Raw genomic sequence first — 55448 nt, 5'->3', positions numbered from 1 at the left:
CCACCTGGTGAGTTTCGCCTGCATCTGGGCCGGTCTCGTCCTCTACACCATCGACGCGGCAAAACTCCTCTTCTCCGCCTCCCGGCCGGAATAGCCATCATGCAAAAAGCCCGCAATGGCGGGCTTTTTCACTTCTTTGCCGTGTCGTTGCCACGGCGCCACTCTTTCCAGTCCGCCGTCACCGCCCCGGCCATCGCCTCCGCTGCTTCGTGGAGCCATCCTTCGGGGCGTTTCTCCAGATCTTCCCTCACCTTTTTCACCGCCGCCGGGCTCCCGAGGTGGATGTTGGCGGTCTCGAACCCCATGGCCCGCAGCAGCCGCTTTTCGTCGCGCTTGTGCGACAGCGAGGCGAGCTCGATGCGGGAGCAGTCCGGCGCCAGCCGCCGCACCAGCCAGCGGCTGTGCAGGGCGACGAACGGATCGGGAACGCGGAGCGCCGCCGCCAGGATCTCGTCATAGCGCACGGTCGCCGCGCCATCCCCCCCCGCCGCCCAGACGCAGGCCGACGGGACGAGGACCTTCACCTCCCGGGCCACCCTCCCCCCCGACCAGGTGCCGACCGCAACGAAGCGGTGCCGTCCCAGGCTTCCGAGCCCCGCCACCCGGTGGCTGATCCGGACATCGGCGGTGGCTGTGGGGAGCGCCTTCTCCAGGAGCCGGCGCGCCTCCGGCGGCACCGTCCCCTGCCATGCCGGGAGATTGTCCATCTTCTCCCAGAACCGGACCGGGTCCCGCAGCTCGCCGAAGGCCGTCTCCCGGAGCCACTGGTGGCGCTCGGCAAGGACGTAGGGCTCTCCCCCCGCCATCCCCGCGGCATAGCCGTCGAGGATCGCCCGGCAGGCATCCTTGGGGGAGATGTCGATCCCCTTCCCCTCCCCCGCCAGGAGGGCGCTCGCCGCAAGCCGCACCAGATCCGCCGCGTAAGAGAGCGGGCAGACCTCGTCGAAGTCATTGACCCCCCAGACAAGGCGCCCCTCCGCGTCGCGCCAAGTGCCGAAGTTCTCCACGTGGAGATCAGCCACCGCCAGAACCGCCAGCGCCCGGGCCAGGTCGGGGCAGACTTCGGGCCAGCGCTGCACCCACCGATAAAAGGTGGCCCGCAGAAACTGGAACGGATCCTCCGCCATGCGCCGATGCTTCAGCGCCACGTCGTCAGCCACCAGCGGCGTGAAACCGGCCACCCACGCTTCGTAATCCCTCGTCGCTTCGTCAATGGTCATCCGCTCCTCCTAGTTCTATTTTGTCAGATGTTCCACCACTGGCTCCCGGAGGGGGCGGAGCTCTCGCGGAGAAGCGATCCCCGCAAAAAACCACCACCGGCATGAGCGGAGGGAACGCTCCGGGAATCGCTGTTCACGTGCCACGAAGATCTGCTGGTGACGCTGGATCGGTTCGGAGTGAGAGCTCCGCCCCCTCCCGACGCCACGCGTCGACGCAAGGTGACAACATAGAGCTAGAACTTCACCCGGAACCCCACCATCCCGTTGTGGCTCTCGTACTTCAGCTTGGTCGTCGTCAGCGGGTCCGAATCGAAGGTCGCCTTGGCGGTGCCGAAGTAGCGGTAGCCGAGATCCAGCGAAAACTGCCGGTTGATGGCGATCTCCAGGCCGCCGCCGGCCTGGTAGGCAAAGACGGTGGCGTCATCCGAGGGATAGAGGAGGAGCCGTCCCACCGCGTCGTTGCCGTAGGTATCGCTCAGGTGCAGCACGGCAAAGCCGATCCCTCCCCCCCAGTACGGGGTGACCGGCGTCGCGTTGTGGAGATCGAAGAAGGCGTTCCCCATCACCGCCAGGGCCCCGAGGTTCCCGTCCACCCCCCGAAACCGGAAGCCGGTGTCGTCGGTGATCGACTTGATCTCCGCATGCTTGTAGGAAATCTCCCCCTCCAGGCGGATGAGGCCGAAGTCGTACCCGCCGGTCCCCCCCACGTTGATGCTCGGATCGAACTCCACCCGGTCGTTGAAGACCGACCCGCTCGTGTTGTTGATGCTCGTCACGTCGGTGTCCAGGGGGGCGCTCACCCCGAGGAAGCCGGAGACATAGGCCCCGGGCCGGGGCGGCGCCGCCCCGGAAACGGCGGGGATGGCACAGAGGGCTATAGCGGCGATGGCAATGATGAACTTGTTCATGGTGATCCCCCTTGAATGAATGAACGCGGCTCCTTCCCGTTACTACTCAGTGTACCTCGGATCGGCGGCAAGGAAACCGCGTCGCGGCATTTGAACGGATAAACGCGCCGGCATCCTTCCGGTTGACCGCCCCCGGCACAACGCAAAAAGGGGAAAGCCGTCGCCAGCCCTCCCCTCTCCGATCTTCCCCCCCGCGGCACCGCCCCCTACCGGGCTGCCATCCTCCAGCGGCTCACCAGCCGGGCAAGCTCCACCCCGTCGTCGGTCCGCACGATCTGGTGGATGCAGACGGGGCTCTCCCCGCCGGCCTCCTGCCGGCAGCGGGCAACCACCGTCTCGCCGTAGAGCGCCTCGGCCCGGTAGGCGATCTCCAGGTCGGCGAGGCGGACCCCCTCTGCCACCTCCGCCGGCACCGTCTCCAGGGCCCAGGCGGCGTAGACCACGTTATTCAGGTGGCGGTTCATGTCCAGATCCCCCCTCCCCACCCGGAAGGAAAGCTCCGCCGCCGGCCCGGACAGGCGCGGGAGCGTCGCGAAGCGGTCATCGATCGCCCGGCGCGGCAGGAGGGGATAGACCGGCAGGCGCTCGTCGATGGCCACCGGCCGGCGGGTGGCGAGATCGAGCACCGCGAAGGAACAGGTGGCGAGGGCGACGGGACGGCCATCCACGGCGGTCATCTCGAACTCCCGGCAGGTGAAGCGCCCTTCCCGGCTCGACGGCCAGCTCCGCACCCGCAGCTCGTCGCGAGAGGATGCGGCACCGAGGATCGTCAGATGCGTGCGGGAGAGGACCCACGTGAGCCCGCACCGCATCAGATCGTGCACCGAAACCCCGAGGAGCCGCGCATGGTCACCCGCAACCTCCTGGAGATAGTTGAGAAGCGCCGTCGGCCGCACCCGCCCCTCCATGTCCACTTCATAGGAGCGGATGGGAAAGATTTTTTCGTAGATTGGTTCCATTTGACATCCCGACTGCGGGGGGAGGTTTTGAAGCAAGTGACGGAGCGCGTGCCCCGCACGTGGCGCTTCTCAGCCCGGATCGGTGTCCAAGGGCCTGCCCGGTCCGTGCTCTCTCATTTCTTCATGTAGCGGCGTTCTCCAGTAACCGGGTCGTAGTGAACTTCCACAGTTTGCCCGGTTTCAGGGTCTTCAAATTTCTCACCCGTTGATTGCCATGGCCGGTCATGGTTGTGCTCGTTACGCCGGTAACGCCACCGTTCGAAAAGAACCGCGACCACCAGAATGCCCCCCCAGATCAGAAACGGCTGAAAGGCACATTTATCCCGAATCCAGAGATACATGCCGATCGCTGTCAGTCCAAGTCCACAAATCAGCAACGATATTCTCAGCATGGATTCAACCCTGTTTTTCCAGTACCACCGCAGTGCCATAGGCAACAATCTCACTCATTGTCTGTCCAATTTCCGCCGAATCAAAACGCATCATTACGATGGCGTTTGCATTCATCAAGGCGGCATTCTTTACCATGCGGTCAATGGCATGTCGCCTGGCCTCTTCAAGGAGCTGTGTGTATTCCGTAATTTCACCGCCAAATATTGATCGCAACCCTGCCAAAATATTGCCTGCCAAGCCTCTGCTTCGAACAACTACACCGAATACTTGCCCTTTCACCTCAGTAACCCGGTAACCCGTAACATTCTCCGTTGTAGTAATGATCATTTCATCCTCGCAGGTACTTTCAGTTGTCAGATCATTTGTCCAAGGGGGAGAGCTAACCGGCGCGCAGTTTTTTTGCGCGACCGGCTGACTGCTTGGTTGGACGTAAAGCGGTCTCGACGAGCCGGCCGCTGGCATATTTGTGGACGATACTGGCAATAAGTGTCTGGTAGGGCATACCTTCCTCTGCAGCCCTCATTTGGATATCTTCGAGGTCACGAGAAGAGAGCCGGATGTTTATTCGTTTATCCTTGGTGAGGGTGGCTGCAGCACTTGAAGCATAGCGGGCAATCTCGTCGTCAAGATTAGCCACCGACTTCCACTCTCCGCCCTCATATGATTCCAGGATGTCATCTTCGTAATTTTTTTCTTCAGCTTTTAATTTCTTACTCATCGTTCTTCCCCTTTGAAATGTACCTCTTGGTGGCGCTTCGACTCGGAATGGCCGTCTTCAGAAAGATTTCTCCATCCGTTTCAACAAAAGGAACCAAGAAGGCGTAGCCGCGAATGCGGACGATAAAAATACGCTGATTCGGGTACTTTTCTTTATTGGGATGTTCGACCACATCAAGGAGCGCGCCTTGGGAAACAGCTACCAGCACTTCCTCGAAGGAAATGCCCCGCTCAGCCTTGAGCGCCAGGTTTTTTTCGGAGCTCCAATTGATAGGCTTCATATTGACATCATACCTTCACGTGTGCCTTTTGTCATCACATTCATTTCCGTACAACGTGTGAGAGCGCAGCGGCTTGGCCGCTGTCGCGCTTTGTTGGCCCAGCTATGCTAATTATTCTACCACTGGTTCGTATTTGATTTTTGCATGTAACTTTAGTATGTTACATGCTATTTCCCCAGCAATAAAAGCAACGATAATAATCAAGAAAAAATACCAATTTCCTAAATTATATTTCTTCTGGAAAAGGCCTATGGTAATAGACATGCCAATTAGGCAAGGCGCGACAATGAAGAATAGGGATCTAGTCCGAATAAAGCAAATATTAAAAGATTTATCTCTTTCGCTGTGAGCATCCATCAATATGGCCATAATAATTCCAAATAAGAATACTCCAGCTGTTAATATGCTAAACGCTAATATTTCTTTTGTCTGATCTTTCATGCCATACTTGCTTAAGTTTTTAATACCAGATATCCTACCTGTTATTTTGTATGCTGGCTTAGCATTACCTGTAATAATTTTAATTGTTATTGCATCTTCAGGATTCAATAGTGTAGGCATAAATGATATGGTTTTCCCTTTAATTTCTATTCTTGCCTTGATAGAATCAGGTTGCTTGCCTATAACAGATGCAGCTAACAAATTTGTAATTTCACCAGATTCAATATCTATCGGACCATCAAAATCTCTTGACTCTATTGGTACTCCTCCATCATTTATAATTTTAATTACTGAAACGTAAGGTTTTGCTACCTGGTTCCCTTGAAAAAACACTTGCAAGCCATGAGTATCTGATTGTTCTTCTGATACCAGTGGAGATACAGATTGTATATCGTATGATACTGATTTCTTATTGTTAGACGAGATAACTAGCCAAGCTGGAGCTAATGCCAACACAGAAATCATCGTTGTTACTACGAATTTCCAGTTCTTTCGTATGAAACTCATCTATTATTCCTTTCTTAGCGGCCAACTCGCTATTGAGCGGTTCACGCGCACGCGCGCGTGAACCGGTGATCTCCCTTATGGGAACATTTCTCCCGGAAACATCTACTGACAAATCGGAAACCCAGTCCATTACTCCAATTACTCAGTAGGCAAATTCGGCATCGAATCCAGACTTCCACGCACCCCCGGCCTACTCCTCCGATGTATAACACTTCTGGCCCATCGCAGTAAGTTCTTATTAACCATTTTCAACCCTACTACCATTGAACGATTACCGCCCGTGCGCTGACTGCGCTGATCGGGCAACGACACCATCCTCCAAGAGCACCTTGCACGGAGAAGCCCGCTCCGCTATAAATGACGAGCAGTACACGGGGGCTTCCAATCATGCCAAATCAGCCTGTTTTCGCGCCGCTTCTGAGCGGCTTCGGCCTCGGCGCCAGCCTGATCGTCGCCATCGGCAGCCAGAACGCCTTTGTGCTCCGGCAGGGGCTGAAGCGCGAGTACGTCTTCGCGGTCTGCACCGTCTGTTTTCTCTGCGACGCGGTGCTCATCGGCCTCGGCGCCGGAGGGTTCGGCACGCTGGTGGCGGCGTCGCCGAACCTCATGGGGCTTACCCTCTGGGGCGGGGCGGCGTTTCTCTTCGCCTACGGGCTCCGCTCGTTCCATGCCGCGCTCCGGCCGGGAGGAATGGAGGCCGCTGACGACGGCCGCCCCTTCGACGGCCGCTCCCGCATCATCCTCACCACCCTGGCGTTGAGCCTCCTCAATCCCCACGTCTACCTCGACACGGTGCTCCTCCTCGGCAGCCTGGCGGGGCAGTTTTCGGGGCACTCCCGCGCGCTCTTCACCGTGGGGGCCATGGCGGCGTCGCTGGTCTGGTTCTACGGCATCGGCTACGGGGCCCGCGTGCTGGCGCCGCTCTTCCGCAGACCAGCCGCCTGGCGCGCGCTCGATCTGCTGGTGGGGTGCACCATGTGGGGAATCGCCGCCAATCTGGTCTGGATGCGATGATGAATCGGGGGTTCAGAGGCTCTCCCGGTCGAGCCACTTCTTGGCCGCCGGCGACCGGTAGGAGCGGAAGCGCTCCAGAAGCCGCGCCGGGTCCGCTTCGACGATGATCATCTCCCGGTGCTCCCCCTTCACGAACCGCTCGGCCACGGTGTGGTCCAGGAAGGCGGCCAGCCGGTCGTAGTAGCCGGCGACGTTGAGGAGGCCGCACGGCTTGTGGTGCATCCCGAGCTGGCCCCAGGTGAGCACCTCGAAGAATTCCTCGAAGGTCCCCATCCCGCCGGGGAGGGCGATGAAGCCGTGGGAGAGCTCGGCCATGAGGGCCTTGCGCTCGTGCATGGAGCCGACCACATGGAGCGCCGTGAGCCCCGGATGGGCGATCTCCTTTTCCTCCAGAGCCCGGGGGATGACGCCGGTCACCTCGCCCCCCGCCGCCAGGGCCGCGTCGGCCACGGCCCCCATGAGCCCGACGCTGGCCCCGCCGTAGACGAGGCCGATCCCCTCCCGGGCCAGGAGCCGGCCAAGCCCCTCCGCCGCCTCCCGGTAGGCGCCGTTGGCCCCGGGGCTCGATCCGCAGAAGACACAGAGTCGTTTCACCGAATTCCTCCTCTTTCCATAACCGACAGCGGCCACCCATCCCTTCTCTCCGGGAAGAGGAGCCGCATTGCTCATCCCCCGGCCCGCTTCACCGTGTAGCCGCGCTTCTCCAGCTCGGCAACGATCAGGTCCCGGTGATCGCCCTGGATCTCGATTTCGCCATCCTTCACCGTCCCGCCGGTGCCGCAGCGGCGCTTCAGTTCGCCGGCCAGCTCCCTGATGCCGCCGTCGTCGCGGGGGACGCCGGCGACCACCGTCACCGTCTTGCCGCCGCGCCCCTTGGTCTCGCGCCGGACCCGGACGATGCCATCCACCGCCGGCCGCGCCGGCTTCCTGGCGCAGGCGCAGGCCGCCGCAGGTTTCCCGCAGCCGGGGCAGATCCGGCCGTGCTCCGACGACCAGACGAGGGGGGCGTCGGAGGAAACACCCTTTTTCATCTCCCCTCCCTTCTCTTGAGCAGGAGGGAGCCGAGTTCCCGCCCCGCGCGGTAGCCGAAATAGCTCAGGGCGGAGGCGTGAAGGACGAGGTCGAAGATGTCCAGTGGGCGGCGGAGGGTGCCGGCCATGAGCATCCGGCACTTCTCGACGATGTGGGGTTCGGGGAAAAATGGCGCCACCCCCAGGGCGAGGGAGAGGGGGAGCATCGCCGGCGATGCGAGCAGCTTACGGAACATGGTCATCCTTTCGGGAATGGTATTTCTCGGGGAGGGGCGGCGGACCGCCGTCACCGGGCCCCCGGCTCATCCAGCACCAGGAGCGAGACCGACCCGTGGGCCACGAGCCGCCCCCCCCGTCGGTCACGCGGGCGGTGAGGCTTGCGGTCCGCCGCCCCAGGTGGAGAAGCTCCGAGCGGGCGATGAGGCGGTCTCCCACCCCCGCCGGCCGGATGTAGGCGACGTTCAGGTTGGTGGTGGTGACCAGGCGACCCGACGGCAGGAGCGGCCGGGGAAAGAAGCAGACGGTGTCGATGAGGGTGGCGATGAGCCCGCCGTGGGCGCCCCCCAGGTAGTTTCCGTGGCTCTCGTCCACTTCGAGCTCCATCGTCGCGTGGCGGTCGCCGATCTCCGCCAGCCGGATCCCGAGCTTCTTCAGGAGCGGGATCTCGTTGGCCGATTCCATGGTTGCCGGTTGCATGGTTCTCCTCCGCAGGTTATGCCGGGGGTGGGGCGCCGGTGCCGAGGGTGAAGGAGAACGTCGCCCCCTCTCCCGGTTTCCCTTCCCCCCGGATTGTGCCGCCGTGGCGCTCGATGATGCGCTGAACCGCGGCCAGCCCGATGCCGGTCCCCTCGAACCCCTCGGCCGCGTGGAGGCGATGGAAGGGGAGGAAGAGCTTGTCCGCGTACCGCATGTCGAAGCCGACGCCGTTGTCGCGCACGAAGAAGAGTCGCTCCCCCCCGTCGACGCGGGAGCCGACCTCGATCCGGGCATGGGGGGTGCGGGAGCTGAACTTCCAGGCGTTGTAGATGAGGTTTGCCATGACCCCCCTCAGCAGGGACGGATCGCCGACGGCCGCCAGACCCGGTTCGATGGTGAACGCCACCGTGCGTTCCGGCTGGCTCAGCCGGAGCTCGTCGGCAATCTCCGTCGCCATGGTGGAGAGATCCACCGGCTCCCGGCGCAGTTCGTCCCGGGTGACGCGGGAGAGCTCCAGCAGGTCGTCGATGAGCTCTCCCATCCGTCCCGCGGCGCCGGCGATCCGCTGGAGGTATTCCCTCCCCCCCTCGTCGAGCCGGTCGCCGTACTCCTGCTGGAGGAGGGAGCTGAAACCGTGGATCCCCCGCAGGGGGGTGCGCAGGTCGTGGGAAACCGCATAGCAGAAGGTCTCCATCTCCCGGAGGGAGTGCTGCAGCTCCTCGGTCCGCTCCCGGACCCGCTGCTCCAGCTCGGCATTGAGCCTCTGCACCTGCTCCTCCGCCCGTTTCCGCGCGGTGACATCCCTCACCAGTTCGATGACGGCGAAGGTCTCGCCGGCGGCGTCCCGCAGGGGCGAAACGGTGATCTCCAGATACTCCGCCACCGCTCCCGGCGGGTTCCGGTACTCCATCCGGTGAACCTGGCCGTCGGCGAAACAGCGGGCCACGGGGCACTCCCTGCAGACGTGGTCGCGCTGGCGGTACACTTCGTAGCAATAGCGTCCGAGGTAGCTCCCGCCGAAGAGCCGCCGGTGCTCCTGGTTCTGGTAGAGGATCCGGAAATCCCGCCCCTGGATGCTGAGCCCGTCCCCCAGGGCGGCGATGATCGCATCGGTCTTGGCCCGTTCCTCCTCCGCCTGCCGCAGCGCCTCCTGCAGCGACTCCCGCTTCTCGTGAATGGTGGCCATCATGGCGTTGAAGGCGGTGGCGAGGGTGCCGATCTTGTCGCCCGTCTCCACCGGCAGCGGCTCCCGGGCCTCCCCGCCGGGGGAGAGGGTCTCGATGTGCCGGGTGAGGCGGGAGAGGGGGGACATCAGTCGCTGCATGGCGTACCAGCTGAGGAGCAGCATCAGCAGGATCCCCAAGGTCAGGGCGCTCACGACATAGGCCCGCGCCCGGGAGAGGGGGGCGTAGGCCTCATGGAGGGGATAGCTGATGGCCAGCAGCCAGCCGACGGTGCGCAGGTGCTTGACCGAGGAGAGGACCGCCCTCCCCTTGGTGGTCACCGTTTCCCCGCTTCCTTCGAAGCCGCCGAACGCCCTGTCCAGCAGCAGGTTCTGGCCGACCGGGACATGTTCCATGATGCGCGACCGGTCGGGGTGCATGATCAGGGTCCGGTTCTCTGCACACAAATATGCGTATCCGCTCTTTCCGATGGACAGGCGCCCCACGTCCGTCAGAAAGTTGTTTCCCGCCAGATCGATGTTTCCGGCAAGGATCGCCATCAGTTTCCCGCGGGCATCGTAGAGCGGATGGGTCAGCATGACGGCGGGGCGCCCCGTAACATGGGTGGAACGGTAGGGATCACTGATTTGGGGCATCCCGGTCGCAACGGTCTTCCTGAAATACTCCCGGTAGGAATAGTCCCCCCCGCGCCTCCCGCTCAGGTAAGGGCTCTCGACGATAAGCCTGCCGTCGGGCGCGAAGATGAAGAGGATATCAAAGATCAGATGGAGGGTGGTCTTCTCGTCCAGAACCTTCTGGGCAACATCCGGATCCCGGAGCGCTTCCGGCGTCAGCATCGGGGCAAAGGCGGCAAGGGAACTCTGGGCAAAGGAGAGGTTCTTGTCGAGGTCACTGGCGAGGGAGGCGACCAGCGAAGCCTGCTGGGTGAAGATGGTCTCCTTGAATTTCTGCTCAAAATAGGCAAGGGCAAGAAAACCAGCCACACACCCAAAGCAGAGGAAAAAGAGGGTCACCACCAGCGCCATGCGTGTTTTGAGGCTGAGTTGCTTCATCAATCGGCTCCCGCTTTGAAGGCACGGTTGTCCGCCATCAGGGACCTTCTCCTCCCTCGGGTCAGTGGACCGGGTCATCACTCCGAACGCACGAGTGAGGCGAATCCAGTATACCGCAACCCGTTCCCCTTGGCATCAGGCCGCCGGGGCACTCCCCGCTCCGACAGAGAAGGTGGCGACCTCCGGCAGGCGCAAAATCCCCCGCGGGGCGCCAGGGCACCATCGCCGCCATCTCCTTTCGCCACCTCTGTTTCTACCACACGCCGGGGGGCTCTGTATTCACTTTTTGCGTTTGCATCGGGTGCCTCCTCCTTTTATAGTATCCGCAGAAAAACCGCTGCGGGCGGCCGGCAGACCGCCCCGCCCCGTGCAAAGGAGTGCACCATGAAACGGCTTGTCATCATCGCTGCCGCCGCGCTCGTCGCGGCATCTCCCCTCACGGCGGCCCGGAGTTCCGCCGCGGAGGAGCCACCGGCACAGCAGGAGCCGGCACCGGGGGAGCTGGAACGCAGGAGCTCGGAGATCGGCAGGAAGCTCGACGAACTGGAAAAGAAGCTGAAGGAATCGAAGGCGGAGGCCGGCGAAGCGGTCACGCGGGAGATGCAGGAGCTGCGGGAGAAGCAGAAGGTACTCCGGGAGCGGCTTCGGGGGCTGAAGTCTTCCGGCGGGCAGGCGTGGCAGGAGATGAAACGGGGGGCGGAGGCCTCCCTCGACGAACTCCAGAAGGCCTACGAAAAAGCGAAGGAACGATTCAGATAACGGAGAGGAATGAAAACCATGGAATGCGTATCGACCCGCTCCACCGACCACTGCAGCTGCACCTACGTCACCTGCGACAAGCGGGGAAACTGCTGCAAATGCATCACCTTCCACCGCCAGCGGGACGAGATCCCCGGCTGCTTTTTCTCCCCGGAAGGGGAGCGGACCTACGACCGCTCCCTCAGGAGATTCGCCAAGGACCGGGGATTCTAGGGGTGGCCGGACCGGCGCCGGGAAGCCGGTCCGCCAGTTCGTCGAGGCTGGAGACGGCGATGTCGGCCAGCTCGGGCCAGCGGAAGGCTCCCGTCCGGTCGACGTGAACGGTGGCGGTGCCGGCGGCGCGGCCGCTCTGGAGATCGAAGAGGTAGTCCCCCACCATCACCATCGCCCGGCCGGAGATGCCCCAGCCGGCGCCGAGCCGGGCGAGCCCCGCCGGGTCGGGCTTGGGGAGGACGTCGTGGCGGCCGAGGACATGCTCCGGCGCGAAGTGCTCTCCCACGCCGATGGCCTCCAGCACCCGGAGGGCGATCCGCTTCGTGTTGCGGGTGACGATTCCGAGCCGATTGCCGCGGCCGCGGAGCGCCTTCACAAGCCGCACAGCGCCGGCGGCAGCCTCGGCGCGGCCGGCGAGTTCCTCCTCTATGGCGTCCAGCTCCCCGTGGAGGCGTTTCGCCTCCTCCGGCGGCAGCCCATCGATATGCCCGAGGATGTCCACGCCGTCGGGAATCCCGAGGGCGGCCCTGATGGCGGCGAAGTCGTGCACCGGCACCGTCAGGGTTCCGTCCAGGTCGAACACCCAGTAATCCCGGGCCAGAATCTGCGCAACCTCCCCCTCTTCCATCACCGCTCCCCCTGACGCCGGGCCTCTTCCTCCTGCGCCGGCGCCCCTCCTGTGTGACATCCATCGTAACAGAGAGCCCGGGCTGAACAGAAGCCGAAAAATAGCCGAAAGGGAACCGCCGCCGGCCGGCGGCGCTATTCACCTTGCGTCCGTGCCTGGTTACTGGAGGGAGCGAAGTCCCCGCTCCGAACCGATCCAGCGTCACCAGCCGCTCTTCGTGGCAGGTAATCAGCAATTTCCAAGGCCTTCCCTTCGCTCATGCCGAAGGTGGTTTCTTGCGGGGATCGCTTCTGCGCGAGAACTCCACCCCCTCCGGGCACCAGTGGTGGGAAATGCGACACGGCTGAATCAGAGTTCCACGATTTTCCCGCCGGGGAGAAGCCGGAAGAGGTGCCCCCGCCAGCGGACGCGGTCCCCCGCGAAGGAGAGGGCCCAGGTGGCGAAGGCGAAGGCGTCGCGCAGCGGCAGGAGCCAGAGCCAGCGGGGGAAGATGCCGTCCCCGATGAAGCGGCGGCTGAAGAGAAGGACCACAAGCGCCCGGACGAGGTAGAGGAGGAGCGCCGCCCCCCACCCGGCGGCGGAGAAGCCGGAGAGGATGAGCGCGAGGCAGGCCATCGGGAACGGCTGGGTGATGCCGGAGCCGAGGTAGCCGCCGGGGCGGGAGACCCGCATGGTCCGGCACCAGCGGAGCTGGCGGGAGAGAACGGCGGCGAGATCCTCCCGGTGCATGACGCTCTCCACGAAGCAGTCGGAGAGCTCCAGCCGCCATCCGGCCCGGTGGATCTTGTTGCCGAGCTGGTAGTCGTCGGCCAGGTAGTCGACCAGGGCGGGGAAGCCGCCGATGGCGGCCAGGGCCCCCCGCCGCACGGTCATGGCGGCCCCCAGGGCGAAGGAGAGCCCTTCGAGCTTCAGCGCCACCATCACGTTGGGGACCATCTCCACCGTGAACCCCATGGCCTCCAGGGCCGTGGCCGCGCCCCGCACGCCGGGGCTCCGGTAGAGGGAGGTGACGAGCCCCACCTGCGGGTCGGCGAAGGGGGCGGCCACCTCCCGCAGGAAATCGGGGGAGACGCGGATGTCGCTGTCGCAGACGATGATCAGGTCGTGCTTCGCCCGGGGAAAGGCGTTGATGAGGTTGGAGACCTTGTAGTTGGGGCCGTGGATGGCGCCGTCCACCACCAGCTCGATGTCGGCGGCGGGGAAGTCGGCCATGAGGCGGCGGATCACCGGGATCACCGGGTCGTCGGCCCCGGCGCAGGCAAAGACGACCTGCACCGGGGCGGGGTACTCCTGGCGGCAGAAGGAGGCGAAATTTTCGAGGCTCCCGGCGTCCACTCCCTTCACCGGCTTGAGGATGGTGACGGCGGGGGTGCAGCCCGGGGCGGGGCGGCGCCGGCCGAACCAGGAACGGGCGCAGGCCAGGGAGATGACCCCGTAGGCAAGGGGGGGAGTGACGGCGAGAAACGGCAGAAACTGGTTGAGCATGCGGCGGGCTACCTTCCGGGTGCGGTTCGTGGCCACCGCAGCGGAGCGGAAGGCACGGCTATTTACCCCCGTTCGGGGGGAGTTTGCAACGGCTTTCTCCCTTAGACCGGCTTGAGGAGCACCATGCAGACGTCGTCGCCGAGGGAGCTCAGGCGGGTGAAGCCGGCGAGCCGGGCGAGCACCGCCCCCATGAGCCCCTCAAGGCCGTCGTCCCGATGGTCGTGGAGGGCGCTGCAGAGCCGGGAGACGCCGAAGAATTCCCCCGTTTCGTCCTGGGCCTCGGTGATCCCGTCGGTGTAGAGGAGCACCACGTCCCCCGGGGCAAGCTCCACCTGGCGCTCTTCGAAGACGACCCCCTGGCTCACCCCGAGGATCAGCCCCTCGGCGTCCAGCTCCCGGAATTCCCCCGTGTCGCGCTGGTAGAGGAGCGGCGGGTTGTGGCCGGCGCTGGCGAAGGTGAGGGTGCGGGTGGTCGGGGCGTAGGAGGCGTAGAACATGGTGATGAAGAGCTCGGCCCGGCTCAGGTCGTCGTAGAGCAGCTCGTTGAGGGAGTCGACGATGGCGGCGGGCGAGCCGCCGGAGCGGGCCTGGGCGCGGATGACGCTGCGGGCCTCGGTCATGATGAGGGCGGCGCCGACGCTGTGGCCCGAGACGTCGGCGATGACCACGTCAAGGGAGCCGTCCTCCCGCGGGAAGAAGTCGTAGTAGTCCCCCCCCACGTGGGCCGCCGGCAGCCATTTCCCGGCGCAGCGGACCCCCGGCACCTGGGGCGGCTCCGCCGGCAGGAGCGCCCGCTGGATCTGGCAGGCGACATCCATGTCGCCGCTCATCCGGGCGTTCTCCAGAAGCGCCTCCTGGGCCCGCTTGCGCTCGGTCACGTCCTCCTTGATGGCCACGAAGCGGCGGACCGCCCCGTCCCCGTCGGCCACGGGGGTGATGGTCTGCTCTTCGGTGTAGAGGGAGCCGTCCTTGCGGCGGTTGATCATCTCCCCCCGCCAGACCCTCCCCCCCTTGATGGTCTCCCAGAGTTCGCGGTAGAAGCCGTTCTCGTGCACCCCCGAGTTGAGGATGCTCAGACCTTTCCCCCGCACCTCGTCGAGGGTGTAGCCGGTGAGGGTGGTGAAGGCGGGGTTCGCCCAGATCACCCTCCCCTCCTGGTCGCTGATGACGATGGCGTTGGCCGCGGCGGCAAGTGCAGCTCCCCGCAGACGCATCTCCTCTTCGGCCACCTTCCGGCCGGTGATGTCGGAGACGAGGCCGTCGTAGGCCACGAGCCGCCCCTCCTCGTCGTGCCGGGGGACGATGGTGTTGCGCACCCACCGGACCGACCCGTCCCGGTGGATGATCCGGTGTTCCAGCGAGGGGATGTCCTCTCCCGCCTGGAGCCGCCGGGCCTGGTCGATCACCGTCTCCCGGTCCTCGTCGTAGATCATCCGGTACCAGAGGAAGGGGTCGGCCTCGTACTCCTCGGGGGTGAAGCCGGTCACCGCCGTGCAGCCGTGGCCGTGGTAGGTTCCCGCCACGCTCCCGTCCCGGACCTCCACCGTGTAGAGGTAGTCGGTGACCGCCTCCACGAGGCGCCGGTAGCGAAGCTCGCTCCGGAGCAGCGCCTCCTCCGCCTCCCGCTTCTGCCGCCGGTTTTCTGCCTCCTTCAGTTCGCGCCGGATGGCGGGGACGAGCCGGGAGATGTTCCCCTTCACGAAGTAGTCGTCGGCCCCGGCCTTCATGGCCTCCACGGCGGTCTCCTCCCCGATGTTCCCCGATATGACGATGAAGGGGAGGTCGAGCCCGCTGTCGCGCCAGAGCTTCAGTGCCTCGAGGCCGCTGAACCGGGGAAGGACGTAGTCGGAGAGGGCAATGTCCCACGGACGGTGAGCCATCGCCCGCCGCATCTCGTCGCTATTCTCCACGCGGAGCGAATCGACGTCGTATCCCCCCTTGGCAAGCTCCCGCAGGAGGAGGAAGGCATCGTCTTCGGAGTCTTCTATGATCAGGGTGCGGAGTGGAATTCCCATGGTGTTTCCTTGGCGGTGGCGCCGGCGGGGTGGCTCGTTCTCTCAGGAGTCGGCAGGTGCCGGATTCAGGTCTATTGTACTACGGCGGCAGGCGGCCACAACCGGCGGTCCGGGGGACGCTCGCTGCCGGTCAGGCGGGGACGCGCTCCACGGCGACGAGGTAGGGGGCCGTCTCCGGCCGGTTAAGCTGCCGACAGCGCCAGACGTTGAACCGCGCGGGGGGGAGCGCGGCGGCCCACTCCTCCACCACCCTCCCCTCTTCCGCCCCGCCGGGGTGGCCGGTGTAGACCGCCACGGTGACGATGCCGCCGGGGAGGAGGAGGGCGGCCGCCTGCTCCAGGGCGGCACGGGTCGTTGCGGCCGCGGTGACGGTCTCTTTCTCTCCCCCGGGAAGGTAGCCGAGGTTGAAGACCACCGCCCGCACCGGCCCGGAGACGACGGCGGCCAGCTGCTCGTGCCCCCGGGGGATGAACTCCGCCCGCCCCCGGTATCCGGCGGCGGCGAGGCGCGCCTCGGTGGCGGCCAGGGCCCCCTCCTGGATGTCGAAGGCCCAGACCGTCCCGGCGTCCCCCACGAGCTCCGCCAGGAACGCCGTGTCATGGCCGTTGCCGCAGGTGGCGTCCACCACCCGGTCCCCCTCCCGCACCCGCTCCCGCAGGAACGCATGGGCCAGCGGCACCGCGCCGAAGAGCCCCTTCCCTTTCACCTCTTCCCCACCAGGGAGAGGACCGCCGGCAGCACCAGCACGAAGGCCGCCTGGCAGGCCACCATTCCAAGGCTCATCACCGCGCCGATGGAGAAGACCCCCTGGTGGTGGGCCACCATGAGGGCGCCGAAGCTCGCCATGATGGTGAGCGTATTGTAGATGACCCCGAGGCCGGTGCTGCTCATGATCACCGCGGCGGGGTCGCCGTCCTCCCGCCGGAAACGGTTGATGATGTAGATCCCCGAATCGACGGCGATCCCGAGGATGAGCGGCATGACGATGATGTTGGCCGAGTTGAAGCTGATGCCGCAGAGCCACATCCCCCCCACCATGAGGAGGAGCCCCACCACCAGCGGCACGAGCCCCACCAGGGTGTAGGTGACGCTGCGGAAGGTGATGAAGAGGATCGCCACAATGGCGGCGAAGGCGTAGATGAAAGCCCGCAGATAGGCGTCGCGCATGATGGTCATCGACTCGTAGACCATGACCGGCTCGCCGTTGGCGCCGGGGGAGACGCTCCGCACCTGGTCGAGGAAGCGCTTGAGCGGATCCCGGGCGAAGATCTCCTCCCTGGGCGCTACCTGGAGGAGGTACTTCCCGCTCTTCCCCACGAAGCGTTCCCGGAGTTGCGGGGGGATGTCAGCCTCGGTCACCGGGGCGGCGGCAAGGCTCTCCCGGAGCTGGCCGATCTTCTCGGGGAACGAGGCGAGCATCCCCCCCTGGAAGTCGCGGAGCATCCCGAGGGCGTTCTTGTCCTTCTCCTTTTCCAGGGTGGCGAAGAAGCGGTCCAGGGTGGCGAGGAAGGCCCCCACCGGCTTCGCCTCGGGCTTCTTCTCCTTCTCCAGGAACCCCTTGAGCCGCTCCACCGAGGTGCGGAAGTTCTCGAAGACCGTCGGGAGCTCCATCACCCGCAGGTCCTCCTCATAGGGGGCCGGTTTCACGTCGGCAAGCTCGGCCCGCAGGGCCGCAAGCTCCTTCAGCTTCGCCTCCTGGTCGTCGGGGACGAAGGTGAGGAGGCTCACCACGTGGTCCACCGCCGGAAGCTTTTCGAGCCGCGCGGTGAGCGCCTTCGCCTCGGCGGGGGTAGCGGCGGTGACCTCGGCGAAGTAACCCGAGTTCTCCTTGCTCCGCATCAGCTTGTAGGCGTACTCCACCGGCTCCAGCCCCTTGGCCTGGAGGTTCATCAGATTGTAGTCGAAACGGGTCTGGATCAGGGGATAGACCGAGGCGGCGCAGAGCACGATGGCCACCCCCACCACCGTCCGCGGGTGGCCGAAGAGAAACGCCTCGAGCTGGCCGGCCGGCCGGGAGCGCCGCAGCACGGTCGCCGCCCGGGCCTCCCGCTCCTCTTCCTTCTTCCGCCGCAGGGGGACCAGCAGCACGAGCGCCGCGGGCAGGGTGGTGAAGGTGACGAGAACGCAGACCCCGATGCCGATGGCGGCGATGACGCCGAGCTCGGCGATCCCCCGGAAATCGGTGAAGACGAAGGTGAAGAAGGCGGCGGCGGTGGTGGCGGCGGCCATGACGATGGCCCAGAGGTTGCGGTCGAGCCCGGTCCCGATCGCCTCCAGTTCGCCGGAGCCGACTCCGAGCTCCTCCTGGTAGCGGAGCACCACCTGGATCCCGTACTCGATCCCGATCCCGATCAGCATGATGGCAAAGACCATGGAGAGGATGTTCAGGTGCCCCACCACCAGGGTCGCCATGCCGAAGGAGACGCAGATGGCGACCACCAGCGACACCATGGCGGCGCCGACGTTCAGGACCCCGCGGAAGGCGACCAGCAGGAGCACCACGGTGAGCGCCAGGGAGAGAACCGTGGCAAGGGTGATGTCCCGCTCGCTGGTGGCCATCTCCTCGTGCTCCAGGACCGGCGTCCCGGTGAGCCCCACCTTCACCCCCTTGAATTCGGGGAGCGCCCTGAGCTTTGCCACCGCGGCGCGCACCACCCGGATCGCCTCCTCGGCCGGGACGAAGCTCTTCGCGTCCCGCACCGGCAGGACCGTCACGATCTGCATCCGCTGCGCCCGGGCCATGGCCGAATCGCCGCCGAGGAAGACCTCCTCCAGGGAGAAGGAACCTTTCCCGCCACCGAAGGAGCCGATGCCGGCGCCGAGCTTGTCGAGCATGAAGACGAGCCCCGCCAGTTCCTCCGCGCCGCCGGGGGCCGCGGCCCCGCCGGCCACGTAGGCATCCATCCGGCCGGTGAGGTGGGTGAAGAGGGTCTGCACCGACGGTGCCGTCGCCAGCTCCTTCAGGACCGGTTTCGCCAGGGTGAGGTTCCTGCGGAGTATCCGGATCTCGTCGAGGGGGAGGAGCAGGAGTCCGTGCTGGCGGAAGAAGGGGAGGCCGTTGGGGTAGAAGACGTCGCGAAAGCGCCCCGTGTCGGCCGCCAGGGCGGTCGAGAGCTTTTCGCCGAAGGCGGACGCCTTGTCGCCGTCGTCGCTTTCGATGACGATGACGATATCCTCCCGGTCGCCGAACTCGGCCCGGTTGGCCCGGTAATCCCGCTGGAACGGCGCATTCTTCGGCATCAGGTCGTCCCGGCCGGTCAGGAACCGCATCTGCTGCTTCGTGTAGAGCACCGAGAGCGCCGCCAGCAGGAGCGACACCCCCAGGATGAGCCGGGGATGGCGGGAAACGAGGCGAAAGAGCCCCGAGAAACGGCTTGTGTCGTGAACGGTCTTCATGGTCTGCCTCTTCTGGGTGGTTGCCTGGTCAAAACGTTCGAAACCTAGCACACCCCACCCCCAAAAGGCAATTACTTCGCCCGTCGGCACGCGGCCTCACCTTCGCCGCAACTCGGCGTTTTCATTAAAACATCGCGCCCCGAAGGGGGAAAATTGTGTATTTTTTGAAAAGTTTGTGATAGAAGAGTCAGATTATTGTGGCCGAATTATCGGCTGGGGCCGCGAAACGACACGATTTCGGTGCCATGCAACAAAGGAGTTGGACACAGATGAAAATCTCCAAGCATCCCATTTCGCACGCGCTCACCTCGTTCAACGATGCCGCGCGGGAGACCCGGGAGGAGACGCAGAAAAAACCGGGGGCCAAGGTTCACCACCTGCCGGCCTCCATCTGGAAGAAAAAAGAAGGGGGCGCCACCAGCCCTCTGGACCTCGCCATCGAGCGGAGCCGCGACTTTTTCTTCCGGGAGCAGCTGCCGGAGGGGTACTGGTGGGCGGAACTGGAGTCCAACGCCACCATCACCGCCGAGTACCTCATGCTCTTCCGTTTCATGGGGCTGATGGACAAGGAAAAAGAGCGGAAGATGGCCAACTACCTCCTCCGCGAGCAGACCGAGGAGGGGTGCTGGTGCATCTACTTCGGCGGTCCCGGCGACCTCTCCACCACCATCGAGGCGTACTTCGCCCTGAAGCTCGCCGGCTATCCGGCCGACCACCCCGCCATGCAGAAGGCCCGGGCCTTCATCCTGGAACGGGGGGGGATCCTCAAGGCACGGGTCTTCACGAAGATCTTCCTCGCCCTCTTTGGCGAGTTCTCCTGGCTCGGCGTCCCCTCGATGCCGATCGAGATGATGCTCCTCCCCAACGGCTTCACCTTCAACCTGTACGAGTTTTCGAGCTGGTCCCGGGCCACCATCATCCCGCTCTCCATCGTCATGGCCGAGCGGCCGGTCCGCAAGCTCCCCCCCTGGGCGCGGGTCCAGGAGCTCTACGTCCGCCCGCCGCGCCCCACCGACTACACCTTCACCAAGGAAGACGGCATCCTGACCTGGAAGAACATCTTCATCGGGATCGACCATGTCCTGAAGGTCTACGAGGCGAGCCCGATCCGTCCCGGCATGAAGCGGGCCCTGGCCAAGGCGGAGAACTGGGTGCTGGAGCACCAGGAGCCCACCGGCGACTGGGGCGGAATCCAGCCCGCCATGCTCAACTCGGTGCTGGCGCTCCACTGCCTTGGCTACGCGAAGGATCATCCTGCCGTTGCCCGGGGGCTCCAGGCCCTGGCCAACTTCGCCATCGAGGGAGAGGACGAGCTCGTCCTCCAGTCGTGCGTCTCCCCCGTCTGGGACACGGCCCTGGGGCTCATGGCGATGGTCGATGCCGAAGTCCCCACCGACCACCCGGCCCTGGTCAAGGCGGCCCAGTGGCTTCTGGACCGCGAGGTGCGCAAGCCCGGCGACTGGAAGGTCAAGGCTCCCGACCTGGAACCGGGAGGGTGGGCCTTCGAGTTCCTCAACGACTGGTATCCCGACGTGGATGATTCCGGCATCGTCATGATGGCGCTCAAGGACGTGAAGGTGAAGGACCAGAAGGCCAAGGAAGCCGCCATCAAGCGGGGGATCGCCTGGTGCCTCGGGATGCAGAGCAAGAACGGAGGCTGGGGCGCCTTCGACAAGGACAACACCAAGCACATCCTCAACAAGATCCCCTTCGCCGATCTCGAAGCCCTCATCGACCCGCCGACGGCGGACCTCACCGGCCGGATGCTGGAGGTGATGGGAACCTTCGGGTACCCCAAGGACGACCAGGTGGCGGTGCGGGCGCTCCAGTTCGTGAAGGATGCCCAGGAGCCGGAAGGGCCGTGGTGGGGCCGCTGGGGGGTCAACTATATCTACGGCACCTGGTCGGTGCTCTGCGGCCTCGACGCCTTCGGCGAGGACATGAACCAGCCCTACATCCGCCGGGCGGTGAACTGGCTCAAGTCGCGCCAGAACATGGACGGCGGCTGGGGCGAGAGCTGCGCCTCCTACGACGATCCGTCCCTGGCCGGCATCGGCGAGAGCACGGCGTCCCAGACCGGCTGGGCGCTCCTGGCCCTGCTGGCCGCCGGCGAGGTCGAATCGCCCGCCGTGGCCCGGGGAGTCCAGTACCTCATCGACACCCAGAAGCCCGACGGGACCTGGGACGAGCAGCAGTTCACCGGAACCGGCTTCCCCAAATACTTCATGATCAAGTATCATATCTACCGGAACTGCTTCCCGCTCATGGCGCTGGGGCGCTACCGGAGCCAGAAGCGACAGAAGGCGTAACGGAGACACTCGCCGGCCAGTGGAGGCGATTCCGTAGGGGCGGGTCAGACATCCGCCCCTACAGCCATTTTTGGGAGAGGACGACAGCAGGCCCACCATGAAGGTTTTTGTCACCGGCGCGACCGGTTTCATAGGCGCAAGCCTCGTGCGGGAACTCCTGAAGGAGGGGTGCCACGTGCGGGTCCTGGCCCGCCCCGGTTCCGACCGGCGCAACCTCCACGGCCTCGACGTGGAGGTGTGCGAAGGTGACCTCTGCCGCCCGGAGAGCCTGGACAAGGGGGTCAAGGGGTGCGAGGTGGTCTACCACGCCGCCGCCGACTACCGCCTCTGGACCCGGACCCCGGCCACCATGTACGCCGCCAACGTAGAGGGGACCTGCGCCATCATGGAGGCCGCCCTGCGCCACGGTGCCGCCCGGGTGGTCTATACGAGCAGCGTCGGCACCCTCGGCAACCCCGGCGACGGCACCCTCGGCAACCCCGGCGACGGCACCCCCGGCACCGAGGCGACCCCCGTCGCCTTCGGCGACATGGTGGGGCACTACAAGAAGAGCAAGTTTCTGGCCGAGCGCGAGGCGGAGAAGTTCCTCGCCCGGGGGCTTCCCCTGGTCATCGTGAACCCGTCGACGCCGGTGGGCCCCCTCGACGTGAAGCCGACCCCCACGGGGAAGATCATTGTCGACTTCCTCAACCGGAAGATGCCGGCCTATCTCGACACCGGCCTCAACATCATCGACGTGGAGGACTGCGCCCGGGGGCATCTCCTGGCGGCGCGCCACGGAAAAATCGGCGAGAAGTACATCCTCGGCCACGAGAACCTGACCCTGCGGCAGATCTTCGCCATGCTCGGGGAGATCACCGGCCTGCCGGCGCCGAAGGTCCGCCTCCCCTACACCCCGATCCTGATGGCCGCCTACGTGAACGAGGCGCTGGCGCGAGTCACCGGACGGGAGCCCCTCATCCCCCTGGCGGGGGTGCAGATGGCCAGAAAATTCATGTTTTTTGACTCTTCCAAGGCGGTGAAGGAGCTGGGACTCTCCCGGCGCCCGGCCGCCGAAGCCCTGCGGCGCGCGGTGGAATGGTTCCGCGCCCACGGCTATGCACGCTGAGCGCCCGTCCGGTTTTCCGCGCCTGAAAGGAAGTTGCGCATGTCCCGACTGCTCGACACCATCACCAATCCGACCGACCTGAAGAACATCCCGCGGGAGGAGCTCCCCGCGCTGGCCGCAGAAGTGCGCCAGTTCCTCCTCGACACGGTCTCGAAGACCGGCGGGCACCTCGCGTCGAACCTGGGGGCGGTGGAGCTCTCCATCGCCCTTCACTACTGCTTCGACTCCCCCGCCGACCGGATCGTCTGGGACGTGGGGCACCAGGCCTACACCCACAAGATCCTCACCGGCCGGCGCGACCGCTTCCACACCCAGCGCCAGTACGGCGGCCTCAGCGGCTTCCCGAAGCGGAGCGAGTCCCCCCACGACGCCTTCGACACCGGCCACTCCTCCACCTCCATCTCGGCGGGGCTCGGCATGGCGGTGGCCCGGGAGCTGAAGGGGGGGAACAACAAGGTGATCGCCGTCATCGGCGACGGGTCGCTGACCGGCGGCATTGCCTTCGAGGCCCTCAACCAGGCGGGACACCTGAAGAAGAACCTGATCGTCATCCTGAACGACAACGAGATGTCGATCTCCCGGAACGTCGGCGCCTTCTCCTCCTTCGTCTCCCGCAAGATGACCGGGAGCGACTTCCGCAAGCTGAAGAAGGAGATGCAGGGGCTGCTGGAGAACATCCCCGCCATCGGCAAGGATATCCTCCACTTCGCCCGCCGCGCCGAGAACTCCCTGAAGGGGTTCCTCACCCCCGGCATGCTCTTCGAGGCCCTCGGCTTCGACTACGTCGGACCGATCCCGGGGCACGACCTCCCGCAACTCATCGAGGTGATGGAGAACCTGAAGGGGGTCGAGGGGCCGGTGCTCCTCCACGTGATGACCACCAAGGGGAAGGGGTACACCCCCGCGGAGCAGAACCCCGACATCTTCCACGGCGTCGGCCCCTTCGACGTGGCCACCGGCAAGACCTCCGGCGGCAAGCCCGGCGCCGCCAGCTACACGGCCGTCTTCGGCGAGGCCCTGGTGAAGCTGGCCGAGGAAGACGAGAAGATCGTCGCCATCACCGCCGCCATGCCCGACGGCACCGGCCTCACCCCCTTTGCCAAACGGTTTCCGGAGCGGTTCTTCGACGTCGGCATCGCCGAACAGCACGGCCTCACCTTCGCTGCGGGGCTCGCGGCCGACGGCTTCCGGCCGGTGGCGGCCATCTACTCCTCCTTCCTCCAGCGGGCCTTCGACCAGGTCTTCCACGACATCTGCCTCCAGAAGCTTCCCGTCACCATGGCCCTTGACCGGGCCGGACTCGTGGGGGACGACGGACCGACCCACCATGGGGTCTTCGACCTCTCCTACCTGCGGCACCTGCCGGAGATGACCCTCATGGCGCCGAAGGACGAGAACGAACTCCAGCACATGCTGAAGACCGCCATCCATGCCGGACGCCCCGTGGCGCTCCGCTACCCCCGCGGCGCCGGATGGGGAATCCCCCTCGATCGGGAGCTCCAGAGCCTGGAGATCGGCCGGGGGGAACTCCTGGCCATGGGGAGCGATCTGGCCCTCGTCGCCATCGGCGCCACCGTCTACCCGGCGATGGAAGCGGCGAAGATGCTGGAGGCCAAGGGAATCCGGGCCACCGTCATCAATGCCCGCTTCGTGAAGCCCCTGGACCGCGACCTGATCCTCGGCGCGGCGCGGCAGACCGGCTGCATCGTCACCGTGGAGGAGAACGCCCTCCAGGGAGGCTTCGGCAGCGCCGTCCTGGAGCTTCTGGCCGACGAAGGGATGACGGCAGTGCGGGTGAAGCGGATCGGCATCCCCGACCGCTACATCGAGCAGGGCCCCCAGGCCCGGCTCCGGGCCGACCTCGGGCTCGACGCCGCCGGCATCGCCGCCACCGCGGAAGGGTTCCTCGCGGCGCAGGGCAAGCCGGCGCTTTCCCTGGTGAAATAGGACTCTCGAGGGCGGACCTTGTCTGCGCCCCGGAACTACGAAATACCCGGACGGACACCAGATCCGCCCCTACCAAGTATCAATGAAAGGACGTACCGTTTCATGCGTTTTCCCCTGCGACTCAATTACGACCTGACCCGCTACATCATCTCCAACAAGATGCAGAAGAATGAAAAATACCCGCTGGTTCTCATGCTGGAGCCGACCCACCTCTGCAACCTCGCCTGCTCCGGCTGCGGCCGCATCCGCGAGTATGCCGACACCATCCAGCAGATGCTCTCCCTCGAAGAGTGCCTCCGCTCGGTGGACGAGTGCCCGGCCCCCGTCGTCACCATCACCGGCGGCGAGCCGTTCCTCTACGCCCACATCTATGAACTGATCCCCGCGGTGCTGGAGCGGGGGAAGCACATCCAGCTCTGCACCAACGGCCTGCTGCTGGAGAAGGCGCTGGAAAACATCACCCCCCACCCCAACTTCACCCTCAACGTCCACATGGACGGGCTGGAGGAGACCCACGACCGGCTTCTGGAACGCAAGGGGACCTTCAAGATCGCCATCGAGGGGATCCGCAAGGCCAAGGCGAAGGGGTTCCGGGTCTGCACCAACACCACCATCTTCAAGGACACCGACCTCGTGGAGATCGAGATGCTCTTCTCGCTCCTGACCGAGATCGGCGTGGACGGCATCCTCGTGGCACCCGGCTTCGACTACGAGGCGGTGGGCGAGGACCTTTTCCTCCAGCGCCGGGAGATCGAGAAGAAGTTTGCCGAGGTCTACCGGATGAGCAAGCGGTTCCGCTTCTGGTCGACCCCCATGTACCTCCGCTTCCTGAAAGGGGAGAAGCAGCTCCAGTGCACCCCGTGGGGGAACCCGACCCGCAACCCCCTCGGCTGGAAGGCCCCGTGCTACCTCATCACCGACGCCCACTACCCGACCTACAAGGAGATGATGGAGAAGACCGACTGGAACAAGTACGGCGTGGGACGCGACGAGCGCTGCGCCCAGTGCATGATGCACTGCGGCTTTGAGCCGACGGTGGTCAACGAGATCGGCAAGAGCTGGAAAGACATTCTCGAAATGGCGATCTGGAACTTCAGCTAAGAACCATTTTTCCGGTTTTGAGCAACAGAAAAGGGGCGACCGCTGCGGCAGTCGCCCCTTTTGCATTTCCCGCCCGGCGTCAGGGGGGGTCAGTCCACCGCCGCGCCGAACTCCACCCGGCTCGCCGGCGTCCCTTCGCGGGCTGGGACCTTGAAGATGTCTTCCGCCTTCAGGAAGAGGCGGGCCGGCTCCACCTTCCCCTGTTCCACGAGAAAACCCTTCACCGTGGCCGCCCGTTCGTCCGCCAGCCCCCGGAGCTCCTTTTCCCCCGCCACCGTGTTGGCGAGGATCAGCTTCCTCATCTCGTCGTCGGGGAGGTCCTTCACCAGGCCGAGGATGTTCCGCGGCTTCGGGAACTTCTCCTTCTTGTAGACCGCCTTCAGCAGGCGGGACTGCTCCGCCGGCTCGATGGTCACCCCCTCGGCGGTCTCACCCGGTTTGGTCCGCTTTTCCTTCACCAGCTCCAGGAACCTCTCGGCCTTCATCTTCCGGGTCAGGAGCTCGGCACGGTACCCCTCGGGATCGCGCTCCCGGTCGGCGTACCCCTTGATGTCGACCTTGAGCGACGGCCGCTCGCCGATGGCCTGGGCGAGCTTGGCAAGTTTCTCCCGCTCCGCCGGTGCCAGGGAGGCCGAACCGGGGGTGAAGCGGATGGCGCTGAAATCCTCCTTGCCGCCGAAGGCCGCCTCCATCAGCGCGAAGGGGGAGGTGGCCGCCTTGACGAGGAGGTTCTTCAGGATCTGCCAGACCACGCGCCAGACGCTGAACTCGGGGTCGTCGGTCCGCCCCGTCACCGGCAGGTCCAGGTGGATCTCCCCCTTGCGGTCCTTGAGGAGCGCCACGGCGAGCCGCACCGGGAGGTTCGTCGCCTTGTCGCTCTCCACCTTGTCCCCGAAGGTGAGCTGGTCGACGAAGACCTTGTTCTCGGAGGAGAGCTGCCGGTTCTCGATCTTGTAGGCAAGGTCGAACGAGACCTTTCCCCGCGCGATGGTATACCCCACATAGGTCCCCGAGTAGGGGGTGAAGGGGGAGAGCTCGATATCGGTGAACCCCACCTTGAGGTCGGCGTAGAGGCTGTCGCGCAGCGGGTTGATCTTCCCCGTGATCTGGAGCGGCGAGAGGTTCTCCAGGTTCCCCCGCAGGTCAACATCGGCGAAGCGGCTCTCCTCAGACGAGAGACCGCTCACCCGGCCGCCGACGTTGTAGAGGGTGGTGGTGTACTCCTTCTTCAGGTGCCGGTCGGTGAAATTGAGGGTCCCGTCCTGGAAGGTGACGGTATCCACCACGACCTGGCGGCGCGGGCCGGCAGGCGGCGGAGTCGCGGGTGGCGCGGCTCCGGAAGGTGCCACCGCCGGCTGCGGGGATGACGGCGCTTCACCGGCGGGAGCGTCGCTGGTGGTCAGCTTCTGGAGGTTGAGCCGTCCGTCCGGGTCGATGACGATCTTCGAATAGAACTTGGCCAGGGAGACCTCGCCAATGCGGAGCGCGAAGGGCTCCACCACCCCCGAGATCTTGTCGATCTGGAGGCTCTCCCACTTGAGGAGATCGTCCCCTTCGGCATCGAGGCAGTGGAACGAGCGGATGCCGAGAGAGCCGGCGAAGCTGCCGCCGAGCCGCTCCCCGCGCTTGGCCAGGGCGTAGGTCAGGCGGGTGTCGAGGGAGCCGTCCACCGGGATGACGGTGACCGTTTCCGGGATGTAGGCCTCGAAGTCGGTGAGGGGGATCCGCCGCAGGGTCAGCTCCCCCTTGACGGCAAGGGGGTCGGGGACGAGGGAGCCCGACCCCCCGATGCTCCCCCCCGCGCCGTAGCCGGCGGCCAGGCGAAACGGCATCGCCGCCATCTTCGGACCGGTGATGTTCTTGAGGCCGAACTCGATCCGGCGCAGGCTGAAGGCGGGATTGCCGACCATCTTCCGGTCGGTGAAGGTCACGGCGAGGCCGCTGCCGGTGACGGCGCCGATCCGGTACCGGAGCGGCGCGCCGGCGGATTTCGCGGCGGCTCCCCCTCCCCGCTTCGCCCCGCCGCCGGCCGGCTTCAGCAGGGCCAGCGGCGAAAGGGCTCCCCCTTCGTCCCGGGAGAAGCGGATGTCGCCGCCGGCGCAGGCGATGGTCGCCACCTCCGCCACGTTCTCCTTCTGGCTGTAGCGCCCCCCCTCCAGGTCGAGGCGGGCGATGCGCGCCCCCTCCCGCGGGCCGAAGGGGACCGCGAGCTCCCGCAGCCGCACGCGTCCCTTCTCGGCGGAGAGGGCACCGTCGGCCAGGGCGAGGTCGGCGGAGAGGGCGAGGGTCCCCTTCACCGGCGCGGTGAGGATCCCGGCAAGGTAGGGATAGTAAGCGTCGAGGGGGATGCCGTCGAACTCCAGCCGGGAGGTGGCCGCCAGCGGCGCCAGGGAGAGGTCGCCGGCGGCGCTCCCCTTCTCCCCCCGGGCCGAGGCCAGGGCCAGGGTGTAGGCGCTCCGTTTCCCGGGACGGGTGGAGAAGCCGGTGAGGGCAAAGGCGATGTCCCGCACCTCGGTACGGAAGCCGCCGGGCGGCACCGCGTCGGCCACGGCGAGACGCCCATTGGTCAGCTTCACCGCCGCCACCTCGAACCACCCCTTCGCCTCCCCCTTCGGGGCGGGGGGCTCCTCCTTCTTCGGGCCGGCCCGCCGCCGGCGAGGCGTTGCACGTTCCAGCGGCCGGAGGCGTCCCGGGAGAGGGTGAACGCCGGCGCATCGACGGTGACGGCGGAGAGGGAGAATTCCCGGGAGAGGAGCTCGGCCCGGACGATGGCCGCATCGAGCCGCCCCATCGCCGCCAGGGGAGCCCCCGCCGGATCGTCGACCCGCAGGCCGGAGAGGGAAACGGAGCCACGGGCGGAGAGCTCCGGCCGGTGTTCGGCGGAGGTCCGGAAGGTGACCGCCAGCTCCGTACTCCCCTTCCCTGCGGTGACCCGCACCGGAAGCTTCGCCGGCAGATAGGCGAGGTAGAACGGGATGTCCAGCTCCTTCAGGGAGACGGTGACCGAGTATTCCGCCGCCCGGGCGAACGGCTTCAGCTTGCCGTCGAAGGCGAGGGGGGAGCCGTTCACCACTGCCCGGAAGCGGGGGTCGATGTAGCGGTCGGCATAGTGGGGGATGGTGCTCACGAAGGGGAGGGCGATCTCGATTCCCCGCACCTGGTGGCGCTTCTCCGCGGGGAGCCCCTGGTCGATGAAGTCGACGGAGCCGCCGCTGACGGTGATGTTGTTGAGGGAGAAGCGGGCCGGCTTTTCGTCCCCCTTCTTCGGCGGCCCCTTCTGTTCCAGGAGGTCGGAGAAATTGTAGCGGTTCGCCCCGGTCCGCACCAGGTGAAGGTACGGGGAACGGATCCGGGCCTCGGAGACGATGGGGGCGCCGCGGAAGATGGAGGCGGGGCTCACGGCGACCCGCGCGCTGGAAAAGGAGACGAAGGGGGTCGCCTTGTCACGCTCGGTGAGCCGGACGTCCCGCACCTCCGCCGTCCAGGTGAAGGGGTTGAGCGAAATGTCGCCGATGGCGAGCGTGCGGCCGGTGGCGGCTTCCACCCTCCGCATTGCCTGGCTCCTGACGATGCCGGGGAGCGCGAATGCGACGAACCCCGCCGCAAGGACCAGAACGGCGGCACATCCTGCGACGACTTTCTGCCAACGTTTCATGGGCATGACTCATGTTCCTCCACGCAAAGTATCACATGAATCTAATTCTCCCCCAAAAGAGGCGGCAAGTCAAAGCACGCGGCACGCGGCGTGAGATGAAAACGGGAAAAGGAACAAAAAAGGGCGCCGTTCGGAGCCCTTTTTTGCACAGTCACCCGAAATCGAATCAGGTAACGATCAACGGCCGCATCATGTCATGTTCCTCGTGCTCCAGGATATGGCAGTGCCACACATACTCGTGGCCACCGGTCCGCGGACTCGCTGGCACTGTGAAGGGAACGGCCGGGAGGTCGAACTTCATGATCACCGTCGTCACCTCCCCCGGATTCATCCGGACGGTATCCTTCCAGCCAACCTCGGTTGCATCGGGGCCGCGGGGCGGGGCGGTGTAGCTGGGAGTGCCGTTGTAGCTCGGGACCTGGAACGGCTGCCGCGAAAGGATCTGGACGTTGACGAGATGGAAATGGATCGGATGGGTGTCGCCGGTGAGGTTGGCGATCTGCCACACCTCCACGGTGCCGGCCCGCGGGCTCTCCGTCGCAGGGTCCATATATCCCCTGCCGAACGTTCCCTTGACGAGCGGCACATTCGTGCCGAGCATCTGGATCAGCCGGCCGGAGGCGTCGAAGGTCTCATTGAGGGTCAGCTGCCGGACGGTAACACCCGGCGGAGGGGGGAGGGGGAGACCCGGCACCTGCGGAACCAGGAACGGGTCGATCCCGGGGGTCAGGTCGGTTGCCACTGTGATGGCCAGCGGCGGATCGGCCGGCACGGTTGCCGTCGTCGCCACCGCAAACCGCATGATCTGCCGGGTGTTCGGACCGAAGCCGGGATTGGTTATCGTCGGGTTTTTCGGGGCGCCGGGGAAGTAGTCGTTGCGCGGGTCCCCCATCGGGAACGGCGCGGGGGCGTCGTTGTACAGGATCATCTTTTTCCCCTCGAACCCCGTGAAGTCGACGATGATATCGAAGCGTTCCGCCGGGGCCGTGACGAGGCTTCCTCCAAGCGTGGCGGGGTTGAACGGCACATTGGACGGTACCAGCACCGGCTTGGGGAGGAAGCCCCCTTCCGTCCCGATGACGAGGAAGTCGGGACCCTTGGCGTTCGCCGGCGTGCCGGCGGCATTCAGCGTAATGCCGTCCAGGCTTCCATCGTCGACATAGAGCTGCAGGTTCAGGAACCGGGCATTGCAGGCGTTCAGGATGCGAAGCCGATATCGCCTCGGCTCGACCGGGGCTTCGGGATAGACCGTCCCGTTTGCCAGCATGGTGTCACCGAACATCTCGGGGATCACCGAGGGGTCGGGAGGGATCAGGTTCCCCCCCTTCGCGTTCCCCTGGAGTTTCCACCGGTTCCGCTCGTACACGTGGGGATACCAGAGGGTGCCGGTCGTCCTGAGCCCGGGCCAGGTGGGGTCCATGGCACCGATGGTGGCACCGTCGACGAAGATCTTGTCCTGGATGACGATGGGGATTTCACGCCCCCCGTTCTCGATGAAATCGGGAAGTCCCCGGTTCCTCAGGCTCCCCTCGAAATCGTCCCTGATGAGATAGGCCGAGGCGATCCCGGCGTACGCATTGATCCGCGTGATGCCGAAGGCGTGGTCGTGGTACCAGAGCATGCGGGCGCTCTGGTTGTTGGGGTAGTAGTATTCTGCCTCGTTGAGGGCGGCACTCGGGTTCAGAACCTGATTATTGAGGAAGCTGAGGCCACGGTTGCCGCTCGGGTCCCACCAGGTGAAGGGACCGCCGTCACTGATCCAGGGAACCAGTCCGCCGTGGAGATGGACCGTGGTGCGGTTCTGCCTGGCGGGATCGGCCCCCATGATGGAGGAGTCCAGAGGGATGATATGCCTGTTCGGAAGGTTGTTGCGGAACGTGATCTGAAGCGGCTGTCCTTTTTGCGCCACGATGATGCCGCCGAGATGGGTCGGTGTAACGTTGCCGCCGAGTCCCCTCGCGGGATTATATCCCCACAGGGTAGTCGGAGCGAGGGCTGGATGGAGCTGGTCGGTAAACTGTCCGATATCGATGGTGTAATGGAGCGCCCCCGTCACGGGAGCCGAGAAGAGGTCGGGCGCCGCCACCGGGATCCCCCCCGGTCCGACACCGCGCAACGGCTGAACGAACTTCTTCAGGGCAACGCTCTGATAGAAGGCGTGCGCATTGCGGGGGCCGAGCCACCTGACCGGCAGCGGCAGCAGCGTCGCCCCCCCGGCCAGAGCACTGAGTTGCAGGAATTTCCGTCTGCTGATCATACATTCCTCCTTTTCATTAAAAGGGCTGGGTCCTTCATTCGGTACCATTTCCATGCAGACAGTCCCCTTGAATCCCCCCTTACCCGCTCCAAGGAGAACGAATGCGGCAAGGTCTGAGCCAAGGAGGAAAAGCCACGAAACCGTCATTATTAATGAACCAGACAAAGGCTCTTCCGTCTTAATGAATTTTGCCGACATTATGAGTTATTTTGCTTTTCATTGCTCGTATCTAAGCAAAATACAAAGCAAAATGTCATACCGCAAAAAAGTTCAATAATTTCAAAAGAGTTACGTCGACGTCGGCAGATTCCGTGGGGTGAACGGGAAGAGCTATTTCGTGACGGCAGGAGTGCTGCGGCACGATTTGCGGTATGCGACGGGGGAGAGACCGGTGGAGAGCTTGAACTGGCGGGAAAATTCGCTGAGATCGTTGAACCCCGTTTTGTGGGCCACAACGGTGACGGTCATGTCGGATCGCTTCAGGAGCCCCTTGGCGCGCTCCACCCTCAAATGGAGAATGAACTTCATGGGGGTCAGGCCGAGATGTTTTCTGAACATCCGGCAGAAGTGATACCTGCTGAGACACGCTTCGCGGGCGATATCATCAAGGTAGAGCGGCTTCGCGAGATTTTTCTGGATGTGGCGGACGGCCCGCTGGAGCCCGGCCGGGAGATCAGAGGTGAGCCCGTGGAGCGGCATGCTGCGCTCGTCCCCCTTTACGCGCTGCATGGAAACCCTCCGTTCGAAGGCGGTGCGCCGGAACCGCACCAGTTCGTCCACCATCTCCTGAAGCTCCAGAATTCCGATCGGCTTCCTGAAGTACTCGCGGGCCCCTCCCCTGAAGGCAGCGAGGACCAGGTTTTCGGAGCTCACGTCGGTGAGAAAGATGACCGGAACCTCGGGGCGCAGACGCTTTATGTCGGAGAGGAGCAGGAGTCCCGCCCCCGGATCGTATCCGGCATCGAGGAGCACGACTGCCGGTTCGCCGTGGGCGATGAGCGCCATGACCTCGTTCGGCGCCCAGAGCTCCAGGGGGGCCCGTTCCAGTTCCAGGGCACGATACCCCCCGGCGTGCTCCGCGTCGGCCACGACGATGACCGGCGGGGAGCTCATGGGGATTGCTCTCCGGCGTTCTTCTGGAAGATCAGCTTGGCGGTGGGGGTTGCATCGTCGGGGAATTCGGCGCAGTGGAGGATGGCGCCGGGAAAGGGGGCGAAGAGCCGCTCCAGCTCCCCCCGCTGGAGCAGGAACTCCTTCCGGTGGGGAACGGGAGCGGTCGGCGCCTCAAGGATGGTATCGAAAACCAGCACCCCGCCGGGGGCGAGGGCCGCCACCTCCCGCGGGATGAGCTCCCGCAGGAGGAAGTTGAAGTTGATGATCAGGTCGAACTGCCCGTCGAATGCGTACGTCTCCAGATCGGCGAGGCGGAAGTCGCAGGCGAACCCCTCCCGCCCGGCCCAGTTCCGGGCCTTCTCTACGGCCACGGGGGAGATGTCGAGGCCGGTGGCGGCAAAGCCGTGGCGGGCCAGGAAGATGCTGTTGCGCCCCTCGCCGCAGGCGATGTCCAGGGCGCGGCGGCCGGGGCAGAGGCGCTTCAGCTCCTCGATCCGCTCCGCGAGAAACCGCGACGGCTTCTCCCCCAGCAGGCACTCCTCGCTCAGGTACCGCTGGTCCCACCGCGTCCTGTCGTCGTTCATGGCGCTCACCGCTCCTCCGTCCGGTCCGGGAACCTCATCCTCCCGCCACTGTAGCAGGAGAATCCCGAGCCGTCACGGGCAAACTATCAGCACTTTCCCTCCTCCGACCGCCCCTGCTGCGGGTTCCCGCAGCAGCCGGTGTCGCACCCGTGGCAGTGCCCCTTTTTCTTCCAGAGAGAGCGGTAGAGGAGCCATGCCGCAAAGCCGAGGATGGCACCAGCGATGATGATATCGACAATTCCCATGAATTTATCCTCCCAACCCGAGGAGTTTCCCCCCCTGGTAGACGATGAGCGCCATGCTCCAGGCCAGGGCAGACTGGTAGAGGAAGGCCACCCCGAACCATTTCCAGCCGCCGAACTCCTGCCGCATGGCGATGGCCACCACCACGCACGGCATGTAGAGGAGGACGAAGACCATGAAGGCGTAGGCGGTGAGAGGGGTAAAGGTCTGCCGGACCGTCTCCTTCAGGGGGGCGCGCTCCGCCTTCTCCTCGGCGGAGAGGCTGGAGATGCCGAAGGTGGAGACGACGTTCCCGACCGACTCCCGAACCGCCTTGGCGAATGAGGTACCGATCTCCTTCAGGTCCTCGGCAACGGGAGGAGCCGCCTTTTTCTCGTCCTCCTTCTTCGCGGCGTAGATCTCCCCCATGGTCCCCACCACGATCTCCTTGGCGATCACCCCGGTGATGAGGGATGACGCCGCCTGCCAGGTGCCGAAGCCGAGGGGGGCCAGGGCCGGCGCCATCACCTGTCCCGCCTGCCCCAGGTAGGAGTCCTTCTTGTTCTCCACCCCCCAGGGGAGGTTCAGGAGGAACCAGACGAAGATGGAGACCGCGAAGATGTAGGTGCCGGCCTTGACCAGGAAGTGCTTCCCCTTCTCCCAGGTATGGATGCAGAGGCTGCGCAGGGAGGGCATCCGGTAGGGGGGGAGCTCCATGATGAACATGGGGGCCTCGCCCCGGAAGAGGGTCCGTTTGAAGACCAGCCCCATGAAGATGGCGAGGGCGATCCCCATGACGTAGAGGGACCAGATGACCGTTCCGGCGCTCTTGGCGAAGAACGCGCTGGCGAAGAGGACGTAGACCGGGAGCCGCGCCCCGCACGACATGAGCGGGATGAGGAGGGCGGTGAGCGCCTTGTCCCGCGGGTTCTCCAGGGTCCTCGTGGCGTAGATGCCGGGGACGTTGCAGCCGAAGCCGAGCAGCATCGGGATGAACGACTTGCCGTGGAGGCCGATGGAGTGCATGGCCCGGTCCATGACGAAGGCGGCCCGCGCCATGTAGCCGCTCCCCTCGAGGAAAGTGATGCAGAACATCATGAGGAAGATGACCGGCACGAAGACCAGGACGAAGCCGACCCCGGAGATGACCCCCTCGGTCGCCAGGGAGACCGTCCACTCCGGGGCGCCGACGAGCCCCAGGAGGGCCGTCGCCCAGTGTTTGAACGGCCCCCCCGCCATGTCGCTGATCCAGTCGCCGAACGGCTTGGAGAGGTCGAAGGTGAGCTTGAACATGAGCCACATGGCGGCCAGGAAGATGGGGATGCCGAGGAAGCGGTTCAGGACGATCCGGTCGATCTTCTCAGTCAGCTCCATCTTCCGCAACTCGGGCTTGCGGAGCACCTCGCGGGTGAGGCCGGAGGCGAGGCCGTAGCGGGTATCGGCCATGAGCGACTCGATATCCTCGCCGTGGGCCCGCCGCAGGTGATGGAGCGCCTCGTCCAGCATAGCGTCGGGGCCGATGTTCACCTCCTTCGCCACGTGGCCGTCACCCTCCATGAGCTTCAGCGCCAGCCAGCGCAGGGGGTACTTCTCGCCCAGTTGGGGGTGGCTCCGTTTGAGGGCGCCGGCCACGAATTCGGCCGCCGCCTCCACGTCCTCGCCGTAGCCGAGGAGCGCCGGCGCGTGGCCGGGAAGGTTGTCCGCCGTGGCGATGACGCTCTGGAGCAGCTCGTCCAGGCCGCTCTTCTTCGTGGCCGAGGTGGGGACCACGGTGATGCCGAGCAACGTCTCGATCCCCGCGACGTCGATGGCATACCCCTTGGCCTGCGCCTCGTCGAAGATGTTGAGGGCCATCACCACCGGAATCCCCAGCTCCAGGAGCTGCACGGTGAGGTAGAGGTTGCGCTCCAGGTTGGTGGCGTCCACCACGTTGACGATCAGGTCGGGGCGCTCGTGGACCAGGTAGTCCCGGGCGATGATCTCCTCCTGGGTATAGGGGGAGAGGGAGTAGGTGCCGGGAAGATCCACCAGCCGGATCGTCCGTCCCTGGTAGTCGAAGGAGGCCTCCTTCTTCTCCACCGTGACTCCGGCCCAGTTCCCCACCTGGAGCCTGGTGCCGGCGATGGCGTTGATGAGGGTCGATTTACCCGCGTTGGGGTTGCCGGCCACCGCCACCGTGATGACCCGCTTCTCCACCGGCCGGAGGGAGCCCTTCCGCGCGTCGCCGCTCTCCACCTGCCCTGCGGCGTCATTGATCTTCGCCTGCCCGCTCATCCCGCCACCTCCACGGCAATCCCTTCCGCTTCCTTCTTGCGCAGCGAGAGGTGGTAGCTCTTGACCGACACCTCGATCGGGTCCCCCAGGGGAGCCACCTTGACCACCTTCACCTCTTCGCCCACCAGCACCCCCATATCCATGAGCCGCCGCTTCAGGGGACCGATGGCCCCGATGGCCGTGATCGTTCCCTTCTCGCCGGGCTTCAGTTTTGCCAGATTCATCGTCCTACCTCCTCACCATGATTTTCATTGCCATGCCGCGGTCCACCGCGATCCGCGCGTCATCCACCTTCACGAGGACCGGGCCGCCGCCGTTGTTCAGCATCTCCACACGCTTCCCGGCCCGGAGCCCCATATCCTCCACCCGGACATCCCCTTTTCCCCGCCCCTCGCTGCACGGGGCGGAGCAGCACCCCGGGCGGAGCCTCACCTCCACGATCTCTCCCCGTTCGCCGGGGCTCAACAGTCCGAGTGGTATCATCTCGGGACTCCTTTCATTTGCTTTTTCTCCGCATTCGCACCGCTCGAACCGCTGCCGTACGGCTCATTTCGCCACCGGCCTGACACTCACCACTTTCTCGCCCCGCCGTCAGCCGGGAGGGCGAGACAGTTCAGACAGTCCCGAAGGGTGCAGACCCCGCAGGAGTGGTACTGGAAGACCGGAATGCCGTTCAGCTTCGCCGCGCTCATCGCCTCGTTCCGCACCCGGTGGGAGACCTTGTTGGTGAAGATGACCAGGGCGTCGAAGCGCTTCAGCTTCGTGGCGATGTTGTTTTCGGACTGGGAGAAGACCCGCAGTTCAACCCCCGTCCGGGCCGCTTCCTGCCGATAGTGCCGCTCCAGCCGGTCCATCCCGCCGATTACCGCGATGCACATAACCTCACCCTTTCAATCGTGATATTCATTTTCACTGTATGGCGGCGGCAACGGGCCGCTCACCCCCCACCAGGCACTCCAGGGCCGATGCGCAACTACCGAGGCGCTCCGCCATCCGCGCCCGGCAGGTGCGGAAGATCTCGGCAAGGCGGAGGCTTTCCCGCGGGTCACCGAAGATCTTCCACGGCCCCTGGCAGGCGAAGGGGATGGTGACCAGCCCCATGAAGGCCGCCACGTCCTTGAGGGGGTAGCCGAGGAAGACGCCGATCTCGTGGGGGAAGCCCTCGCCGGTGATGCGCGCGGCCAGCTCTCCCAGCACGGCGTCGAGGTCCGACAGGTCCGCATATCCCGCCCGCCCCAGGACGGCGGAGGCGCTGGGGCGCCGCAGCAGACCTCCCAGCGCCTCGGAACGGTAGATGAGCAGCAGGAGCGAATCCCCCCGGTCGGCCAACTCGCAGACGGCAAGGCCGCTCTCCGGCAGCACCGACGCCCCCCACTGCTTCCAGAGCGTGTAGAGATTGCGGCCACAGGGGCGGGGACGGTTGGCGATGCCGATCAGGTTCGCCGGCTTCTCGCCGGCGAGGACCTCGGCCGCCTCCAGCGCCAGGAACGAAGCCAGACACTCCCGCGGGTCATCGAACCGCACCGCCAGATCGTGCCACGCCGAACGCCTGCCCCCCTCCTGCCTCACCGACTTCACCTCATCCATGGCTCTCCCCTGATAACGATTTTGAAATTCCATTTCATTTAACAGAGAACGAAACGAGCCGTCAAGCGTTTTTTAACATATCACTGCTTCTCTGCGGAGAGTCGACCGCGTGATCCCGCTCGCTCCCCGGTTCAGCCGGGATTTCGATTATCCCCCCGCCGAACTGGCAAATCTTGACCCACGTCAAAGATAATCCCCCTTCCCTGGGGTATTCACTACTACAGAAACGATTGCAACCCAGCGGAAAGAAGCTATAGTTGTAGGACCTTCTACTCCAGGGGAAACCACTCACAACAGCAAAAGGAGGAAACAACGATGGGAATGTTCTGTAACCAGTGCGAGCAGGCCGCCAAGGGCGTCGGTTGCGAAATCATGGGGGTGTGCGGCAAGAACCCCGAGGTCGCCGCGCTGCAGGATCTGATGCTCTTCGGCCTCAAGGGGCTTGCCATCTACGCCGACAAGGCCCGTGAACTGGGTGTGAAGGACGAGTCCATCGATCTCTTCATGATCGAGGGGCTCTTCACCACCGTCACCAACGTCGACTTCGACCCGGTGAGCCTCGCCGGCAAGCTCCGCACCTGCTTCGACATGAAGGAGAAGGCCAAATCCCTCTACGAGACCGCCTACCGTGAGAAGAACGGCGGCCACGCACCGGCCATTACCGCCGGCCCCGCTGGCTGGGTCATCGCCGGCGACCTCGAAGGGCTCGTGAAGCAGGGACAGGAGCACGGCATCAACACCCACCACACCGACGCCGACATCCGCTCCGCCATCGAGATCCTCATCTACGGCCTCAAGGGGATGGCCGCCTACGCCGACCATGCCTACATCCTCGGCAAGAAGAACGACGAGGTCTTCGCCTTCTTCCACAAGGCGATGGCCGCCACCGCCGATCCCGCCAAGGGGCTCATGGACTTCGTCGGCCTCTCCATGGAGTGCGGCAAGCTGAACATCACTGTCATGGGGATGCTGAACGAGGGGCACGTGGACCACTACGGCCACCCGGTACCGACCAAGGTCCCCACCGGCACCCGCAGGAACAAGGGGATCCTCGTCTCGGGCCACGATCTGCGGATGCTGGAAGAGCTCCTCAAGCAGACCGCCGGCAAAGGGATCGACGTCTACACCCACGGCGAGATGCTCCCGGCCCACGGCTATCCCGGCCTCAAGAAGTACGCACACCTCTACGGCAACTTCGGCGGCGCGTGGCAGGACCAGGCGAAGGAGTTCCCTCTCTTCCCCGGCGCCATCATCTTCAACACCAACTGCATCCAGCGCCCGGCCGAGACCTACAAGGACCGCCTCTTTTCCTGGGGGCAGGTGGGGTGGCCCGGCATCAAGCACGTTGCCGGCTGGGACTTCTCCGAGGTCATCAACAAGGCCCTCGAGTGCCCTGACCTCCCCGACGCCCCGGAGAAGGAGATCCTCACCGGCTTCGGCCACAACGCCGTCCTCGGCGTGGCCGACAAGGTGATCGAAGGGGTGAAGGCAGGCGCCATCAAGCACTTCTTCCTCATCGGCGGCTGCGACGGCGCCAAGCCGGGACGCAACTACTACACCGAGCTGGCCGAGAAGGTCCCGAACGATTGCGTCATCCTCACCCTGGCCTGCGGCAAGTACCGCTTCAACAAGCTGGAGTTCGGCGACATCGGCGGCATCCCGCGGCTCCTGGACATCGGCCAGTGCAACGACGCCTACTCGGCCCTCCAGATCGCCCTGGCCCTGGCCAACGCCTTCAACTGCGGCGTGAACGACCTGCCGCTCTCCATGATCCTCTCCTGGTACGAGCAGAAGGCGGTGGTCATCCTCCTGTCGCTGCTGCACCTCGGGATCAAGAACATCAAGATCGGCCCGGGCCTGCCGGCCTTCGTCACCCCCAACGTTCTCAACTTCCTGGTGGAGAACTTCAACCTCGGCCCCATCACCACGGTGGAAGCCGACCTCAAGGCGGCCCTGGGGCAGTAACCCCCCTTCCCACGGGGCACAAAAAAGGCGCGGAGAGCGATCTCCGCGCCTTTTTCCTTTCTCGTTGCCAGCCGCCGTCGTCCGGCGTCGGGGCTATACCTGATACGTCCCGTAGTGGACGATCTCCTCCAGCGGCTTGCGCGGCGGCCCCCCCTTCCCCGCCTCCAGCGGATAGCCGAGGGGGAAGAGCCCCACGATCCGAAGCTCCGCCGGGATGCCGAGCAGCTCCCCCAGCTGCTCCTCGTCGAAGACGCCGACGAAGACGCTCCCGAGCCCCTGGTCGTGGGCGGCGAGCATCAGGTTCTGGGCCGCGATCCCCACATCGGTCAGATAGTACTCCTGTCCCCGCACCTCCCCCGACATGGTCGGCTCGCCGCAGGCGACGATCACCACCGGCGCTTCGGCCAGGGCCTTCTGGGCCGGGTTGAACTTGTACCCCCGGGTCGCGAAGTACGCCTCCACGTAGGAGAGCTCACTGATCCGCACCCTGGTTGCCGGATCCTCCACCACCACGAACCGCCAGCACTGCATGTTGGCCCACGAAGGGGCCAGGCGCGCCGCCTCCAGCACCACCCGGAGCTTCTCCGGCTCCACCGGCCGGTCCGAGAACTTGCGAACGCTTCTCCTCGTCTTGATTGCTTCCAGTGTCTCCATGAAGTGGCTTCCTTTCTCTGCGGGATGTGGACGTCCCGAGCGGACGTCAGTTGTGCCATCGCCCGGGTGCGCCGGCGGCGCCGGCCCGGTCGTCGGAGTGGTTGAGGATCGTTTTCCGCCGCCGCTGCGGGGAGGAAGGAGCCATCGCCGCGGAAGGGAGGCGGTCGAGCCGCGCCGCCAGCCGGTCCAGGAGCGGACGGATCTCCGCGCCGACGAAGATCTGGGGATGGGAGGGAGTCTCCTTCTCCTCCCGCTCCCGCCGTTCGATGGTGGCGCGGGCCTTCTCGAAGGCGGCGATGAAAGAGTGGGTACGCCGCAGCTCCTCGGCGAAGAACGCCCTGCCGAACCAGGTGAAGTCGGCGTCGTTGCTGCAGCCGAACGATTCGCTCGCGGCATCGGAGGCGGTCAGGATGAGGGTCCGGTCATCCCGGAGGGGGGCGATGAAACCGCCGGAGTAGCAGGCGGAGACGACGATCACCCGCCACCGGATCCCCGCCTCGTCCAGCATCCGGCGGAGCCTCAAGGGATCGAGGTCATCGAGGGAGAGGGGGTCGAGGCCCACCGCGAGCCGGTGATCGGAGGAGCCGTGGGAGGTCAGATAGAGGAAGAGGACGTCTTCGTCCCGGTTCATGACGGCGCCGATCCGCTTCAGGGTCCGGTCGAGGCTGGTGACGGTGGCGAGGGGAGCGGTGCGGACGGTCCGGGGGTTGTTGACGAGGGCGACGGAGCGGCCGGCGGTGTCGAAGCGGCGCGCGAAGAGCGGCACGATGGTCTCCAACTCTTTCATGAAGACATCCTGGCTGCCGTCGCCGGCGAAACCGACGAAATAAAGGTCCGGGATGCCGGGACGCCCCGGCAGAAGCGCCGCCAGTTTCCGGTCGAGGAGGGCCGGCTCGCCGTAAATGAGCTCCTCGGTGGCGACGTTCTCCTCCCCCGCCGTGTCGTCGGTGGCCCGGGGCTCCCACATCCCCCGGGAAGAGAGGCAGAAGAGAGAGAGGAGCGCCACCGCCAGCGTCAGGGTCGACGCCCCCCATCTCCTGGCGCGGCTTCCCCCGGTGAGCCGCACCGCGGCCACCATCTCGGCCAGGACCCACCAGCCAAGGAGAAGCGGGGAATGGATCGAAAGGACGGTGTCGGGGTCGGAACCGAGCCAGCCGTTGTACGCCGCACCGGTGACGAGTCCGTTGAGAAGCCCCAGCGGCAGGCCGAGGCTCACCAGGGCCGCCGGGACGGTGGCGAGCAGTTCACCCTGGCGGGCAAGCCGGGCCAGGAAGAAGCCGAGCAGGAGGAAAACCGGCAGGAAGAAGAGTGCCTGGGGAACCGCGGTGGGGTTGAAGGTTCCGTCGAGCCCCGCCTCGGCCACATCCGACAGGAAGGTGACCGCCAGATCGGCGGCGGCGAGGGCCGCCAGCTGCCCGGGGGACGAGCGGAGCTCCGCTGCCGCCACCGGACGGAACAGGGCGAGTCGCACCCCGCAGTGGATGTTGCGGCGGAAGTCCGCCCAGGGCGAGCCGCTCAGAACGTCCCCCCCACGAGCGTCGCCGTGACGCTCCCCACCGTCACCTTGGTCCGGGCCCGGACCGGGATCCGGCGCGCGTCATCGGTGAGCCAGATATGGACGGTCCCCTTCCCCTCGAACACCCCCTCGGAGGCGACGAGGGGCTGGACGACGATGGTATCCACCTCACCGAGGACCGTCTTGATCCGCTCCCGGCGCAGGACCCGCACCTCGATTCGCCGCAGCCGCTTGCTGTCGAGGATGTTCACGTAGTGCGACTTTCCCACCTCCAGCGGCAGGAACCGGATGGCGTAGAAGCTTCCGTAAATGTCGATAGTGTCGGGAGGGATCGGGATATCGACCCGCTCGGTCCCGAGGTTGTCCCGGTAGCGGGCCACCCCGTTTCCGTGCTCGAAGAGGATCTCCCGGTCGTGTCGCCTGCTCCCCTCGCGGGTCCGGAGACGGTAATGCCGCACGAGGCCGGGGAACGCCCCCTGCTCAGGGTCGTAGCTGCTCTCGATCCGGTCCTCGACCGGGAAGAAGGCGGAAAGCCAGTTATTGGAACGGGCGGTAGAAACGATCCGCCGCGCGCTCCCCTCGTCGCTGATCTCCTGGGTCGCCGTGCCGACGTTGATCCCGGTCCAGGAAAGCTCGTAGATGAGCTTCTCCGGCACGCGCGGGGCGGCGAAGGCAGGGATGGCGAGGGATGCAACGAGTACAACGACGGCCAGCAGCCGCAGATACCCCCAAGCACGGCCTCCCCGTGCAGATGTCCGGCAATTGCGAAAGCGTGCGGCAGCCAAAGCGTTCCCTCCCCTTGCACTCCACGGCCGGGGCGTTTATACTCCCCCCATGCTGACCTTTACCATCACCGAAACCGATCACTGCCGCCCGGTAGCGAGCTTCCTCCGCAACCTTCTCCCGGCGGCCCCCCTCCCCTACCTCAGGAAGCTCCTCAAGTCGGGGCATCTTGCGGTGAACGGCGTTCCGGCCACCCCTGACCTGCTCCTCGCCATCGACGACACCGTCGCCCTCAAGGAGAGCGGACGGACCGGACAGTTTCTCGCCACAGAGCCGCCGCTCCTCGACATCCTCCATGAAGACGACCGGATCGTCATCGTCAACAAGCCGGCGGGGCTTCCGGTGCACCGTACCGCCGAGACGGGGGACGACAACCTGGTGGATCTGGCGGAGCGGTTCATGGCGGAGCGGGAAACGCCGGTGAAGCTTCGGCCGGTGAACCGCCTGGACCGCGGCACCTCCGGCGCCACGATTCTTGCCAAGAGCGCCACGAGCGCCGGGATGTTCGGCCGGTTCGTGAAGGAGGAAGGGCTCGGCAAGCTCTACCTCGCCGTTGCGGAAGGAACGATGCCACCGGACGGAGAGATCGACGCCCCGCTGGACGGCAAGGAATCGGTGACGCGCCACCGGCTCCTCTTCCAGGCCGACGCAGAGGCGGTCGTCGCCCTCTACCCGGTCACCGGGCGGACGCACCAGATCCGCAAGCATCTCTCCCTCATCGGCCACCCGGTACGGGGGGACCGGCGCTATGGCGGCTCTCCCCTGACGGGCTACCCGGGCCATCTCCTCCACGCCTTCCGGGTCGCCCTGCGCAACCCGGAGACCGGCCGGGAACTCGTCATCCACGCCCCGCTCCCGCCAGGGTTCGTCGCGGCCGTGCGCGGGATTGCCGGCGACGCGTTCGCGCCACTCCTCCGCCACCTCCCGGAGCTGCCGCCGGCATAGCCCGCGGCCACGGCTGTCGGGCCAACGGTGGCCGACGGCGGGGCTCCTCCCCTCAGAGGGTGAAGTAAAACGTCGCCCCTTCCCCCGGCACCCCCTCGGCCCAGACGCGGCCGCCGTGCTTCTCCGCGATGCGCTTCACGAGCGCCAGACCGACGCCGTTTCCCTCGAACTCATCCTTGTGGTGGAGCCGGTGGAAGAGGCCGAAGAGCTGGCCGGTGTGGGCCATGTCGAAGCCGACGCCGTTGTCCCGCACGAAGTAGGTACCGTCACCATGTACCCCCACCTGAATGACCGCCTCGTCCCGGGGCCTGGTGAACTTGACCGCATTGGAGATGAGCTGTGCGAGGAGCTGGCGGACGAGTTCCGGGTCCCCCGCGGCGGGAGGGAGGGGATCGACCGCGAACGAAACTCGACGCCCTTCCGTCGGGGAGGTGATCCCCGCGATGACCGCTTCGGCCATCTCGTTCATGTCGATGCGGAGCTTCTGGAGCCGCTGGCGGCTGACGCGGGAAAAGGCGACGATGTCATCGATCAGCCCCCCCATCCGTCCCGCGTTGTTCTCCACGATCGAGAGAAGCGTCCGGGCTTCGTCGTCGAACCCTGCCGCATGCTCACTCGCCAGGATCTGCACCGCCACGGAGATGGTTCGCAGCGGACCGCGCAGATCGTGGGAGATCGCGCTGCTGAAGGCGGCGAGGTCTGCAACGGCGGCATCGCGCTCGGCGGTGAGACGGGCTTCTTCGGGATCGGTGGTGGTCATACGCTGTCCGGTGTCGCGGGGCACGCTTCGAAATGCCCGGGCCGCCCGAGGGAGGCGGCGGATCTCAGGCGTAACGGCGAAAGAGGTTTATTGTCCGCAAATGGTACCCGAAAGCATGGCCAAAAGTAAATGAGTTTGCCGTAACCGTTGGGAGGGCGGAGACGCCCGCCGGTCAAAACCACGTCTTGGCGAGCCAGAAGGAGAGCATCCCCGTCACGACCGTCCCGGCGAGGGAACGGCTCTTGATCGCTACGAAAAAGGCGGGGAAGGCGGCGATGAATTCGGGACGAAGGAGGTCGATCCGCCGCGGTTCGCCCGTGGCCAGGATGGCGGGAGCCAGCAGGGCGCCGAGGATTGCTGCGGGGACGAGCTCGAGCCATTCGGTCAGCCACGGCGGCAGTCGCCGCCCGGCCAGGAGGGCGAGGGGGAGCCAGCGCGGCAGATAGGTCACCGCAGCCATACCGGCAAGGAGCAGGAGGTAATCACGAGTCGGCATCGGGTCTCCTTCCGCCGCTCCGGCCGCGCCGGCGCAGCCAGAAGCCGGCCGTGGCGGCGGCGATGGCGGCGGCCACCACGTTCACCGTCCCGGGGAGGGTCACGTAAAGGGCGGTGGAAAGAAGCCCCGCCAGGACGGCCGTGAGCGTGAAGAGCCGGCTCCGGAGCTGGAAGACGAGGAGGCAGATGAACATGGCCGTGAGGGCGTAGTCGATCCCGAACGCCCCGGCCGGGATGAACCGGCCGGCCCAGGTCCCCGCGACGCAGCAGACGATCCAGACGAGGTTCGCCGCATGGTTGACCACCAGGGCCCGCCAGCGGTCCCACCCGCCGTCGCGGAACCGCCCCATGTTCACCGCAAAGCTCTCGTCGGTGACGCCGTAGGCGAAGAGCGCAAGAAATCGCCCGCTGCTCCCCCGCAGATGCACCGAAAGCGACGAGCTCATCAGAAAGTGCCGGAGATTCACCATGAAGGTCGTGGCGATGATGGGAACTGCCGGAGCACCCGCCTGCAGCATCGCCACGGCTATGAACTGGGAACCGCCGGCGAAGACCATCGACGCCATCAGGCCGATTTCCCAGGCACTGAGCCCCGCCTTCTGGGCAAGGACCCCGAAGGCGAGGCCGATGGGAAAATAGCCGAGGCAGATGGGCCAGGCGGTACGGAGCCCATCCATGAGAACGGGGCGGGGATTCGGCGCTGCAGGTGTCGTCACGGGGCATCCTTTCGAAGGTTGCAGCATTATGGGTCATCCGCCATGCTTCGTCAATCCCCCCGACCACCGTGCCGTGCGCCACGGAGCCGCGGCGGGCGATCTTAACGCGCCTTCATTTCTACAATCGGCAAAACCGCTCTGACCCCCCGATTTTATTATCTTTTTTCTGTAGACGTATTACCTTTTTCTAATTGACTGGTGCCGGCAGAAATGGCATAATCACCCCGTTTTTTGCCCGGAGTGCGGGCTGAATTGCACTCTCGCGCCACGACCAGAGCGAGACACGCTCCCCACCGATCCCGGGACGGAGCAATTACATCACATGTGCCCCATGCACAGAGGAGGAACGATGAACGCTGTAAAACGTATCAGGCTCCTCGCCATGGCGGGCCTGACCCTGGCGGCTGCACTCTGCCTCGGTACAGGAACGCCGGCGAATGCCGCCGACCAGGCCACGCCGACACTCGCCGTAAGCGACTGTGTCAAATGTCACAAGCAGGAACCCGCTGATATCGCCAGCGCCGGTTCAGGCCACAAGAAGATCACCTGCTTCGATTGCCACGCCAGCCACCGTCCGTCATCAAAGAACAACATCCCCCAGTGTAGCCAGTGCCACACCGGCAAGAAGCACTATGAGCTGACCGGCTGCCTCGGCTGCCACAAGAATCCGCACACCCCGCTGAACATCACCCTTTCCGGGAACATCTCCGATCCGTGCCTGACCTGCCACACCCAGCAGATGGCACAGCTCAAGCAGTTCCCGAGCAAGCACTCCAAGCTCTTCTGCTCCACCTGCCACAACGTTCACGGCAAGATTCCGCAGTGCACCCAGTGCCACAAGCCGCACTCCTCCGAGCAGACCGCGGCCGACTGCAAGAAGTGCCACAAGGCCCACCAGCCGAAGAACGTCGTCTACGGCAAGGAAGTCCCCAACAAGGATTGCGGAGCCTGCCACAAGAAGGCCTTCGATCTCCTGGCCGCCAGCCAGGCCAAGCACAAGGCGCTTGCCTGCGTTTACTGCCACCAGGAGAAGCACAAGATGGTCCCGGCCTGCCAGAGCTGCCACGGCGTGCCGCACCCGGCCTCCATGATGGCCAAGTTCCCGAAATGCGGCGAGTGCCATAACATCGCCCACGACCTGAACCGCTGGAACGCCCCCTCCAAGGCCGAGCCGAAGAAGGAAGGCAAGAAGAAGAAGTAAGCCGTCCTGATGCACCATCAGACAAAGGGGTCCGCACAATCGTGCGGGCCCCTTTGTTTTTTCCCGAAAAGACGTAAAGTTGCCGGCGCCATCCGCCGCGCCCGGCACTCATCTGCGGCACCCCCCTCCCATCGCGGCACGCCGTCCTGCCCACTATAACATATCGAAATTATTTAACTTAGCCACTTGCGTCCAAAAGTTCCGACGCTATACTTCTTGGCACAAATAATCCAAAAGATCCTTCGACTGCCAGCAGGCTCGCGGATGGGCCGGCCGTGCCCCGCAAGGGTGGGGGACAGAAACCTCCAGGGAACGGTCTTCGAACGGGAGTTCACCCCCCTCCTGAAGGAGCTGGCAGGCAAGGGGGTCGGCAAGACGGCAGCGGGGAGCTACTCTCTTTTCCTCATCTGGCACGAGGCCCTGAAGCTCAAGCTGAAGGCCGACTGGATCGAGCCGGCCCATTTCCGTGACATCCTCGAAGAAGTCATCGTTGCCCGGAGCGGAAAGCAACTGGTACCGGGAATCCGGGAGCCGGCCCACTTCCGCAGGCTCGCCGAGCTCCTCGACCGCGAGGATGCCCTGAGGCTCGTGGCCGAGCTGACGGAGGTCCTTAAGAAGTACGGCCTGTGACAGGATCCGGAGCAACACCGTCTCCTGCCACGAGGCGTGGACCCCGCCGGGAGCGGTCTGCATCCACCACGGCTGATAACGGGCGACACGCCACCCGCCGCGCTTACAGGAGGTTGTCATGAATCTCACCAAATATGTTCTTACCGTCGCAACGATTGCACTCTCCGCATTCTGTGGTGTGGCTGTGAGCCTGGCGCAACAGGCCGAAAAGGCAAACGTGCTCACCGTCGCGCACGGGGCCGAGATTCGCTTCGCGTCCCCGTGGAAGCTGTCGGCGGTGCAGTACTCCAATGCACAGGAGCTCGTGGTCATGGGAACGGCTCCACTCAAGGCTGTTGAAAAGAAGATTGAAGGGATTACCGAATATCCGGTGGCGCGGCTTCTCATCACCGAGGCCCGCAGCGACCATGGGGACGCGCTGAAGCGGCTCGAATCCATTGCCGAGTCCCGGGACGTACCGGCGGAGTTCGTCGAAGTCGGCGGCTGGCCCGCCGTTGAGGTGACGTTCACCGAGAAATTGCCCCGGCGTGGCGCACCGGGAGAGGACGAGGAAGAGGCATCGGCCCCCGAGGTGACGGTCCAGCGTACGGTCACGGCAATCGCCCAGGGCGACAAGGTGGTGATCTTCGACAGCTCCGTCCTCCAAGAAGCGCCGCAGGACCTGATGAAGGGCGCGAAGGAGATCACCCGAAGCGTCCGCTTCGCCCGGAGAGGGGAGCCCGCCGAAATCCGGAAGGCCCTTGAGTCGCTGCAGAGCACGGAAAAGAAACGTCAGTTGCTGTTCAAAAAGCCGGAGAGCTCGGCACCGGAACCGGGCGCTGCCGCGGCCTCGGCGGTCGCGGCGGCGGTCGGCGCGCCCGTGCAGGTCCAGACCGGCGTGGGGGAACTGGAAATCGCCGCCAGCGCCGATGCCTCCACGGTAGTCATCGCGAGCAACAGCGGCCTCTCGTTTTCGACCAACCGCGGCACGAGCTTTGCCGCGGGTACGACCGGCGTCTTCGGCCTGAATGACCCGTCTCTGGCCCGAGGCGCCAGCAGCAACTACTATCTGGGGGTCATCGCCATTCCCACCGGCACACCGGCGCAGCTCAACGTCTCCGGCTGCACCAATGCGGTGAGCCGTTCCACCAACAACGGCGCCGCTTTCACGCTGCAGGGGTACAGCGCCACCTGTCCCACTACCGGCGCCGGGGTCTGCTTCCCGGACCAGGAGCATATCGCCGGCGATGGCCGAAACGCGGCGGCCGGGGGCGATATGCTCTACGCGGTGTAGCGCAACTTCACCCCCAGCGGTGCCGTGGCGAGTTGCAGCGGCATCGGCAGCGGTTTCGTCACGGCTTCGATCACCTGTTCGCAGAACAACGGCACCACCTGGACCGCCCGGGCGGCGATCCCCGGCGCCGGGGACTTCCCCCGCGTCTCCGTGGGACGGGATGGCTCCGTGTATGTGGTCACCCTGAGCGGCAACTCGGTCCTGTTGAACCGCTTCTCCTCCTGCGCCACCGGCCTGACCCCGGCCACCGGTTTTCCGGTGACCGTGGCAACCTTGAGCGGCGGGGTCGCCTGCCCTGTGGCCGGACTCGACCGCTGCAATGACGGCAATACCCTGAGCAGCCCCATGGTGGCGCCCGACCCCGGCAATGCCAACCACCTGATCGTCACCTTCGCGGAGAACAACGGGGGTACCAGCGAGCGGATCGTGGCCATGGAATCGACCAACAGCGGCGCATCGTTTCCCACCCGGAGGAACGTGAGTGCCGGCGCGTCCGTGCGCCGCTTCATGCCGTGGTCCTGCACCACGCGGGGCAGTGCCTGGGTCGGCTGGTATGACCGCGGCGCCGCCACCGGAGCGAACAACGATCTTACGGACTATTTCCTCGGCTCCACCTCGGGGACGCTCTGGAACCTCACTGCTAATCCCGATCCCCAGTGTGCCTCCGGCTGGCCCTGCGCGCCCCGCAGCACCAACGACTCCGAGGCCTGCAGCGCCCAGCCCCAACTGGCCGGGGTGTGCCGCAACGCTGCCGGAGGGGGGAGTGGAACCCGGTGCGACTTCAGCAATGGCGGCTGCCCGCCGGGCGAGACCTGCCGCACCGGCGGCGGCTGCCCCAAATACGGCGATTACAACGGCATCGCCTGTGCCGGCGACTTCGTGGTCGCTGCCTGGGCGTCAGCCACGGCCCCCGCCGGACTCCCCGCGGCAGCGGGAATCGGGGTCTATTCCTCGACAGCGTTTGTCGCCCGGGACGGAGCAGCCATTTGGCGCTATACCGGAACCCCCTGCAGCGGCGATTCCTGCCCCGGCTGGCAGATGCTCGACAACAACCCCAGGACCGCCGCCATCGCCGCCGGCGGGAGCCAGCTCGTCCAACTCCACAATGACGGGCGCATCTGGCGCTACACCGGCACCCCGTGCAGCGGCACCAGCTGCCCCGGCTGGCAGTTGCTCGACAACAACATCAGGACACAGGAGATCGCCGTATCGGGCAGCCACATCTACCAACGGCACAATAACGGCCAGCTGTGGCGGTATACCGGCCCGGCCTGTACCGGCACCAGCTGCCCGGGCTGGCGCCTGCTCGATGACAACCCGAAAACCAGGCACATTGCCGTTGGCGGCTTCAACTAAAGGGAATAACAACGATTCAAATGAAGAAAATCGACATAGCCCCCCTCAGGCGGGCAAGGGAGGGAGAGAGTTACGAGTGACCTCGACTACAATGGGCACACCAGGGAGCCAAGCGGCTGCTCTACTCCTCAAGGATCTGGCGGCGGAGCGGGAGGATTTCCGGATCGTGTTCCAGTAGGCTCTGCCGTCCGAATCCATCCACCACTGCGACGGAATAGACCCTGCACAGACGAGAAAAGGCGGCCCCGTGCGGAGCCGCCTTTTCTCGTCTGCGTATTTAATTGCCTGTGCAGTCTCTTATTCGGCTTTGGTGACGATCACCTTGAGCGTCGCGGCCACTTCGGGGTGGATCTTGACGCTGGCGGCAAACTCGCCAACATGCTTGATCGGTTCGGCGAGCACGATCTTTTTCCGCTCGACCTCAACGCCTTGGGCCTTCAGGAGTTCCGCAAGCTCCATATTGGTAACGGCACCAAACAGCTTGCCTTCCTCGCCGGCCTGATGGGCAATGGTAAGCGTGATCGCTTCAATCTTGGCTACCAGAGCCCTTGCCTGCTCCAGAACCTTGTTGCGCTTGTACTCCAGCTGCCGCTTGGCATGCTCGAGGGCCTTGGCATTCTTCTCGGTCGCCTCGATGGCAAATCCGCGCGGGACCAGGTAGTTGCGGGCATATCCCGGTGCCACTTTCACGATGTCGCCGATGTGACCGAGGTTGTCGAGGTTTTCCTTGAGAATCACTTTCATTGTTTTCTCCTCCCAGCCTGATGAGTTACAGGTTTTTTGGTTTCCGTGGCCGGCGGAAATCCGCCCAGAGATCGAACAATCCGAGCAGAGCGACCGCAATGACCAGGTACGCCTGCATGACGAGCATGGCGTAGAAAAGATACCGGAACAGCGCCGGTACGGAATACGTTGCGAAATAATGTTTGGCGATGGCCAACCCCTGCATGAAGTAGAGGAATCCGGCAACCGTCAGTATGTTCAGGGCCGCGGTGGTCACGACACTGTTGTCGACCAACAGTGAAAAACCGGCGACAATGGCAGCCCAGACCAGATAATCGGGGTTGCGAAAACTGCTGAAAGGGGCGAACCGGACCGACTCCGGCAGACGCCCCGCGAAACGCCGGAGCAGCAGAACATTGATCCCGGCCACAATTGACTGGCAGATCAGGAGGAGCGCCGGATAGAGCTGGGAGAGCATCTCCCCTCCCTGCTCCAGCGTTTCCCGAAACGGCTTCAGCTCATCTCCCTTGATCCCCTTCTTTTCATAGAGGGCAAGGGATTGGGCGATGCTGCCGCGAATCGCCGCAACAACCTTTCCGTGCAGGTCGATCCCGCTTGCCACGGCATACAGCGCCGCAAGGGCGGCAGTAACACCAAGAACAACCAGTACCGCCGTCGCTATTGACCGGCTGGCGCTGTAGCCCCGCGTGATGCCCCAGGCCAGAACCAGCGCCAGGAGGGCTGCCTGAACGACATAGAGCACGGACGCCAGCGGGCCTCCCACCAGCGTCACGAGCGCCGCTGCCAGCAACGCCACGCCGGCTCCAGTCCCCATGCCCCGTTTGAGGCCAATGTAGAGCACGGGAAACGGGGTTACAACAGCAGCAGCAAGACCGAAGACCGGAAGGCTCAGGAAGGCGGCGTAGAGGATGGCTGAAACGACACCCCCCTTGAGGATGTCAAGGAGGGTGCCCTTCGTGTCGCTGCTCATCGACCGACGGTCACCTACGCCATGACGTGGGCGGAAGCGATCGGAATCAGGGCAATGTTGCGCGCCCGCTTGATCGCCTCGGTGATCTCCCGCTGATGCTTCGAGCAGTTGCCCGAGATCCGGCGGGGGATGATTTTGCCCCGCTCGGTAATGAACGAGCGGAGGACCCGGGGGTCCTTGTAGTCGATGGTGATGTTCTTGTCCGCACAGAAGCGGCATACCTTCCGGCGCTGAAACGGCCGCCGCTTGCGCGGACCGTTGCTTCTCTGCTGAGGACGTTCACTTCTTTCGGGTCTTTCAGTTCTCTCTTCGCTCATCTATCGTAGTCCTCCGATCATCTTATTCGCTGGCGGGAACGGCTTCAGCAGCCGGAGCCTCTTCTGCGACAACGGCCTTCGGGGCGGGAGCGGCGGGCTCTTTCTCGAGCTTGACGCTCTGGTACCGCAGAACCTTGTCGTCGAGGCGCAGCCGGCGCTCAAGCTCGGCGATGAGGGCTGCATCCGCGTCGAAGCGGACATAGTAGTAGCGGCCCCGCTGGCTCTTCTTCAGCGGGTAGGCAAGCTTGCGCACCCCCCAGTCCTCCAGCCGGTGGAGATCGCCTTTCATTGTGGCGATGATGTCCGTTACCTTGGCGGAGAACCCTTTGAGCTCTTCGTCGCCGAGGTCTGGCTGGACGATGATGATCGTCTCGTACTTCCTTACCATTGTGTGATCCTCCTCACGGTTTAGTAGCTCCGGTCCGACCCGGAGCAAGGAGCTGCGGCTGAGTGCCGCCCGGAAAAGCTGAAATTTTACAATAAAATTTCAGCAGACTCAACAGATTTTACTATCAGAACGTAGGGTGGCGCTAGACATTGAAGCGGAAGTGCATGACGTCGCCGTCCTGCACGACATACTCCTTGCCTTCGAGACGCATGAGCCCCTTCTCTTTGGCTCCGGCCTCGCCACCCGCGGCGATGAAATCGCGGTAGGCGATGACCTCGGCACGAATGAACCCTTTCTCGAAGTCGGAATGGATCACGCCGGCAGCCTGAGGAGCCTTGGTCCCAAGAGGGATGGTCCAGGCGCGGACCTCTTTCTTACCGGCAGTAAAGTAGGTGATAAGCCCGAGGAGCTCATACCCCATCCGGATCAGACGGTCGAGCCCCGACTCCGCCAACCCCATATCGGCCAGAAATGCCTTCTTCTCGTCGCCGTCAAGCTCGGCAATCTCCGCCTCGATCCTGCCACAGATGACGACCACCCGCGCCCCTTCCGAGGCGGCAAGCTCCTTCACCTTGGCCACAAAGGGGTGCGCCCCCTCAAGATCGTCCTCGGCGACGTTCGCCACGTACAGCACCGGCTTATCGGTCAGCAGGTGCAGATCGCGGAGGAGGGGGCGCTCTTCGTCGCTCACCTCGAGGTGACGCACCGGCTTCCCCTGCTCCAGGGCCGTTTTGACGCGGCCGTAGAATTCGCATTCCTGCTTGATTTTCTTGTCGCCGCTCTTGGCCTGCTTTTCGACCCGCTGGTACTTCTTGTCGACGCTGTCGAGGTCCGCGAGCGCCAACTCGGTCTGGATGATATCGATATCGCGGAGGGGATCCACGCTGCCGCTCACGTGAACCACGTTCTCATCGTCAAAGCAGCGAACCACATGAACGATGGCATCCACCGACCGGATATGGCCGAGGAACTGGTTGCCGAGACCTTCCCCCTGACTCGCCCCCTTGACGAGGCCGGCAATATCGACAAACTCGATGGTTGTCGGAAGAATCCGCTCGGGGTGCACAATCTCCGCCAACCGGTCGAGCCGCTCATCGGGCACCTGCACGATTCCCACGTTCGGATCGATGGTGCAGAAGGGATAATTGGCCGATTCCGCACCGGCCGAGGTCAGCGCGTTGAAGATGGTTGATTTCCCCACATTGGGAAGTCCGACAATACCGCAATTGAATCCCATGGTTACTCTTCTTTCGTCGTGATAGTCGGACGGTTCAGCCCTGTTGCGCGGAAAGGAACTCGCGATTGTTGTAAAGGCTCATGGTCTTGGGAAGTCCGCATTCAAGGAGAGACTTCATCAGCCCCGTTACACCGTCGAGAAGCAGGGAAAGATCCGCCATTTCCTCGCGGGAAAAATTCTGGAGCACGTAGTCGGCCACCGCCCCGTGGGCCGGCCGGCCAATCCCCACCCGCACCCTCATGAAGCCGGCACCGCCAAGCTCCTGAACCAGGGAGCGCAGGCCATTGTGCCCGGCGTGGCCGCCACCTTCCTTGAGCTTGACCCGGCCAAAGGGAATGTCGAGGTCATCATGAACGACGATAAGATCCGCGAGGGAAAGCTTGTGGAAACGGAGGGCCTCGGCAACGGAGCGACCGGAAAGATTCATGAAGGTCTGCGGCTTGAGGAAGAGGAGCCGCTCACCCTGCCAGCTCCCCTCCCCATAGAGACCTGAAAAACTCTTCTTGGTGACCGAAACGCCCACGGAGTGCGAAAGTCGGTCCAAAACCATGAAACCCGCGTTATGGCGGGTCCATTGGTATTTCGGGCCAGGATTCCCCAGCCCGACAATAAGTCTTGCAGCCATTGTCTGAACTCGGACGAAGGTCTACCCTTCGGCGGAGGCCGGCGCTTCTTCCTTCGCCCTGCCGAGAATGCTGACAACGGAGGCCTTGGGATCGTCCAGGACCTTGACGCCGGCCGGAAGGGCAATCTCTCCGACGTGAATGGCGTGCCCGAGAGCAAGATCCGTCACGTCGACATCGATGCGCTCGGGGATGGCGGTCGGCAGACACTCCACATCGAGGGCATGCATGACCACGTCGAGCAGGCCACCTTCACGGACACCGGCTGCCGTCCCGACGATAGCGACCGGCACATGCACCCGAACCTTGTCGGTAAGGGAAACCTTGTGCAGGTCGACATGGGTCAGCCCCAGGCGCAGCGACGGTCTTTGAACGTCAGCGACCATGGCCGTAACCCCGTTGAGGCTTTCGCCACCCTGAAGCGTGAAGAGCACGTTGCAGCCACCTTCACCGGCAATGGCCTCCAGCATCTCCTTCTCGTCAAGGGAGATGGCTACCGGCTCAATCCCCTTGCCATACACGACCCCGGGAACGCGCCCCTGGGCACGAAGCTTCCGGGCAACACCTTTGCCCGCCTTCTCACGTACCTCTATGCTAATCGTTTTCTGTTCCATGGTTCATCCTCCAGTAAAAAATCTTTGCAACTACGGGCAAATCCGTCCAGCTAGACAAAAAGCGAACTGACCGACTCGTCCACATGAATGCGGCGGATCGCCTCGGCCAGCAGTTCCGCCACCGTAAGGACCTTGACCTTCGAGGTCCGCTCGGCCTTCTCCCCCAGGGGAACCGTATCGGTAATCACCACCGCCTCGATATCGGAGTCGTTGATCCGGTCGATCGCCGGCCCCGAAAGGACGCCGTGAGTGGCACAGGCATAAATCGTCCGGGCGCCGTGTTCCTTCAGCGCGCGGGCAGCCTGTGTGAGCGTCCCCGCCGTATCGATCATGTCATCGAGGATGATTGCGGTCTTATCCTTGACGTCGCCGATCAGGTGCATGACCTCTGCCACATTGGGACCGGTGCGGCGCTTGTCGATAACCGCAAGCGTGCAGCCGAGACGCTTGGCAAAAGCGCGGGCACGCTCGGTGCCGCCGGCATCGGGGGACACCATGACGATCCCGTTGTCAGGGAAACGCTGCTTGAGGTTTTCCAGGATCACCGGTGCGGCATACAGGTTATCGACGGGGATATTGAAAAAGCCCTGGATCTGCCCCGCGTGAAGGTCAACCGTCACAACCCGGTCGGCGCCGGCGGTGGTGACCAGATCGGCAACCAACTTCGAGGTAATCGGCGTACGGGGCGCAACCTTGCGATCCTGGCGAGCGTAGCCGTAGTAGGGAATAACGGCCGTAATGGTGGCTGCCGACGCACGCTTGAGGGCGTCCATCATGATGAGCAGCTCCATGAGGTTGTTATTGGTCGGGGCACAGGTGGATTGAACCACATAGGTGTCGCGCCCGCGGACGTTCTCGCCGATCTCGACCATGACTTCGCCGTCGGAGAAGGTCTTGACATTGGCTTTCCCGAGAGGGAGGCCAAGGTTGGCACAGATCTTTTCCGCCAATGACGGGTTGGAATTGCCGCTGAAGATTTTTATTTTGTCGTCCATGGCTGCCTTACCGCAATAAGTATATTTGCCTCCGGGAGACCGGAGCCTGATGGATAGTCAACTTGATTGGCTGGGGCGCAAGGATTCGAACCGTGGGATGCCGGAATCAAAATCCGGTGCCTTGCCGCTTGGCTACACCCAGTGTGACACGTGCCGCAGCCGCCTCGCTAGAGAGTTCTTACCGCCGCCGCGAACCAACCCCGCTTGCGC

58 protein-coding genes and 1 tRNA gene (2 of these 59 cut by a window edge) are annotated in these 55448 nt (G+C 64.7%); 14 read left to right on the top strand and 45 right to left on the bottom strand.

Translation table 11 applies throughout. The features are described 5' to 3' along the window. On the top strand, window positions 1-94 hold the end of the coding sequence (rarD, locus tag GPICK_RS04195; protein ID WP_236685644.1) for an EamA family transporter RarD. The gene continues 872 nt to the left of window position 1, outside the view; only the last 94 of its 966 coding nucleotides appear in the window; its start codon lies off the left edge, out of view; its stop codon occupies window positions 92-94. A gap of 34 nt (window positions 95-128) precedes the next feature. Here the strand turns inward: rarD and GPICK_RS04190 are convergent, their stop codons facing one another. From GPICK_RS04190 to GPICK_RS17245, 8 genes are all read right to left on the bottom strand, one after another. After that, entirely contained in the window at window positions 129-1220 is a 1092-nt protein-coding gene (locus GPICK_RS04190; protein WP_039740753.1) for a DUF2252 family protein, read from the bottom strand. Window positions 1221-1453: 233 nt separating this feature from the next. Beyond that, complete coding sequence (locus tag GPICK_RS04185) at window positions 1454-2128, bottom strand: outer membrane protein (protein WP_039740752.1); 675 nt, start codon at window positions 2126-2128, stop codon at window positions 1454-1456. Between the two features lie 206 nt (window positions 2129-2334). Continuing rightward, window positions 2335-3087, bottom strand: a complete 753-nt coding sequence (locus GPICK_RS04180) for an acyl-[acyl-carrier-protein] thioesterase (protein ID WP_039740751.1) — start codon at window positions 3085-3087, stop codon at window positions 2335-2337. A 113-nt stretch (window positions 3088-3200) separates the two neighbouring features. Next, window positions 3201-3479 (bottom strand): hypothetical protein, encoded by a 279-nt coding sequence (locus tag GPICK_RS04175; RefSeq protein WP_052263273.1) that lies wholly within the window; start codon window positions 3477-3479, stop codon window positions 3201-3203. Between the two features lie 4 nt (window positions 3480-3483). Then, window positions 3484-3807: a YbjQ family protein gene (locus GPICK_RS04170; RefSeq protein WP_039740749.1), complete on the bottom strand. Its 324-nt coding sequence runs from the start codon at window positions 3805-3807 to the stop codon at window positions 3484-3486. Between the two features lie 52 nt (window positions 3808-3859). After that, window positions 3860-4198, bottom strand: a complete 339-nt coding sequence (locus GPICK_RS04165) for a hypothetical protein (protein WP_039740747.1) — start codon at window positions 4196-4198, stop codon at window positions 3860-3862. After that, the gene (locus GPICK_RS04160; RefSeq protein ID WP_039740746.1) at window positions 4191-4478 is read right to left on the bottom strand and encodes a BrnT family toxin; all 288 of its coding nucleotides are present in this window, start codon (window positions 4476-4478) and stop codon (window positions 4191-4193) included. Before GPICK_RS04160 ends, GPICK_RS04165 begins: the two co-directional genes overlap by 8 nt. A gap of 111 nt (window positions 4479-4589) precedes the next feature. Next, a complete protein-coding gene (locus tag GPICK_RS17245; protein ID WP_144400038.1) occupies window positions 4590-5426 on the bottom strand; it encodes a hypothetical protein in 837 nt (278 codons plus the stop codon). 387 nt (window positions 5427-5813) lie between these two features. Here GPICK_RS17245 and GPICK_RS04150 point away from each other — a divergent pair, with 387 nt between their 5' ends. Next, a complete protein-coding gene (locus tag GPICK_RS04150) occupies window positions 5814-6440 on the top strand; it encodes a LysE/ArgO family amino acid transporter (protein WP_039740743.1) in 627 nt (208 codons plus the stop codon). Window positions 6441-6452: 12 nt separating this feature from the next. Here GPICK_RS04150 and GPICK_RS04145 read toward each other — a convergent pair whose 3' ends face one another. The 5 genes from GPICK_RS04145 to GPICK_RS04125 all read right to left on the bottom strand — a co-directional run bounded on the left by GPICK_RS04145 (window position 6453) and on the right by GPICK_RS04125 (window position 10403). Beyond that, on the bottom strand, window positions 6453-7034 hold the full coding sequence (locus GPICK_RS04145) for an LOG family protein (protein ID WP_039740742.1): 582 nt from the start codon (window positions 7032-7034) through the stop codon (window positions 6453-6455). Between the two features lie 71 nt (window positions 7035-7105). Beyond that, window positions 7106-7471, bottom strand: coding sequence for a translation initiation factor Sui1 (locus tag GPICK_RS04140; protein ID WP_039740741.1), 366 nt, complete (start codon window positions 7469-7471; stop codon window positions 7106-7108). Next, entirely contained in the window at window positions 7468-7707 is a 240-nt protein-coding gene (locus tag GPICK_RS04135; protein ID WP_052263272.1) for a hypothetical protein, read from the bottom strand. The genes GPICK_RS04140 and GPICK_RS04135 overlap by 4 nt, the downstream gene beginning before the upstream one ends. Continuing rightward, window positions 7697-8167, bottom strand: coding sequence for a PaaI family thioesterase (locus GPICK_RS04130; RefSeq protein WP_236685643.1), 471 nt, complete (start codon window positions 8165-8167; stop codon window positions 7697-7699). The genes GPICK_RS04135 and GPICK_RS04130 overlap by 11 nt, the downstream gene beginning before the upstream one ends. 16 nt (window positions 8168-8183) lie before the next feature. Then, on the bottom strand, window positions 8184-10403 hold the full coding sequence (locus GPICK_RS04125) for a sensor histidine kinase (protein WP_039740740.1): 2220 nt from the start codon (window positions 10401-10403) through the stop codon (window positions 8184-8186). A gap of 384 nt (window positions 10404-10787) precedes the next feature. Here GPICK_RS04125 and GPICK_RS04120 point away from each other — a divergent pair, with 384 nt between their 5' ends. Together GPICK_RS04120 and GPICK_RS04115 are read left to right on the top strand one after the other, a co-directional pair. Then, the gene (locus tag GPICK_RS04120; protein ID WP_039740739.1) at window positions 10788-11162 is read left to right on the top strand and encodes a sll1863 family stress response protein; all 375 of its coding nucleotides are present in this window, start codon (window positions 10788-10790) and stop codon (window positions 11160-11162) included. Window positions 11163-11180: 18 nt separating this feature from the next. Further along, a complete protein-coding gene (locus tag GPICK_RS04115; protein ID WP_039745270.1) occupies window positions 11181-11375 on the top strand; it encodes a DUF6485 family protein in 195 nt (64 codons plus the stop codon). Here GPICK_RS04115 and GPICK_RS04110 read toward each other — a convergent pair. From GPICK_RS04110 to GPICK_RS04090, 5 genes are all read right to left on the bottom strand, one after another. Then, window positions 11344-12003, bottom strand: a complete 660-nt coding sequence (locus GPICK_RS04110; RefSeq protein ID WP_052263271.1) for an HAD family hydrolase — start codon at window positions 12001-12003, stop codon at window positions 11344-11346. The genes GPICK_RS04115 and GPICK_RS04110 overlap by 32 nt on opposite strands. 348 nt (window positions 12004-12351) lie before the next feature. After that, a complete protein-coding gene (hpnI, locus tag GPICK_RS04105) occupies window positions 12352-13488 on the bottom strand; it encodes a bacteriohopanetetrol glucosamine biosynthesis glycosyltransferase HpnI (RefSeq protein ID WP_039740738.1) in 1137 nt (378 codons plus the stop codon). A 101-nt stretch (window positions 13489-13589) separates the two neighbouring features. Then, window positions 13590-15503 (bottom strand): SpoIIE family protein phosphatase, encoded by a 1914-nt coding sequence (locus GPICK_RS04100; protein ID WP_039740737.1) that lies wholly within the window; start codon window positions 15501-15503, stop codon window positions 13590-13592. 130 nt (window positions 15504-15633) lie between these two features. Further along, window positions 15634-16209, bottom strand: a complete 576-nt coding sequence (locus tag GPICK_RS04095; RefSeq protein ID WP_039740736.1) for a tRNA (mnm(5)s(2)U34)-methyltransferase — start codon at window positions 16207-16209, stop codon at window positions 15634-15636. Beyond that, window positions 16206-18899, bottom strand: coding sequence for an MMPL family transporter (locus GPICK_RS04090; protein ID WP_039740735.1), 2694 nt, complete (start codon window positions 18897-18899; stop codon window positions 16206-16208). The genes GPICK_RS04095 and GPICK_RS04090 overlap by 4 nt, the downstream gene beginning before the upstream one ends. A 269-nt stretch (window positions 18900-19168) precedes the next feature. Between GPICK_RS04090 and shc the strand changes: the two genes are divergently transcribed. From shc to hpnH, 4 genes are all read left to right on the top strand, one after another. Then, window positions 19169-21208, top strand: coding sequence for a squalene--hopene cyclase (shc, locus tag GPICK_RS04085; protein ID WP_039740734.1), 2040 nt, complete (start codon window positions 19169-19171; stop codon window positions 21206-21208). Between the two features lie 97 nt (window positions 21209-21305). Next, window positions 21306-22316, top strand: coding sequence for a hopanoid-associated sugar epimerase (gene hpnA / locus GPICK_RS04080; protein ID WP_039740733.1), 1011 nt, complete (start codon window positions 21306-21308; stop codon window positions 22314-22316). 39 nt (window positions 22317-22355) lie between these two features. Further along, entirely contained in the window at window positions 22356-24263 is a 1908-nt protein-coding gene (dxs, locus tag GPICK_RS04075) for a 1-deoxy-D-xylulose-5-phosphate synthase (RefSeq protein ID WP_039740730.1), read from the top strand. A 102-nt stretch (window positions 24264-24365) separates the two neighbouring features. Next, entirely contained in the window at window positions 24366-25364 is a 999-nt protein-coding gene (gene hpnH / locus GPICK_RS04070) for an adenosyl-hopene transferase HpnH (protein WP_039740728.1), read from the top strand. 89 nt (window positions 25365-25453) lie between these two features. Here hpnH and GPICK_RS17740 read toward each other — a convergent pair whose 3' ends face one another. The 11 genes from GPICK_RS17740 to GPICK_RS04025 form a co-directional block, all read right to left on the bottom strand. After that, window positions 25454-27940: a DUF748 domain-containing protein gene (locus tag GPICK_RS17740; RefSeq protein WP_269078671.1), complete on the bottom strand. Its 2487-nt coding sequence runs from the start codon at window positions 27938-27940 to the stop codon at window positions 25454-25456. Next, entirely contained in the window at window positions 27937-29025 is a 1089-nt protein-coding gene (locus GPICK_RS17735) for an AsmA family protein (protein ID WP_236685642.1), read from the bottom strand. The genes GPICK_RS17740 and GPICK_RS17735 overlap by 4 nt, the downstream gene beginning before the upstream one ends. Window positions 29026-29185: 160 nt before the next feature. Further along, window positions 29186-31276, bottom strand: coding sequence for a multicopper oxidase family protein (locus GPICK_RS04060; protein WP_039740726.1), 2091 nt, complete (start codon window positions 31274-31276; stop codon window positions 29186-29188). A 330-nt stretch (window positions 31277-31606) separates the two neighbouring features. Next, window positions 31607-32389, bottom strand: coding sequence for a helix-turn-helix domain-containing protein (locus GPICK_RS04055; protein WP_039740724.1), 783 nt, complete (start codon window positions 32387-32389; stop codon window positions 31607-31609). After that, a complete protein-coding gene (locus GPICK_RS04050; RefSeq protein ID WP_039740722.1) occupies window positions 32386-32973 on the bottom strand; it encodes a class I SAM-dependent methyltransferase in 588 nt (195 codons plus the stop codon). Before GPICK_RS04050 ends, GPICK_RS04055 begins: the two co-directional genes overlap by 4 nt. A gap of 86 nt (window positions 32974-33059) precedes the next feature. After that, window positions 33060-33218, bottom strand: coding sequence for a FeoB-associated Cys-rich membrane protein (locus GPICK_RS16835; RefSeq protein ID WP_084201334.1), 159 nt, complete (start codon window positions 33216-33218; stop codon window positions 33060-33062). 4 nt (window positions 33219-33222) lie between these two features. Beyond that, a complete protein-coding gene (feoB, locus tag GPICK_RS04045; protein ID WP_039740720.1) occupies window positions 33223-35469 on the bottom strand; it encodes a ferrous iron transport protein B in 2247 nt (748 codons plus the stop codon). Beyond that, window positions 35466-35693 carry a FeoA family protein gene (locus GPICK_RS04040; protein ID WP_039740718.1) on the bottom strand — a complete coding sequence of 76 codons (228 nt, stop codon included), beginning with the start codon at window positions 35691-35693 and terminating at the stop codon, window positions 35466-35468. Before GPICK_RS04040 ends, feoB begins: the two co-directional genes overlap by 4 nt. A gap of 4 nt (window positions 35694-35697) precedes the next feature. Beyond that, window positions 35698-35952, bottom strand: coding sequence for a FeoA family protein (locus tag GPICK_RS04035; RefSeq protein ID WP_039740716.1), 255 nt, complete (start codon window positions 35950-35952; stop codon window positions 35698-35700). An 86-nt stretch (window positions 35953-36038) separates the two neighbouring features. Beyond that, the gene (locus tag GPICK_RS04030; protein WP_039740714.1) at window positions 36039-36347 is read right to left on the bottom strand and encodes a DUF2325 domain-containing protein; all 309 of its coding nucleotides are present in this window, start codon (window positions 36345-36347) and stop codon (window positions 36039-36041) included. 31 nt (window positions 36348-36378) lie between these two features. Continuing rightward, window positions 36379-37056 carry a DUF3793 family protein gene (locus tag GPICK_RS04025; RefSeq protein WP_039740712.1) on the bottom strand — a complete coding sequence of 226 codons (678 nt, stop codon included), beginning with the start codon at window positions 37054-37056 and terminating at the stop codon, window positions 36379-36381. A gap of 315 nt (window positions 37057-37371) precedes the next feature. On the opposite strand from GPICK_RS04025, the gene hcp reads away from it, so the two are divergent. Continuing rightward, a complete protein-coding gene (hcp, locus tag GPICK_RS04020) occupies window positions 37372-39021 on the top strand; it encodes a hydroxylamine reductase (protein WP_039740710.1) in 1650 nt (549 codons plus the stop codon). 93 nt (window positions 39022-39114) lie between these two features. Here hcp and GPICK_RS04015 read toward each other — a convergent pair whose 3' ends face one another. The 3 genes from GPICK_RS04015 to GPICK_RS04005 are packed head-to-tail and all read right to left on the bottom strand — an operon-like array spanning window position 39115 to window position 41976. Beyond that, window positions 39115-39675 (bottom strand): nitroreductase family protein, encoded by a 561-nt coding sequence (locus tag GPICK_RS04015; protein ID WP_039740709.1) that lies wholly within the window; start codon window positions 39673-39675, stop codon window positions 39115-39117. A gap of 46 nt (window positions 39676-39721) precedes the next feature. Continuing rightward, window positions 39722-41146 (bottom strand): C13 family peptidase, encoded by a 1425-nt coding sequence (locus tag GPICK_RS04010; RefSeq protein ID WP_144400037.1) that lies wholly within the window; start codon window positions 41144-41146, stop codon window positions 39722-39724. 44 nt (window positions 41147-41190) lie between these two features. Further along, window positions 41191-41976, bottom strand: coding sequence for a DUF3108 domain-containing protein (locus GPICK_RS04005; protein ID WP_236685641.1), 786 nt, complete (start codon window positions 41974-41976; stop codon window positions 41191-41193). 49 nt (window positions 41977-42025) lie between these two features. Here GPICK_RS04005 and GPICK_RS04000 point away from each other — a divergent pair, with 49 nt between their 5' ends. Further along, window positions 42026-42919: an RluA family pseudouridine synthase gene (locus GPICK_RS04000; protein WP_039740707.1), complete on the top strand. Its 894-nt coding sequence runs from the start codon at window positions 42026-42028 to the stop codon at window positions 42917-42919. Between the two features lie 52 nt (window positions 42920-42971). On the opposite strand, the gene GPICK_RS03995 is transcribed toward GPICK_RS04000, so the two are convergent. From GPICK_RS03995 to GPICK_RS03985, 3 genes are all read right to left on the bottom strand, one after another. Continuing rightward, on the bottom strand, window positions 42972-43679 hold the full coding sequence (locus tag GPICK_RS03995) for a sensor histidine kinase (RefSeq protein ID WP_052263269.1): 708 nt from the start codon (window positions 43677-43679) through the stop codon (window positions 42972-42974). A gap of 172 nt (window positions 43680-43851) precedes the next feature. Next, a complete protein-coding gene (locus tag GPICK_RS03990; RefSeq protein ID WP_039740706.1) occupies window positions 43852-44175 on the bottom strand; it encodes an AzlD domain-containing protein in 324 nt (107 codons plus the stop codon). Continuing rightward, a complete protein-coding gene (locus GPICK_RS03985; protein WP_236685640.1) occupies window positions 44162-44890 on the bottom strand; it encodes an AzlC family ABC transporter permease in 729 nt (242 codons plus the stop codon). The genes GPICK_RS03990 and GPICK_RS03985 overlap by 14 nt, the downstream gene beginning before the upstream one ends. Before the next feature lie 349 nt (window positions 44891-45239). Here GPICK_RS03985 and GPICK_RS03980 point away from each other — a divergent pair, with 349 nt between their 5' ends. From GPICK_RS03980 to GPICK_RS03965, 4 genes are all read left to right on the top strand, one after another. Further along, window positions 45240-46091, top strand: coding sequence for a cytochrome c (locus tag GPICK_RS03980; protein ID WP_039740705.1), 852 nt, complete (start codon window positions 45240-45242; stop codon window positions 46089-46091). A gap of 288 nt (window positions 46092-46379) precedes the next feature. Further along, the gene (locus GPICK_RS03975; protein ID WP_039740704.1) at window positions 46380-46721 is read left to right on the top strand and encodes a hypothetical protein; all 342 of its coding nucleotides are present in this window, start codon (window positions 46380-46382) and stop codon (window positions 46719-46721) included. Between the two features lie 118 nt (window positions 46722-46839). Further along, complete coding sequence (locus GPICK_RS03970) at window positions 46840-47994, top strand: hypothetical protein (protein ID WP_039740701.1); 1155 nt, start codon at window positions 46840-46842, stop codon at window positions 47992-47994. A gap of 24 nt (window positions 47995-48018) precedes the next feature. Beyond that, a complete protein-coding gene (locus GPICK_RS03965; RefSeq protein ID WP_039740699.1) occupies window positions 48019-49350 on the top strand; it encodes a hypothetical protein in 1332 nt (443 codons plus the stop codon). A gap of 297 nt (window positions 49351-49647) precedes the next feature. On the opposite strand, the gene rplI is transcribed toward GPICK_RS03965, so the two are convergent. The 10 genes from rplI to ispE all read right to left on the bottom strand — a co-directional run. Then, window positions 49648-50094, bottom strand: a complete 447-nt coding sequence (gene rplI / locus GPICK_RS03960; protein ID WP_039740697.1) for a 50S ribosomal protein L9 — start codon at window positions 50092-50094, stop codon at window positions 49648-49650. Window positions 50095-50119: 25 nt separating this feature from the next. Beyond that, window positions 50120-51064, bottom strand: a complete 945-nt coding sequence (locus GPICK_RS03955; RefSeq protein WP_039740694.1) for a YybS family protein — start codon at window positions 51062-51064, stop codon at window positions 50120-50122. 14 nt (window positions 51065-51078) lie between these two features. Beyond that, window positions 51079-51381, bottom strand: a complete 303-nt coding sequence (rpsR, locus tag GPICK_RS03950) for a 30S ribosomal protein S18 (RefSeq protein WP_039740691.1) — start codon at window positions 51379-51381, stop codon at window positions 51079-51081. Between the two features lie 22 nt (window positions 51382-51403). Continuing rightward, entirely contained in the window at window positions 51404-51769 is a 366-nt protein-coding gene (gene rpsF, locus GPICK_RS03945) for a 30S ribosomal protein S6 (RefSeq protein ID WP_039740689.1), read from the bottom strand. 142 nt (window positions 51770-51911) lie between these two features. Further along, complete coding sequence (gene ychF, locus GPICK_RS03940; RefSeq protein ID WP_039740687.1) at window positions 51912-53006, bottom strand: redox-regulated ATPase YchF; 1095 nt, start codon at window positions 53004-53006, stop codon at window positions 51912-51914. Between the two features lie 34 nt (window positions 53007-53040). Then, window positions 53041-53631, bottom strand: a complete 591-nt coding sequence (gene pth / locus GPICK_RS03935) for an aminoacyl-tRNA hydrolase (RefSeq protein ID WP_039740685.1) — start codon at window positions 53629-53631, stop codon at window positions 53041-53043. 21 nt (window positions 53632-53652) lie between these two features. Beyond that, window positions 53653-54243, bottom strand: coding sequence for a 50S ribosomal protein L25 (locus tag GPICK_RS03930; RefSeq protein ID WP_039740682.1), 591 nt, complete (start codon window positions 54241-54243; stop codon window positions 53653-53655). Window positions 54244-54293: 50 nt separating this feature from the next. Continuing rightward, a complete protein-coding gene (locus GPICK_RS03925; protein WP_039740679.1) occupies window positions 54294-55238 on the bottom strand; it encodes a ribose-phosphate pyrophosphokinase in 945 nt (314 codons plus the stop codon). Between the two features lie 67 nt (window positions 55239-55305). Beyond that, window positions 55306-55380, bottom strand: a tRNA-Gln gene (locus GPICK_RS03920). Window positions 55381-55405: 25 nt separating this feature from the next. After that, window positions 55406-55448, bottom strand: the final stretch of a protein-coding gene (gene ispE / locus GPICK_RS03915; protein WP_039740678.1) for a 4-(cytidine 5'-diphospho)-2-C-methyl-D-erythritol kinase. The gene runs 797 nt beyond the window's last position; 43 of the gene's 840 nt are visible here — the last part of the coding sequence; the start codon falls outside the window, past its right edge — the gene reads right to left on this strand; its stop codon occupies window positions 55406-55408.

Origin of the sequence: Geobacter pickeringii (assembly GCF_000817955.1) — a bacterium.
Classification (GTDB): Bacteria; Desulfobacterota; Desulfuromonadia; order Geobacterales; family Geobacteraceae; genus Geobacter; species Geobacter pickeringii.
The sequence above is the reverse complement of the archived record's forward strand: the minus strand, read 5'-3'. Positions and strand labels throughout refer to the sequence as shown.

Coding starts and splice junctions, on each gene's coding strand:
- GPICK_RS17245 (WP_144400038.1), bottom strand. CDS start 5,426: ATGAGTTTCATACGAAAGAACTGGAAATTCGTAGTAACAACGATGATT.
- GPICK_RS03990 (WP_039740706.1), bottom strand. CDS start 44,175: ATGCCGACTCGTGATTACCTCCTGCTCCTTGCCGGTATGGCTGCGGTG.
- hpnI (WP_039740738.1), bottom strand. CDS start 13,488: ATGCTCAACCAGTTTCTGCCGTTTCTCGCCGTCACTCCCCCCCTTGCC.
- hpnH (WP_039740728.1), top strand. CDS start 24,366: ATGCGTTTTCCCCTGCGACTCAATTACGACCTGACCCGCTACATCATC.
- hpnA (WP_039740733.1), top strand. CDS start 21,306: ATGAAGGTTTTTGTCACCGGCGCGACCGGTTTCATAGGCGCAAGCCTC.
- GPICK_RS03955 (WP_039740694.1), bottom strand. CDS start 51,064: ATGAGCAGCGACACGAAGGGCACCCTCCTTGACATCCTCAAGGGGGGT.
- GPICK_RS04115 (WP_039745270.1), top strand. CDS start 11,181: ATGGAATGCGTATCGACCCGCTCCACCGACCACTGCAGCTGCACCTAC.
- rplI (WP_039740697.1), bottom strand. CDS start 50,094: ATGAAAGTGATTCTCAAGGAAAACCTCGACAACCTCGGTCACATCGGC.
- GPICK_RS04100 (WP_039740737.1), bottom strand. CDS start 15,503: ATGGGAATTCCACTCCGCACCCTGATCATAGAAGACTCCGAAGACGAT.
- GPICK_RS04025 (WP_039740712.1), bottom strand. CDS start 37,056: ATGGATGAGGTGAAGTCGGTGAGGCAGGAGGGGGGCAGGCGTTCGGCG.
- GPICK_RS03925 (WP_039740679.1), bottom strand. CDS start 55,238: ATGGACGACAAAATAAAAATCTTCAGCGGCAATTCCAACCCGTCATTG.
- dxs (WP_039740730.1), top strand. CDS start 22,356: ATGTCCCGACTGCTCGACACCATCACCAATCCGACCGACCTGAAGAAC.
- GPICK_RS04160 (WP_039740746.1), bottom strand. CDS start 4,478: ATGAAGCCTATCAATTGGAGCTCCGAAAAAAACCTGGCGCTCAAGGCT.
- GPICK_RS04040 (WP_039740718.1), bottom strand. CDS start 35,693: ATGAATCTGGCAAAACTGAAGCCCGGCGAGAAGGGAACGATCACGGCC.
- GPICK_RS04140 (WP_039740741.1), bottom strand. CDS start 7,471: ATGAAAAAGGGTGTTTCCTCCGACGCCCCCCTCGTCTGGTCGTCGGAG.
- GPICK_RS17735 (WP_236685642.1), bottom strand. CDS start 29,025: ATGCCCATGAAACGTTGGCAGAAAGTCGTCGCAGGATGTGCCGCCGTT.
- rpsR (WP_039740691.1), bottom strand. CDS start 51,381: ATGAGCGAAGAGAGAACTGAAAGACCCGAAAGAAGTGAACGTCCTCAG.
- GPICK_RS04165 (WP_039740747.1), bottom strand. CDS start 4,198: ATGAGTAAGAAATTAAAAGCTGAAGAAAAAAATTACGAAGATGACATC.
- GPICK_RS04150 (WP_039740743.1), top strand. CDS start 5,814: ATGCCAAATCAGCCTGTTTTCGCGCCGCTTCTGAGCGGCTTCGGCCTC.
- rpsF (WP_039740689.1), bottom strand. CDS start 51,769: ATGGTAAGGAAGTACGAGACGATCATCATCGTCCAGCCAGACCTCGGC.
- GPICK_RS03995 (WP_052263269.1), bottom strand. CDS start 43,679: ATGACCACCACCGATCCCGAAGAAGCCCGTCTCACCGCCGAGCGCGAT.
- GPICK_RS03930 (WP_039740682.1), bottom strand. CDS start 54,243: ATGGAACAGAAAACGATTAGCATAGAGGTACGTGAGAAGGCGGGCAAA.
- GPICK_RS04000 (WP_039740707.1), top strand. CDS start 42,026: ATGCTGACCTTTACCATCACCGAAACCGATCACTGCCGCCCGGTAGCG.
- GPICK_RS04015 (WP_039740709.1), bottom strand. CDS start 39,675: ATGGAGACACTGGAAGCAATCAAGACGAGGAGAAGCGTTCGCAAGTTC.
- GPICK_RS04185 (WP_039740752.1), bottom strand. CDS start 2,128: ATGAACAAGTTCATCATTGCCATCGCCGCTATAGCCCTCTGTGCCATC.
- GPICK_RS04125 (WP_039740740.1), bottom strand. CDS start 10,403: ATGAAGCAACTCAGCCTCAAAACACGCATGGCGCTGGTGGTGACCCTC.
- GPICK_RS04135 (WP_052263272.1), bottom strand. CDS start 7,707: ATGTTCCGTAAGCTGCTCGCATCGCCGGCGATGCTCCCCCTCTCCCTC.
- pth (WP_039740685.1), bottom strand. CDS start 53,631: ATGGCTGCAAGACTTATTGTCGGGCTGGGGAATCCTGGCCCGAAATAC.
- GPICK_RS04130 (WP_236685643.1), bottom strand. CDS start 8,167: ATGCAACCGGCAACCATGGAATCGGCCAACGAGATCCCGCTCCTGAAG.
- GPICK_RS04190 (WP_039740753.1), bottom strand. CDS start 1,220: ATGACCATTGACGAAGCGACGAGGGATTACGAAGCGTGGGTGGCCGGT.
- GPICK_RS04090 (WP_039740735.1), bottom strand. CDS start 18,899: ATGAAGACCGTTCACGACACAAGCCGTTTCTCGGGGCTCTTTCGCCTC.
- GPICK_RS04055 (WP_039740724.1), bottom strand. CDS start 32,389: ATGAGCTCCCCGCCGGTCATCGTCGTGGCCGACGCGGAGCACGCCGGG.
- GPICK_RS03980 (WP_039740705.1), top strand. CDS start 45,240: ATGAACGCTGTAAAACGTATCAGGCTCCTCGCCATGGCGGGCCTGACC.
- GPICK_RS04060 (WP_039740726.1), bottom strand. CDS start 31,276: ATGATCAGCAGACGGAAATTCCTGCAACTCAGTGCTCTGGCCGGGGGG.
- GPICK_RS04170 (WP_039740749.1), bottom strand. CDS start 3,807: ATGATCATTACTACAACGGAGAATGTTACGGGTTACCGGGTTACTGAG.
- GPICK_RS04030 (WP_039740714.1), bottom strand. CDS start 36,347: ATGTGCATCGCGGTAATCGGCGGGATGGACCGGCTGGAGCGGCACTAT.
- GPICK_RS04035 (WP_039740716.1), bottom strand. CDS start 35,952: ATGATACCACTCGGACTGTTGAGCCCCGGCGAACGGGGAGAGATCGTG.
- GPICK_RS03970 (WP_039740701.1), top strand. CDS start 46,840: ATGAATCTCACCAAATATGTTCTTACCGTCGCAACGATTGCACTCTCC.
- feoB (WP_039740720.1), bottom strand. CDS start 35,469: ATGAGCGGGCAGGCGAAGATCAATGACGCCGCAGGGCAGGTGGAGAGC.
- shc (WP_039740734.1), top strand. CDS start 19,169: ATGAAAATCTCCAAGCATCCCATTTCGCACGCGCTCACCTCGTTCAAC.
- GPICK_RS04180 (WP_039740751.1), bottom strand. CDS start 3,087: ATGGAACCAATCTACGAAAAAATCTTTCCCATCCGCTCCTATGAAGTG.
- GPICK_RS04120 (WP_039740739.1), top strand. CDS start 10,788: ATGAAACGGCTTGTCATCATCGCTGCCGCCGCGCTCGTCGCGGCATCT.
- hcp (WP_039740710.1), top strand. CDS start 37,372: ATGGGAATGTTCTGTAACCAGTGCGAGCAGGCCGCCAAGGGCGTCGGT.
- GPICK_RS16835 (WP_084201334.1), bottom strand. CDS start 33,218: ATGGGAATTGTCGATATCATCATCGCTGGTGCCATCCTCGGCTTTGCG.
- GPICK_RS04110 (WP_052263271.1), bottom strand. CDS start 12,003: ATGGAAGAGGGGGAGGTTGCGCAGATTCTGGCCCGGGATTACTGGGTG.
- GPICK_RS04050 (WP_039740722.1), bottom strand. CDS start 32,973: ATGAACGACGACAGGACGCGGTGGGACCAGCGGTACCTGAGCGAGGAG.
- ychF (WP_039740687.1), bottom strand. CDS start 53,006: ATGGGATTCAATTGCGGTATTGTCGGACTTCCCAATGTGGGGAAATCA.
- GPICK_RS04175 (WP_052263273.1), bottom strand. CDS start 3,479: ATGCTGAGAATATCGTTGCTGATTTGTGGACTTGGACTGACAGCGATC.